This is a genomic window from Halopseudomonas yangmingensis (assembly GCF_900114825.1).
GTDB classification, from domain to species: Bacteria; Pseudomonadota; Gammaproteobacteria; order Pseudomonadales; family Pseudomonadaceae; genus Halopseudomonas; species Halopseudomonas yangmingensis.
In genome coordinates, this window is the sequence record NZ_FOUI01000005.1 from 1 (window position 1) to 57,671 (window position 57,671).

The following is a 57,671-nucleotide window of genomic DNA, read 5'->3' on the forward strand; positions in this document are numbered from 1 at the left end:
CGCCACCGGTTTTGACGCCGTCGCCGCCGAAGGTGGCAGTGCTGCGGTGGAAGCCGTGGGTGCCGCCCACGACGCTGGCGTCTCGGCCTTTGTTGGCGAAGAGCTGGCCAAGTCCGACCGTCCCGAGCTGGCCTCGGCGAAGATCGTCATCTCCGGTGGCCGTGGCATGCAGAACGGCGACAACTTCGAGATGCTGTACAAGGTCGCCGACAAGCTGGGCGCTGCCGTGGGTGCCTCGCGCGCTGCGGTCGACGCCGGCTTCGTGCCGAACGACATGCAGGTCGGTCAGACCGGCAAGATCGTTGCCCCGCAGCTGTACGTGGCGGTCGGCATCAGCGGTGCCATCCAGCACCTGGCCGGCATGAAGGACTCCAAGGTGATCGTGGCGATCAACAAGGACGAGGAAGCACCGATTTTCTCGGTCGCCGACTATGGCCTGGTCGCTGACCTGTTCGACGCGGTTCCGGAGCTGGACGGCAAGCTGTAAGTCACAAGCTAAAAACCTCTAGCGGCAAGCTTATGGCCTGTAGCTGAAAAAACCCCGACTCTCACAAGTCGGGGTTTTTTACATATGACCGCAAATAACTTCCTGCTTGATGCTTGCCGCTAGAGGCTTGCAGCTTGCCCCCTCTCCGCTCGCGGTTTTTCGTCTATGCTGAGTTAACCTTTCCTTACTCAATGCCTTTTGCAATGTGTCTCACCATGAGTAGAATGCTATTCTGACGTGCGAAATCAAAGCGCCATTTGATTTCGCACTGCGAAACTATAATCACAATATAGGCAACTCCATGGCAATACGACTTCGTCATCTGGCTTCAGGTCTGGTGCTGGCACTGGGGGTCGCGGCTACCGCCGTTGCGGATAGCGCGCTGCCTCGCGTGATGGTGTGGACCGCCTACGGTACCGGTTCCGCCGGTTATGCCCAGGCCGCTGCCCTTGGCGGGCTACTGAAGCATCAGGAAGGCAGCAATATCCGTATTCTGCCCGGTCGCAATGACGTGTCACGGATGATCCCGCTGAAAACCGGTCGCGCTGATTACTGCCTGTGCGGTATCGCCAGCTATTTCGGTCAGGAAGGCATTTTCCTGTTCAACAAACCCGACTGGGGACCGCAACCAATCCGCATGGTGCTGGCCTCGCAGGGCACCCAGAGCTTCGGCCTGGCGGCCGCCGCAGACACCGGCCTGACCTCGCCCAGCGAGCTGCGTAACCGGCGCCTGGTGTTCATTCGCGGGGCCGACTCGATCAACATGATCACCACGGCGGTGCTGGCCTACGCTGGCCTGACCTGGCAGGACGTGCGTCGCGTCGATGCCGCCGGCACCAACGAGGCTATCGAGATGCTGATCAACGGGCATGCCGATGTGATGCCGATGTCCACCCGTACGCCGCTGATGGAACGTATTGCCGCCAGTCCGCGAGGTGTCAGCTGGCTGCACATGCCTAATAAAACCGATGAAGACAAGGCAGCCTGGGATCGCGCCCAACAGGTCATTCCCTACTACACAGCGCAAATCGAAACCCGTGGTGCTGGCGTGTCTCCCGAAAACCCCTGGCATGGCGGCGGCTATGCCCTGCCGATTCTGGTGACCAATGCCGATCGCAGTGCTGACGAGATCTATGCCCTGACCCGCTTTGTCGACCAGAACTACGAGCATTTCAAGGACCTGGCCCCGGGCGCCGACGGTTACGCGCTGGACCGGCAGGTGTACGACTGGGTAATGCCCTATCACGAAGGCGCCGTGCGTTACTTCCGCGAAGCGGGCGTCTGGTCCGATGCATACGAAGCCCATAACCAGGATCTGCTGCGCCGTCAGGAAGTGCTGATGAGCGCCTGGCAGGAGCAACTGGCCGGCGATCATGCAGACAACTTCCAGGCCAGCTGGATGAAACGCAGAGCCCAGGCACTGACCGCCGCCGGCTTCGACCCCGGTTTCCGCCGCTGAGGCCATCCCGTCAGGGGGTATGACTGCCCAGACATACCCGGAACCCGTATTACGAGACCCTATCCATGTCAGAAGAACAACAGGAAGCACTACGCAATCCGCTCACCGGCGTACTGCTGCGCATTGTCGCGGTGCTGACGGCAGCACTGGCGATCTATCACATCTTCAACTTCGGTGCGCTGACCGGCTATACCATGCTGACTGGCGAATATATTTACGGCCTGCTGGCGATGATGCTGCCCATGGTATTTATCGCCATTCCTGCCGGTCGCGGCAGGAGAGTCAACCCGGTGCCCTGGTATGACTGGATGATGGCACTGGCCAGCGCCGGCTGCTGCCTGTTCTTTATCAGCAACCAGTCAGTTTCAGTGGATGAGGGCTGGGAGTACGCCGCTCCAGAGCATGTGGTCTGGTTCAGTCTGGCGCTGTGGCTGATCGCCCTGGAGGCCACGCGCCGCTGCGGCGGCTGGCCGATCTTCGTGGTGGTGTTCCTCGCCTCGATCTTCCCGATCTTCGCCGGCCGGCTACCAGACAGTTTCGCCGGCATCTCCACTCCGATCGATCTGGTCGCCATCTATCACACCAACAGTGATGAAAGCCTGCTCGGCATTCCCTCGCAGGCATTCGCCAATCTGGTGATCGGCTTTCTGCTGTTCGGCATCGCCCTGCAGCGCACCGGCGGCGGCAAGTTCTTTATCGACCTGGCCTTTGCCCTGCTCGGCAAGGTGCGCGGTGGTCCGGCCAAGGTGTCGATCTTCTCCAGCGGCCTGATGGGCTCGATGTCCGGCAGCGTGGTGACCAACGTGCTGACCACCGGCCCGCTGTCGATCCCGGCGATGCGCAAGGTCGGCTTCTCCAGGCCCTATGCCGCCGGGGTGGAAACCTGCGCCTCCACCGGCGGGGTACTGATGCCGCCGGTGATGGGCGCCACCGCCTTCGTCATGGCGACCTTTCTCGATATTCCCTACGGCGAAATCGCCCTGGCGGCGGCGATTCCCTCGGCACTGTATTTCTTCGGCCTGTTCGTACAAATTGACTTCTACTCGGCACGCAACAAACTCAAGGGGCTGCCGGCCATTGATCTGCCTCGGGTCAAGGACACCCTGAAGGAAGGCTGGCACTACATCTTCGTATTCGCCTTCCTGATCTGGATGCTGCTGTTTATGAAGCAGGAGGCGATTGCACCCTTCTATGCCACCGCCCTGCTGCTGGTGATCAACCAGTTGCGCAAACACAGCCGCTGGCGCTGGAAGGACTTCAAGGACTTTGCCGAATCCTGCGGCGCGCTGTTTGCCGAGCTGACCGGGTTGATGGCCGGGGTCGGCCTGATCATGGGTGCGCTGGCGGTATCCGGCATGTCCGGCACCATCGCCAACGACCTGCTGTTCATTGCCGGCGGCGACATGTTCGTGCTGCTGCTGATGGGCGCACTGACCAGCTTCATCCTCGGTATCGGCATGCCGGTAACCGCCGCCTACATCTTCCTCGCCATTGCCCTGGCACCGGCGCTGATCAACGGCGGCATGAACCCGATGGCGGTGCACATGTTCATCCTCTACTGGGGCATGCTCAGCTTTATCACGCCGCCGGTGGCGATCGGCGCCTTTGCCGCCGCCTCGGTGGCCGGCTCCAGTCCGATGAAAACCAGCTTCGTGTCGATGCAGATGGGCAGCATCATCTACTTCATTCCGTTCTTCTTCGTGCTGGAGCCGGCACTGGTGTTGCAGGGCAGCGGTGCCGAGATTGCCAAGGCGATCGCCTGTGCGGCAGCCGGCATCCTGCTGGTGGCCGGCGGATTGCAAGGCTACCTGCCGAAGCTCGGCGACCTGAGTGAACGCGGCTGGCTGCACTGGCCACTGCGACTGCTGTTCATCTTCGGCGGCATGCTGCTGGCGATGCCGCACAACCCGCTGATCAACATGAGTGAGCTGCAGCTGTTCGGTTTGTCCTTCGCGCTGATCGCTGCGGGCGTACTACTGACCCTGGCGCACCGCACACTCAGACCCGCCTGAATCTCACTGCGCCCCTGTATGGGGCGCATCACCCCGGGCCGACCAACCGCGCACCGTCCTGGTGCGTGGCTGGCCGTATCACCGCCTGCATCCCCCACAATTCGTTGCAATACAGCTGGCGCAGTTCTTGCGTTGCCAACCTCAGATTATCCGTAAGGCGAGGCAAGCAATGCACAGAATCCAGCAGACTATGGCACTCACCGACAGTGAACGCGGCTGGCTGCCGTGGACCGGCAACACCAGCAAGTGGCGGATGGGCTGGGCCTGCTGGCTGAACCGCGCCCGGCTTGGGCAATTGCAGGAAATCTTCGAAAGCATTGCCGACACCCGGGTACGCCTGCTGCAACAGTGGTGTGACAACCAGTGGAGCACCCTGCACAGTCTGGCCGAACAGTTGCAGGCCGACCTTGCACATATCGACGATACACTGCTGGCGCGCCTGCGCCAGCGCATGCCGGATGCCAGCGAACTGCTGTTGCTGGATACCACCGGACAACCGCTGTACTCCAGCGCCGGCGACCTGCCGCTGGGCCTGCCCGGCGCCGCTGTACAGCGTGGCCTGCGTCAGGCCTTCCTGCACGGCCCCTATGTGGACCCTCGCACCCTGGCACTGGGACCAAGCACCTCGAGCTTCCATGATGCGGTAACCCTGATGTTCTATTTGCCGCTGGAGAGCGGTGGCTGCCTCTGCGCGCGGGTTCCCAACGACGTGCTGGGCGACCTGATTCAGCGTGAGGCTGGACATGTCTACCCGGAATCCGGCGACAACTATATCTTCATGGTCGAGTCGCGCTTTGACCCGGCCATCGAGCCGGGCCGCGCACTGTCGCGCTCGCGCTTCGAGGACAGCACCTTCAGCCACGGCGACAACCTGAAGGACGGTATCGCCACGCGCTGGGGCAAGGTGCGGGTGCAGGCGCACACCGAACTGGAGCTGCGCTTCACCGACCCGGCCACCGGCCAGTTGCACCCCGGTGTGCGCGAAACCATCCGCCACGGCAGCAATCTGTATGTTGGCTATCCCGGTTACTCCGACTACCGGCACATTCCGGTGATCGGCAAGGGCGTGACCTTCAGCCTGCAGGGTTCGGCGGACCGCTGGGGCATGATGTGCGAGGCCGATCTGCAGGAGGTCTACCGCTACCGCTCGCTGAGTTACAACCTGATGCGCCAGTTCCTGCTGGTACTGACGCTGATCGCCGCAGGCCAGTTCGCGCTGGCCTACCTGCAGCCGGGCAATGGCTGGCAGCTGGTCGGCAGCCTGCTGTTGATGGGTGCTGGTGCACTGTGGTTCCAGCGAATGGCCACCCGCAAGCTGGCAAGGCGTCTGGGGCGCATGACCGAGATCATCCGCAGTATCGCCGAGGGCGGCGGCGACCTGCGCCAGCGGCTGGACAACAGCCGGCTGGTACCCGATGAAAGCGGTGAGCTGGGCCGCTGGGTCAACAGCTTTATCGACAACCTCGACAGCATAGTCGGTCGGGTCAAGCACACCAGCAGTCATGTGCTGGACAGCAGTTCGCAGATGCTGCAACGCAACCAGCTGATCAGCCAGAGCGTGGCAGACGTCAGTCGCGATATTCAGCGCATGCTGGAAATGATCGAACAGCAGCTGGCCAGCCTCGATGAAACCACCCGGACCGCCGGTCAGATGCGTGACAGCCTGGGCAACGTGATGGCGGTGGCACGCCGGCAACTGCAGGATGTCATCCTAGGCACGCAGAAGATTCGCGATACCGTGGCGCACTCCGCCAGCACCGTGCAGCTGCTGGACCAGCGCTCGGCGGAAATTGCCGGGATGGTCTCGCTGATCACCGACATCACCAGCCAGACCAACCTGCTGGCACTCAATGCGGCCATCGAGGCGGCCCGCGCCGGCGAGCACGGCCGCGGCTTTGCCGTGGTGGCCGATGAAGTACGCGCGCTGGCAGCGCGTACCGCCAAGGCGGCTGCCGATATCAGCCAGGGCATTGCCAGCATCAGTGACGCCACCCGCCAAGCGGTCGGCCAGATGCAGCGTGGTGTGGCGGAGGTGGACCAGCAGCTGCAGCAGACCGATAATGCCGCCGCCGAGAATGCCGCCCTGCAGCACAGCGTGGAGTCACTGTTTGCGCTGATTGCACGCATGGACAGCAACAGCAAGACCCACGGCCAGCAGGCCGCCCGCGTGGCACAGGCCACCGGTGCGATGGCCGCAGTGATGCAGACCCTGCAGGGCAGCTCGGTGCAGGTCCGCGAGACCGCCGAACAGCTGAGCCAGCTGTCCGACAGTTTCCGCGTCAGCAGCGATCGGCAAACCCGGTATACAGGCAGACCATGTCGCCCGGCTCAACCACCACAGCATCGGCCTGCATGATCTGCTGCAGACGGGCATGATCGACCAGCACCCGCTCCCGGCCACAGTGCCGTTCCAGGTCGATCAGCACGGCACGGCCGCTGACCGCCGTTTCCGCCATTTTCTCGATGCCCAGGCGCTCGGCACTGACGCCTTCCAGTGCATCGGCGTGCCCGGCCGGCCCGCGAATATCTTCGCCGGCGCGCCAGCCGTTGTAATACAGCGGCTCGGACACCCCATCGCCATCTGCATCGAACAGCCCGCCGACATGCGACAGCGCATCCCATTGAGTCGAATACTGGGTGTACAGCAGCACCGCATCGTCGCTGACCACGTCGGTGAACTGCGAATTGATGCGCTGCAGTTCGAAGTTGTAGTTAAGCTTGTCGCCACGCCCGGAGGTAAAGCGCCGTGGCGGATGACGCAGGCGGTTCAGTGCATTGCCGCCGGGGTAGTCGAGCGGCAGGCTGAGGCAGAAGCTGCGCCCCTCGCGCACCTCGGCCACGCCCTGCAGCACCTTGTCCGGGGTCAGCAGGTTGAGCCGGCCGAGTTCGTCATCGGGACCGAAGTCCCCCCAGTTGGAGCCTTGCGGTCTGTGCTTCCAACGCATCTGCTGTCCTCCGTCCTGTTTCCCCAAACATGCCACGGCTACAGGTAAATGGTCAGCACTATCAGTGTGACTGTTGGGAGATCATGACTGCCGGTCGGGCAGACCATGCAATTGGCAACGGAACTGGCTATCCTGTGCGCCCTTTTTTCTTGTCTTGCAAACAGGAACCCTCGCGATGTTGAAAACCCCGGAACTGCTGGCCCCGGCCGGCACCCTCAAGGCCATGCGCTTTGCCTTCGCCTATGGCGCCGATGCGGTCTACGCCGGCCAGCCACGCTATAGCCTGCGCGTGCGTGAAAACGACTTTCACAACCCCGACGTCATGGCCGAAGCGATTGCCGAGGCGCACGCACTGGGCAAGCATTTCTACCTGGCCAGCAACATCGCGGCGCACAACAACAAGGTGGCCACCTACCTGAAGGATCTCGAACCGGTGGTGGCAATGGCACCGGACGCGCTGATCATGTCCGACCCCGGTCTGATCATGCTGGTGCGCCAGCACTGGCCCGACCTGCCGGTGCACCTGTCGGTGCAGGCCAATGCGGTGAACTGGGCCACGGTAAAATTCTGGCAGGATCAGGGCATCGAGCGGGTCATCCTGTCGCGCGAACTGTCGCTGGAAGAGGTCACCGAGATCCGTGAAAAGTGCCCGGATGTCGGCCTTGAGGTATTTGTCCACGGCGCCCTGTGCATTGCCTATTCCGGTCGCTGCCTGCTGTCCGGCTATTTCAACCACCGTGACGCCAACCAGGGTGCCTGCACCAATGCCTGCCGCTGGAAGTACGATGTGCAGCCGGCCACCGAAACCCTCGAGGGCAACCTCGAACCTGTGGCACAACCGGTGCACATCCTGCACCAGAGCGACAAGCCGGATGAGCCGATGGCCATCGAAGAAGACGAACACGGCACCTACATCATGAACTCCAAGGATCTGCGTGCAGTACAGCATGTGGAAAATTTCGTGAAGATGGGTGTCGACTCGCTGAAAATCGAGGGCCGCACCAAAACCCACTTCTACGTCGCGCGAACCGTGCAGACCTACCGCAAGGCGATTGATGATGCGGTGGCTGGCCGCCCCTTCGACATGCGCCTGATGGATGATCTGGAAAGCCTGTCCAATCGTGGCTATACCGAAGGCTTCTATCGCCGCCACCCGCACGGCGCCTTCCAGACCTACGAGCACGGCAATTCGCGGATGACCCGTCACCAGTTTGTTGGCGAGGTCCTGGAAGACGACGGCAAGTGGCTGCGCATAGACGTGAAGAACCGCTTCGAGGTCGGCGACCAGCTGGAACTGATGAGCCCGCAAGGCAACCACAGCTTTGTCCTGTCGGAGCTGATTGACCGCCACGGCCAGCCCGGACAAGTCGCGCCCGGTACCGGTCATGTGGTCCGCATTCCGCGCCCGGAGGGCTTCAACGGCGACCCGCAGTTCAGCCTGCTACTGCGCTGGCTGCCGGAGCTGGCACAGGCGGCGGAGCCGGCCTGATCCGACCCGGGGTGCCGCCTGCACGCGTCGGCGGCACCTTCAATCTTGACCAACCAGACACACTGCATGAAAATGCCGGCGCCGCGAATCGCCGGTGCCAACGTGAGGCCGACATGGACCTTCCCAGTAGATGCCCGCTAGACCAGAACCCCCTGTTTGATGTGGATTCTGCCCGCACGCGCGACACCGGAACGTTCAGCCTCCATTGAGGTCAACTCCGAGGCGCCTGCAGGCTGCCCCAATGGAGTTGACCCATGACCTACAACCTTGTTGCCGACGCCCTGCGTGCCGCCATGGCGCGCCAGGACGGAGAAGCCATCTGCCGCCTGTTGAGCGAGTTGCGTCCGGCCGACCTGGCCGAATTCCTGCGCCAGGAACAGCCACGCGAAGCCCTGCAACTGTTCCAGCAACTGCATACTGCCCAACGCGCCGAAGTATTTGGCTATCTGCCGGCTGAAGCACAGCTGCAACTGGCCGAAGTGATGGACGACCATGCGCTCAGCCAACTGCTGACCCGCATGGACGCCGACGAGCGCGCCGATCTGTTCAAGCTCTTCGATGCCGAGCGGCAGGAGCGTATTCTGCGGGGCCTGGCTCACCATGAGCGGGAAGACCTGCGGCGCCTGTCCAGCTATGCCGAGGGCACCGCAGGCTCGGTAATGACCAGCGACTATGTGGTGGTGCCGGCCGACATGAGTGCCCGCGATGCGCTGGAGCACATCCGCCTGACCGCACCGGATGCCGAGACCATCTACCAGATCTATGTGCTGGATGCACAGCAGCGCATTATCGGCACCCTGTCGCTGCGCGAACTGATTCTTGGCCGGCCGCAGGCACCGATCAGCGAGCTGATGACCCGCGATGTGGTCTCGCTACAGGTACATGCCACCCAGGAAGAAGCAGCCCGGCTGATCTCTCGCTACGACCTGATGACGCTGCCGATCATCGACGAAGCCCAGCGCATGATAGGTATCATCACCTACGACGACGCCCTGGATGTGGTCGAGGAAGAAGCCACCGAGGACATCCACAAGGGTGCCACCATCGGCAAGCTGGAAGGCGGCCTGCGTGGTGCCAGCCTGTTTACCCTGTACCGCAAGCGTATCGGCTGGCTGGTACTGCTGGTGTTTGCCAATATTTTCTCCGGGGCAGGCATCGCCTATTTCGAGGACACCATTTCTGCCTATATCGCACTGGTGTTCTTCCTGCCGCTGCTGATCGACAGCGGTGGTAATGCCGGCTCCCAGGCCGCCACGTTGATGGTACGGGGTCTGGCCACCGGCGATGTGCGTTTTCGCGACTGGGGGCGGCTACTTGGCCGTGAACTGGGGGTGGCTTCCGCCCTGGGCCTGACCATGGCACTGGCCGTGTCAGGTTTGGGCTTTATCCGTGGTGGCGAACAGATCGCCCTGGTGGTGGCCCTGAGCATGGTACTGGTGGTGATGATAGGCAGCCTTATCGGCATGTGCCTGCCGTTCCTGCTGCAACGCCTGAAGCTGGATCCGGCAACCGCCTCGGCGCCGCTGGTCACCTCCATAGCTGACGCCAGCGGCGTACTGATCTACTTCGGTATAGCCACTGCAATCCTCGGTTTGCCCGACGTCTGAGCCAATGCCGGGACTCGCGCCCGGCGCGCCAACATGTTCTACTTGTGCCCTTTTTTGTGACAGGAAACGTTCTCTATGGATTGGCTGCAAGTCATCGTCCTGGCCATAGTGCAAGGCCTCACCGAATTCCTGCCCATCTCCAGCTCGGCACACCTGATTCTGGTGCCGGAGCTGACCGACTGGGAGGATCAGGGCCTGGCCTTCGATGTCGCGCTGCACCTGGGCAGTCTGGGCGCCGTGCTGATCTATTTCCGCCAGGACCTGCTGAACATGACGCGCAGCTGGTTTGGCTCGCTGGCGACCCGTCAGCTGGATGCGGATGCACGGCTGGCCTGGGCCGTCATCCTCGGCACCATACCGGTGGGCCTGGCTGGACTGGCCTTCAAGGGCACCATAGAAACCGTACTGCGCTCACCACTATGGATCGCCGCCGGCCTGATCGGTTTCGGACTGCTGCTCGGTTATGCCGACTGGAGGCACCGCGGCCAGCGCGAAGTCACCCAGATGAACTGGAAGGATGTGGCGCTGATCGGCATCGCCCAGGCCATCGCGCTGTTCCCCGGCACCTCACGCTCGGGCATCACCATGACTGCCGGCCTGCTGCTGGGCCTCAGCCGGGAAGCCTCGGCACGCTTTTCCTTTTTGCTGTCGATTCCGGTGATAGTGCTGGCTTGCGGCCTGGAGGCCAAGGGACTCATCCAGTCGGGCGCCAGTGTCGACTGGGGCTTTATGGCTGCCGGGGTGCTGCTGTCCGGCATCAGTGCCTATCTGTGCATTCATTACTTCCTGGCCTTTATCAAACGCATCGGCATGCAGCCCTTTGTGATCTACCGGATCGTGCTGGGTGTAATGCTGTTGTGGATTTTCATCTGACGGAGTTTTCATGGCCCCTGTTCGTCCCTATACCCTCTGGTTAGTATTGCCGTTGCTGCTGACCCTGCTGGTCGGCTGCTCGTCCCGCGACAGCGAAATACACCGGCTGGAGGGCGCCATTTTCGGCACGTTCTACCAGATCAGCCTGAATGCACGACTCGACGACCAGCGTCTGGATCAGCTCCAGCAAGGCGTGGAGGCCGAGCTGGAGCTGATCAACGCGAGCATGTCGACCTACCGTGAAGAGTCCGAACTGAGCCGGCTGAACCAGCAACCGGTTGGCGAGTGGATGGCTATCTCCGCCGAGCTGATGCAGGTACTCCAGGCCTCGCAGGACATATCTGCCGCCAGTGACGGTGCCTTTGATGTCACCGTCGGATCGCTGGTCAATCTATGGAGCTTTGGCCCCGAGGCACGTCCGCTCAAGGCGCCTGAAGATACCGAGTTGCAGCAGCGCCTGTCGGAAATCGGCTGGCAATCGCTGGAGCTGGATGTTGATGGCCTGCGCGCACGCCGTACCCGCAACAACTATGTCGACCTGTCGGCAATTGCCAAAGGCCATGCCGTAGACCGCGTGTCAGCCTTTCTGAAAAGCCAGGGACTTAACGATCATCTGGTGAATATCGGCGGCGACCTGATCGCCAGTGGCTGGCGTGACAACCAGCAGCAACCCTGGCGGATTGGCGTGGAGCTGCCGGACAGCAGCCAAAGCCAGGTAGCGCGGCATATCCTGTCGATCAGCAACCTGTCGGTAGCCACCTCAGGGGATTACCGCAACTACTTCGAAGCCGACGGGCAGCGTTACTCGCACACCATAGACCCACGCAACGGCCTGCCGGTACAGCACAACCTGGCTTCGACCACGGTACTGCATCCGTCCAACATGCTGGCCGACGGCTGGGCCACTGCACTGCTGGTGGTCGGTCCCGATATTGCCAAACAGCTAGCCGAACAGCATGGCCTGATGGTGTTGCTGTTGGCCCGCACTGCCGAGCAGGGCTGGGAAAGCTGGGCCTCACCGGCGCTGCTGGCAGAGTATGGCGAGGAACAGCTGAAGCCGCTGGAGTAACTGACAGGTAGTACAGTTCACCAAACAAAAAGGCCGCAGTGATAACTGCGGCCTTTTTGCATCACGCCAAACAACCCGTCAGAAACTCAGATCCAGCTTGGTCCACAGGGTGCGGCCCGGTTCGTTGAAGCGCACCGGGTCGGCGGGGAAACCCAGCCCGGCGTTACCGCTCATGTTCAGGTGCTCGCTGTAGGCGCGGTCGAACAGGTTGTCGACACCGGCACTCAGGCGCGCCTGCGGACTGACCTGCCAGGCGGCGTTAAGTGCCAGCGTGGCAAAGCCGCTGCTGTCTCCCAGGTCACGCCCGACCACGTTGCCGCGATTCTCGGCCACCCGGGTCTGGCGAGCCACGCCACGCAACAGCAGGCCTGCGCTCCAGTCCGCCTGTTGGTAGTTCAGACTGAAACGGGCCTCCAGCGGCGGCATCTGCGGCAGGGCCTGACCATCGCTGCGGTTCTTGCCCCAGGCCCAGGCCAGGCTGGACTCGGTGCTCCAGTTGCCATTCAGCCGGTAGTTACCACCCAGCTCGGCACCCATGATGCGCGCATCCACGTTCTCCACCGAGGTGAAGATGTGGCCGCTGGGCATGCGCTGGTAGTTGAACAGCAGGTAGTCATCAATGCGTCCGGCGTAGGCTGACAGCCAGCCCTTGAAGTCGCCCTGACGGTATTCCAGCCCGACATCCAGCTGGGTGGTGCGCTCCGGGTCGGCCGTTTCGAAGGCCTGTACCACGGCCCCCGGAGCCGGTCCGACACTGGGCGAGAACAGCTCCCAGTAATCCGGGAAGCGCTGGCTGTGGCCAATACCGGCATACCAGCTGACCGCCTCCAGGTCCTGCTCATAGCGCAGGAAGCCGCCCGGCAGGTTGCTGGCACGGGTCTTGTCCGCACTCGGATTGTCCCAGCTGATCATATTCGGATTGCTCAAGCGGGCACGCCGGTCAGTGGCACTGGCGCGGTCAACGCGCAGACCACTGATCCAGCGTTCACCCTGCCCCTGATCATGGGTCAGCTCGGCAAACAGTCCGTACTGGCGAAACTCGGCATCGGTCACTGCCGGGAAGACATTGTAGTCGGTATAGCCGGTCATCATGCTGAAACGTGAACTGCGCCGGCGATGCTCGTTGCGCTGGGCATCGGCACCCGCCTGCAGTTGCCAGTCGGACCAGCGCCAGTCACTCTGCAGCCGTGCCCCCAGCGTGCGCCGGTCAACATTGGTGGCCATCGGGTTGCGCATCATCATCATCGGCGAGCTGGTGTCCGGTGTGCGCAGGGTAAAGTTGTCCATCACATGGTCGGCATAGTTGTAGTACAGCTGGGCCTGAATGGCCTGCAGGGCGCCCATGTCCAGGTCACGCTTGAAGCGCAGGCCCAGACTCTCGCGCTTGAACATGCTGCCGTCCATGCCGCGTCCGGCATAGGCTGCCTCGGCATCACCGCCGCCGGCAGTCAGCTCCAGCAGGGTCTGGTCATCCGGTGTCCAGCCCAGCGCCACATCAGCATTCCACTTGCTCCAGCTGGAATGCACCCGGTCACCGTTGCCATCGCGGTAATCGTCCGAGCGGGTACGGTTGGCCCCCAGGCGCAAGTAACCCTGACGGTTGCCGGCGGCGCCATCCACCAGCAGGTCGCGGCGGGTGTTAGAGGCCGCGGTGGCACTGGCATTCAGCCGCGTACCGGGCTCTTCAAAGTTTTCCGGGCTACGCTCGAACAAAATCACCCCGGCCGAGGCACCCGGCCCCCAGAGCACGGTTTGCGGGCCTTTGATTACCTGCAGGCGATCGTAGGTCTCCGGTGCGATATAGGAGGACGGCGAGTCCATGCGTGACGGACAGGCACCGAGCATCTCACCGCCATTACCCAGCAGCTTCAGACGCGAGCCGAACATGCCACGCAGGACAGGATCATTGTTGGTGCCACCACCGCGAATGGCGGAAAAACCGGGGATGGTTTTCAGGTAGTCGCCAGCATCACTGGCCGGTATCGGCTGACGCGGCAGGCGCGGGTCGGTCTCGAAGCGCAGCGGCGAGCTTTGCTCGACCCCGGTAATCACACGGGGTGCCAGTTCCAGCGCCTGGGCGTTTTCGGCGGACTGTGCATGCTGCTGATGGCCGGCAGTCTGGGCTGCGGCATGCGCAGTCAGGCCGGCAAGCGCCACAGCCAACAGGCTGCGGGCAAGATTCGGTTGATTCATGTGGGGTACTTCCGTTGGTCAGATCGTACAAGCGGGTTCAGGGCACTGGCATGGCTCTGCGGCCATTGGTGCATAAGAGGGCGCCGGCAACGACCATCCGGGCAGGCAGAGAGGAGGAGAGCTGCGCGGATGGTCGTGTCGCCCGAGGCGATCAGACCAGAGCAGGGGGTGCGCGGGGATTCAGCGGCCGCCAGGGCGGCGCTGCCGGCAGAGCGAAGAGAAATTCAGACGGTTCGGGAGCCTCGGCAACCGGCGGGACCGGCGACAAGCGCCAACCACTCGAAGCGGCAACCACCGCGGTGCCGCTGGCACACAACGGACAACCCAGCGAAGCCGACAGGTTGTTGCCCATATCGACATTGTCGGCTGTCGCCAGCAACGGGTCGGCGCCACTCACCGCACAGTAGGGCATCACTCCATTCAGCAGCGCGCCACTGCCCTGTCCGTGCTGGAAGCAGCAGGCATAGACCTGGAAGATCAGCAGCCAGCCCAGCAAGGTCGCCAGGGTGGCTCTGTGGTCACGGCTGATAATGTTCATGCTGTCAGTGTAGGCGATCGCCCCTGGTTTTTTCTTGATCTGCGACAACTTGACACTCCGCGCCTACAATAGCATCAAGCCATCAAACTGACCCATGTCAATCATTCCCGTCATGCCCTGTGCTTCAATACGCTTGCATCAGCAGACTAACAACAACAGCGCAACCAGGACTGCGCGAACAATCCGCTTGCGCACAGGAGATTTGATCGAGCATGGGCACACTGCACCGGCTGGTCTGGCAAAAAATTAAAGAGCTGCTCCCTAATGAGCTGCAATCCAGCGAGCTGCGCTGGCTGCTCAGCCCCGGGCCGCACATGTCCCTGCTGACCCAGCGACGTGCCACCCTGATCGTCAATCGTGTGCGCCTGTTCGCTTTTTTGTTTGCAGTACTGACGCCTCTGTGGAGCGTTATCGATCTGGTGGTATTCCCTTTTCCGCTCTGGCTTAGCCTGGCCGGGCTACGACTTATGGTGTGTATTGCGTTTATCTGCGTACTGCTGTTCTACAAGCCCAGTGGTGACATGCCGGATGCCTACCGCTCGATAGCTATCCTGTTTGCCATACCCACCGTCTTCTACATCTGCTCGCACACCTTGCTGGGCAATTACCAGCTTGCCGAAATGTCTGCCGCCGTAGGCGCCGGGTATGCGTTCCTGCCTTTTGTACTAATGGCCGGGCTGGCTATCTTTCCATTGACCCTGGTGGAAAATCTGGTGATGGCCAGCGTGCTGTTACTGGCCCATGCCTTTGCCGGTTACCTGAGCTGGAGCACATTGAACTGGCCGTCGTTTGCCGGTGCCTTCTGGCTGCTGATGCTGATTGCCGGGGTCACAGCACTGGCCTGCACCAGCCAACTGGCCTTCCTGATTGCACTGGTACGCCAGGCGGTGCGAGACCCGCTGACCGGCGTGCTTTCACGTGGCAGCGGCGAGGAAATTCTCGCCCGCCAATGGGCGCATTCCTTGCGCCATGACAGCCCGTTGGCCTTGGCTTTTATCGACCTGGACCACTTCAAACAGATCAACGACGACTATGGTCACGAGACCGGTGATCAGGCGCTACGTCAGGCCGCTGCCCATCTTGGTAGCGCCCTGCGTGCATCCGACATGCTGATCCGCTGGGGAGGGGAAGAGTTCCTGCTGGTCATGCCGGACACCCCTGCCGGCGCCGCACAACAGGCACTGGCAAGGCTGCTGGCAGGCGGCTTGGGTACACGCCCGGACGGGGCGCCACTGACCGCCAGCATTGGTCTGGCGGAACGCCAGCGGGACACGGCAGACAGCGTGGAACGCTTGCTGGCAGAGGCCGACCACCGCATGTATCGCGCCAAACAGGCCGGGCGCAACCAGCTGTGCCTGACAACCTGACAGAGCGCGTCAGTCGGCTCGCAGCTCGCTCAGCCGGGCAGTCCACCACTCCACATAGTCTTGTGCCGGCAATGGTCGGCTGATCAGGTAGCCTTGAATCTGGTCGCAACCTGCGGCCACCAACCAGTCAAGCTGTGCCTGCTGCTCGACACCCTCGGCCAACACACACATGCCCAGCTTGTGTCCGAGATCGAGTATGCCCTGCACCAGTCCACTTTCGGCGCGCTCTACCGGCACCCCTTGCATGAAACTGCGGTCTATTTTCAGCTTGTGCAGTGCAAACCGCCGCAGATAGGCCAGCGATGAGTAGCCGGTGCCAAAATCATCCACACTGACCCGCACCCCCATATCGCACAGGGCTTTGAGGGTGTCCGTGGCACGTGCCACCTGTTGCACCAGCGCACCTTCGGTGATCTCCAGCTCCAGCGCGTGTGCCGGGAAACCGCTATGCGCCAGCGCCTCGCGCACCAGCGCAACCACATCATGGTGCATAAACTGGACAGGGGACAGGTTTACCGCCAGGGTTTCCAGCGGCAAGCCCTGGTCCAGCCAAAGCCGGCCCTGACGACAGGCCTGATGCAAGACCCAGGCGCCGATAGGCACAATCAGGCCACTGTCCTCGGCCAGCGGTATAAAGCGTACAGGAGAGACGTCGCCGTGCTCGGCACTGTGCCAGCGCAGTAACACCTCAGCACCCACCACACGCTGCGCCGGCAGCTCAACCAGCGGCTGGAAAACCAGCGATAGCTCTTCCTGGGCTATCGCCCGACGCAGCGAGCGCTCCAGCTCGAAGCGCTCGCGCGCGGCAGTGGTCAGGCACGGCAAATAGTGGCTGTAGCGATTACGGCCGCGGGACTTGGCCTGATACATGGCCGCATCGGCATTGCGTACCAGCTCCTGGGCATCAGCACCATCGGCAGGGTATAGGGCAATGCCGATACTGGCGCCGATAAACAGCTCCCGGCCATCTTCCAGCAAAAGAGGCTGCTCCATCTGCGCCAGCAGGTCCCGCGCTACCAGCGCCGCCTGGGCCGGCGACTGCAGCTGTTCCAGCACCATCAGGAACTCATCACCACCCAGACGCGCCAACGTGTCCTCGTCACGGCAGCGTCCAGCCAGGCGCGCGGCAACAGCCACCAGCACAGAGTCACCAAACAGGTGCCCATGGCTGTCATTAATGGTCTTGAAACGATCAAGATCGATAAAGAGTACCGCCAGACTGCCGCCACGGCGCCGTACCCTGTCCAGCGCATGCTCCAGCCTGAGATTGGCCAAGGTTCGGTTGGGCAACCCGGTAAGGCTGTCGTAATGGGCCATGCGCCGCAACTGGGCCTGATGCCCCGAAACGAACCGGATCAGCAACTGGGAGCCAAACAATACGCCAAGCATCAACACAAATACCGCTATGGCATACAGTGGTGCTCGCTCAGCAAAGACTTCGCCAAACCGCTTGGCCTGGACTGCAACCACCAGAACGCCCTGCTCATAGGTGCTGCGCACCCAGGCACCAAGCATCTTCGGCTCGCCATCGCCTGCAGATGGCAGCGGCACCCACCGGGGCTCATCGGTGACCCGCGACAGCAGCAGCAAAGCCATGGGGTCTGCATCGCCCGGCAGCAGCAATTGCGGACGCAACGGCCCCTTCAGGTGCGTGGAGATGCCATACCCGTCCCATAGTTCAAGCAGGTTGAGAGCCTGCTCCTGACGACTCTGGTTGACCGAATTCTGCTCCACAGCCATTGCCACCAGAACCAGAAGCAGGGTGCTGATGAAGGCCAGGCCGTTAACAGCCCAGAACTTGAAGTGAAGCGGCAGACGCCGGAGCAAAGGCATGCATCAACGACCATGATGTCAGAGTGCATCCATAGTAGAGACAATCGGGAATATCACATTGACCGTAATCAATAAAACACCTGGAATGGATCGCTCAGACAGATTACGACCAGCGCGTCACAGAAATCCCTGCATCAGTTCTAACTCGGCCGCCGGCACCGGCCGACTGTACAGATAACCTTGCCCCAGCCCGCAACCGAAGCCCTGCAACAATTGCTCCTGCTCGGCAGTTTCCACCCCCTCCGCCAGCACCTCCAACTGCAGGCTGTCACCCAGCGCGATAACCGCGCGGGCAATAGCGCTATCGTTGCTGTCGCCCGGCAGACCACGCACAAAATCCCTGTCGATTTTCAAACGGCTCACCGGCAATCGCTTCAGGCGCATCAACGAGGAATGGCCGGTTCCAAAGTCATCAATCGCCAGGCGCACACCCAGCGCACGTAAACTGTCCAGCACTTCGATACAGCGATCATCCTGCTGCATCAATTCGGTTTCGGTGATCTCCAGCTCGAGGAAGGTTGCCGGCAAACCCGTTTCCTTCAGCACCTGCTGCACAACAGGCACTACCTGGCCACGATCAAGCCAGCTGCCGGACATATTCACAGCCAAACTCGAAAGGGCGCAGCCGCTCGCACGCCACGTCTGGAACTGGCGACAGGCATGGCGCAGCACATATTCGTCAATCGCCGGCATCAAACCCGCCTGCTGAGCTACCGGCAGGAACCTGTCCGGTGCCATCAACCCGTGCTGCGGATGCTGCCAGCGTACCAAGGCCTCGACCCCGCTGAAAAAATCACCGCGCAAATCCCGCTGCAACTGGTAATACACCACCAGCTGTTCGCTGTGCAGGGCAACATGCAGGTCGCTTTCCAGCGCGATCATCTCGCGAGCTCGCTCGGTCAGTGCATGGGTATAAAAAGCATAGGTACCGCGCCCGTTGGCCTTGGCCACAGATACCGCGGTGTCAGCATTGCCAAGCAGTTCGATATCCCCTTCGCCGTCCTCCGGATAGACGCTGATCCCCAGGCTCGCGCCAAGATGGAGACGCTGGCCCGCGATCTCGAACGGCCGCTGGAAGGCATTCAGCAGCCGGCGGGCGACCGGTGTCAGATCCTCTGCCCGCTGTAAATCCTCAACCAGCATAACGAACTCGTCACCACCCAGACGAGCAAGGGTGTCCTGCTCGCGGCAGCGCTGATGCAGTCTGGTCGCCACCTCTTGCAGCAACTCGTCACCGATGGCATGACCGAAGCTTTCGTTGACGCCCTTGAAACGATCCAGGTCGATGAAGATCACTCCAAGATGCCCGTGCAAACGCCGGGCACGCTGAATCGCACTGTCCAGGCGCTCACGAAACAGCAGGCGATTGGGCAAACGGGTCAGCGGATCGTTATGCGCAAGGAAGTCTATCTCCTGCTGTGATCGCTTGAGTTGACCGATATCGGCAAATACCACCACATAGTGGCTGAGCTGGCCATGTGCATCCATCACCCGGCTGACCGTCTGCCATTGCGGATAGGCCTCACCATCCTTGCGTCTGTTCCAGGCCTCGCCCTGCCAGCTGCCATGGGTTTCCAGCTGCCGGCATATACTGGCAAGCAGTGCAGCATCCTGCCAGGTACTGTCAAACTGGCGCGGATGCTGCCCCAGCACCTCATCCTCGGTATAACCAGTGATACGACTGAATGCCGCATTGACGCTGACGATCTGTACCTTCGCATCAATGATCATCACGCCCTCGGTGGTACTGCCAAACACCACCGAGGCCTGACGCAAGCGCTCTTCATCCGCCACCTGATCCGTGACGTCACGGGCAGTGCCTATCATGCGCAGCGCACGGCCTTCGGCATTGCGTTGTGCCTGGCCACAGAGTTCGATCCACAAGTAGTGACCCTGGCGGTGACGCATCCGCACCCGGATGGCCAGTCGCTCACTCTGCCCACGCAAATGCTCGAGCAACTCGCTACGCAGCGGCTGCTGGTCTTCGGGATGCACGTGCGGCCAAAAATGCTGCTCAGCGCGCAGCGGCTCGGGACCGGTCAGGCCAAGAAGCACCCGACACCGCGGTGAATAATAGGCGCTGCCATTTTCCAGGTTCCAGTCCCATACACCGTCATTGGCACCGGTCAGAGCCAGCAACAGTCGCTCCTCGCTGAGACGCAACTGCCGTTCCTGCTCACGCCGGCTGCGCAAATGGCGCAGGCTGAGAAAGTACAACAGGCAGGCAGTCACCAGAACAAACAGCAGCCCCTTCCAGGTTTGCGCGCGCTGCTGGGTCAACTCATCCAGCCCAACCAACACCAGCGCACGGTCGCTGAACAGAATCCAGCCGCCCGCAACTGCGGCGTAGATCAGCGCTATATGCCAGGCACTGCGGTTGGAAGTCATGCTGATGGGCCGATCCAGAATCAGGTATGTATGTCTACTATAGCTGAAGGATCGTCAAACACATTCACTCAGGCTATCCTGTAGAGATAAACCATCAGGGTTACAGGGAATGCGCAACCTGCTGCTGCTCGGCGCCGTACTGCTGTTTTCAGGCACAGTCGGCGCCTCAACCATCTACAAATATACCGATGCCAACGGCGTGGTCACCTATACAGACCGCAAGGTGGCTGGTGCCAAGGTAATGGTGTTCCGTGATCGCATGGTCGAGAATACCGAACGCCATGTACGGGTCACCCGCGACCGCCACGCTGGTGGCGAGACACTGGTGGTTCACAACGATCTGTGGGCCCCGGTGGAGGTCGAACTGTCTATCACCAATCAGGGTAATACCACCGGCGTACCGGAAAAGCCGGTGCGCTGGATTCTGCCCGCACGCCAGCAGGTTCGACTGGTGACTCTCGGCAGCAGTGATGGCCAACCGCCCCGCTACACCCACACCCTGCGCCATGCACTGGGTGACCCTAGAGCCCGACCTGTTGTCAGCCGTTACCCACTGCCCTGGGTCGGCGGCCCCTTCCGCATAACCCAGGGCCCAGGTGGCCAGTACAGCCATACCGGACCACGCGGACGTTACGCTATCGACATTGCCATGCCCGAGGGCACACCGATCGTTGCGGCGCGTGGCGGCGTGGTGGTGAAAACCGAAAACAACCAGAACGGCCGCGGCAACAACCCCGCCGGCAATTTCGTACGCATCCTGCACGATGACGGCACCATGGGCGTCTACCTGCACCTGCAACAGGGCTCGGTTGCGGTACGCGAAGGACAACGGGTAAGCACTGGCAACCTGTTGGCGCGCAGCGGTAATACCGGCAACAGCACCGGCCCCCACCTGCACTTCGTAGTGCAGCAGAATACCGGGATGCAGACGGTATCCATTCCCTTCGAGTTCAGTCAGCCGGTAAACAGCATGCCCAACTTCGCCCTTGGCGGTGAGGGTCCCTGAGTTCACGGACGCCTGAATTCAGCCAACAAAAAACCCGCCGCAGCGGGTTTTTTGTCAGAAACCAGGACCTTATTTGATCTTAGCTTCCTTGTACATCACATGCTTGCGCACAACCGGATCAAATTTCTTGATCTCGATCTTGTCGGGGGTAGTGCGCTTGTTCTTGTCGGTAGTGTAGAAGTGACCAGTACCGGCAGAGGAAACCAGACGAATGAGCTCACGCATGATGGTTCTCCTTAGACCTTTTCGCCACGGGCGCGGATTTCAGTCAGCACGACATCAATGCCGCGCTTGTCGATGATGCGCATGCCCTTGGCACTGGTGCGCAGACGCACGAAACGCTTTTCGGATTCGACCCAGAAGCGATGATACTGCAGGTTAGGCAGAAAACGACGCTTGGTTCTGTTGTTCGCGTGGGAAACGTTGTTCCCGACGGCCGGCCCTTTGCCGGTTACCTGACATACTCGAGACATGTTAAACCCTCTCCAACCACGTGCCCAACCCGAACTGGTTGGAAGCCAAAAGAATTCGTTTGCCAGCCGGGGCAAAAGCCTGAAGACATGCCAAAAAACGGCAATGACAGGTACGGCCCCGAGAAGAGCGGAGCTTTATACCAAAATCACCGCCAAGCCGCAATTATTTTTGCAATTAGAGCAGTCCGCGCTCGGCAAAGGAAACCGGCTCGCCATCACCTATCACCAGATGATCCAGCACCCGGATATCAACCAGCGCCAGGGATTCACGCAGCCGCCGGGTCAGGTGCAAATCGGCCTGGCTCGGCTCGCTGACGCCGGACGGATGGTTGTGCGTCAGGATCAGCGCCGCTGCATTATGCGCCAGCGCCCGCTTGAGCACCTCGCGCGGATACACGCTGGCACTGTCGAGGGTGCCGCGAAACAGCTCCTCGAAGGCAATCACCCGGTGCTGGTTATCGAGAAACAGGCAGGCAAATACTTCATGCGGCAACGCGGCCAGACGGCTACGCAAGTAGCGCCGCACTGCCCCCGGCGAGGTCAGCGCATCACCGCGGCGCAGCTCCTCGAACAGATGGCGACGGCCCATTTCGATCACCGCCTGCAATTGTGCGTACTTGGCCGGTCCGAGACCGGCATGGCTGGCGAATTCAGCCAACTCTGCCTGCATCAGCTGACGCAGGCTGCCAAAGGCTGAAAGCAGGTCACGCGCCAGATCGACCGCACTGCGCCCGGGCAATCCGGTACGCAGAAAGATCGCCAGCAGTTCGGCGTCGGAGAGGCTGGCAGCACCCTGCTGCAGCAATTTTTCACGCGGCCGCTCGGCGGCCGGCCAGTCGGTAATAGGCATCATCAACTCCTTGATAGACAGCCACGTACTTCCTGTTCGTGGCATAGGGTGCGAAGCGCAGTATAGGCGGCTACCGGGAGTGGCGCCAGCGGTCAAGCGCTGTGCTATCGTACCGCTCATTTGTCCACTTTCTGCCTGCTCTACAGCAATGGCAGGCCGGCTCAGGAGTCTTGCATGCAGCGGTTGATCAACAAACGGATACTGCTTGGCGTGAGCGGAGGAATTGCTGCCTATAAGAGTGCCGAACTGGTCAGACGCCTGCGCGATGCCGGTGCCGAAGTTCGCGTGGTCATGACCCAGGCCGCCCGCGAATTCATTACACCGCTGACCATGCAGGCGCTATCCGGCCATCCGGTGCACGGCGACTTGCTCGACCCTGCGGCAGAAGCCGCCATGGGCCATATCGAGCTGGCGCGCTGGGCCGATCTGGTGCTGATAGCCCCGACCACTGCCGAACTGATGGCACGCCTGGCCCTGGGCCGCGGTGACAACCTGCTGACCACACTGGTACTGGCTACCGATGCACCTGTCGCCATTGCCCCGGCCATGAACCAGGCAATGTGGCGCGATCCTGCCACACAACATAACCTGCAACTGTTGCAGCAGCGTGGCTTCCATGTGTTCGGGCCGGCCGCCGGCGAGCAGGCCTGCGGCGATGTCGGGCCCGGACGCATGCTGGAGCCGAGCGAACTGGCGGCGCTCGCCGCCGACTGCTTTGAAAGCCGTCTGCTGGACGGGCTGCACCTGCTGATCACAGCCGGTCCCACACGCGAAGCAATCGATCCGGTGCGCTATATCTCCAACCACAGCTCGGGGAAAATGGGCTTTGCACTGGCCGAGGCAGCAGCTGAAGCCGGCGCCCGGGTTACCCTGGTCAGCGGTCCGGTCAATCTTCGCACCCCGGACCGGGTACAGCGCGTCGATGTAGTCAGCGCACTGGACATGCTGACCGCCTGTGAAGCGGCACTGCCCGCGGACATCCTGATCGCCTCGGCGGCAGTAGCCGACTACCGTCCGGCACATGTCAGCGACAGCAAGCTGAAGAAGACCGACGACAACCAGCAAGGCATGCGTCTGGAACTGGTACGCAATCCTGACATTCTGGCGACCCTGGCGATGCATCCCAACCGGCGACCAGGGCTGTGTGTCGGCTTTGCCGCAGAGACCCACGACCTGCTGCGCTATGCCAGCGACAAACTGCAACGCAAGAATCTCGACCTGATTATCGCCAACGATGTGAGCCAGCGTGATATCGGCTTCAACAGCGATGACAACCGCGTCACCCTGCTGAGCCGCCAGCAAGCACCTCAGCATCTGGAACTGGCCAGCAAGGCCAGCCTGGCCAGGCACATCATCCGCATCATAGGTGAACATATCGGCCGTACGGCCTGAGGACATTCCATGCACGCTCTGCAGGCAAAGATTCTTGATCCACGCCTTGGCCGCGACTGGCCACTACCCACCTATGCCACCAACGGCTCCGCCGGACTGGATCTGCGCGCCATGCTTGAGCAACCGCTTGTGCTGCAGCCCGGCCAGGCCGAACTGCTGCCCACGGGCATGGCCATCCATATTGCCGACCCGGGACTGGCAGCCATGATCCTGCCGCGCTCCGGCCTGGGCCACAAACACGGCATAGTACTGGGCAATCTGGTCGGACTGATTGATTCCGATTATCAGGGCCCGCTGATGGTATCCTGCTGGAATCGTGGCCAGCAGCCCTTTACCATCGAGCCTGGCGAACGTATCGCGCAACTGGTTCTGGTACCGGTGTTGCAAGCGCAACTGCAGATCGTTGACAGCTTCGACCAGAGTCAGCGCGGGGCAGGCGGTTTCGGGCACAGCGGCACGCATTGACAGCGCTCAGGGTGGCACGGAGGCAACAATGAAAATGAACAAGAAAACCAGCAACACACAGCAAACGACCGCAAGCACCGAGAAAAAAACTCGCACCAAAGCCAGCGCAGCCCAACCAGGCCTGCAGCTGCCGGTTGCGCTCGGCCTCGGCTGCCTGCTGCTGGCCTGCGCCGTGATCTGGTTCGGAATGCTGGAACAGAGCCAACAACGTGCCAGTCAGCAACTGGCCGCGAACTACGCACACCAGCAACTCGGCGCACTGGACAAGGCACTGCAGCAAATTGACCGTGACCTGGCACTCATGGCCTCGAGTCCGGAACTGCAAAGCCTGCTGCTGGCCGGGAATACTCGCCCCGACAGCCTGGCCCATCGCTTTCATGACAGCCTGGCGGCCTATCTGCATGCCATCGGAAAAGCCGAGCAGATTAGTGATGAACGGGCTCCGGTGAGTTTTGCCGCACTGGACATGATCCGCCGTGCAGAGCGGAACATGCCGGTACTGCCCGAAGCCCACCAGGTCAGCGGTGCATGGCGCCTCTACATGGTCAAACCCCTGCGCAGCAGCGCTGACGCGCCGATTCGCGGCACATTGCTGGTGGTATTCGACATGCGCCGGATCCTCGGCAGCCTGCCTCCCCTTCCCGCCGGCAGCGGCGAGCTGAGCCTGGTACAACAGTTCCCCGGCACGCCAGCGCACACGTTGCTGCGTAACGGCGACACCAGCACTGCCGAGCCACTGGTACTGTCAACCGGCAACCCGATCTGGCGGCTGGAATTCCGCCCTGGCCCGGCCTTGCGCAACAGCCTGGTCAATCCGCTGGCACTGGGTATTGCTGCCCTGCTGGCAACGCTTGGCACCCTGCTTGCCCTGCTGGTATTGCAACGTAGCTGGACCACCCAGCTACGCAAGGACAGCCATACACTGGCTCAACTAACCCACGGTCACAAGGTCGCCGGCCTGCACCTGATGCAACTGGAGCCGGTAGCACAGCACATAATGCAACTGGCCCGACAGCATCAGGTCAATCCCGGGCCCAGCCCTGCACGCGAGCAAGCAACGCGCCCGGCAGCAGCACCAACCGCTGCGCCGGATGACTTTGACGACCAGCCGCTGCTGGATGATGTGCTGGACATAGACATCATGGATGATGACGACCCATTCGGCATGCAGCAGGATGCCGGACAACCGCCGCATATATCCCCGGACATTTTCCGCGCCTACGATATCCGCGGCGTCGTTGGACGCGACCTGGATGCCAACGTGGTCTACTGGCTCGGCCGCGCCATTGGCAGCCAGTCGCAGGATGCCGGCGAATCACGTGTTGCCGTTGCCCGTGACGGCCGCCTGTCCGGCCCGACGCTGGTCGAACCCCTGATCACCGGCCTGCTCGACAGCGGCTGCGAGGTGGTTGACCTGGACATGGTACCCACCCCGGTTGCCTACTATGCCTGTGCCAACCGCAGTAGCGGCTCGGCCGTGATACTCACCGGCAGCCACAACCCACCCGACTACAACGGCCTCAAAATAGTCATAGCCGGCAAGACGCTGTATGGCGAACAGGTTCAGGCACTGCGCAAGCGTATCGAAGACGGCAATCTGCATCAGGCTGCGGGCAGCCGCTCGCGCCTTGACTTGCTGGAAGCGTACTGCCAGCGCATCTGTGATGATGTGGTGCTGGCCCGCCCCCTGCGCATCGTGATCGACTGTGGCAACGGTGTGACAGGCGTGATCGCGCAACAGCTGTTCGAACAACTGGGTTGTGAAGTCACCGCCTTGTTCAGCGAAGTGGACGGACGCTTCCCCAACCATCATCCCGACCCCGGCAACCCCGAGAACCTGGTTCAACTGATCGACAGTGTGCGCCAGTTGAAAGCCGATATCGGGCTGGCATTTGATGGCGATGGCGACCGGGTCGGCGTCGTCGACAGCAAGGGGCAGATAATCCATCCCGATCGCCTGCTGATGCTGTTTGCAGAAGATGTTCTGGCCCGCAACCCCGGTGCCGATATTCTCTTCGACGTAAAATGCACGCGCCAGTTGCCCGCCCTCATCAGCCGGCTCGGTGGCCGCCCGCTAATGGGAGCATCGGGGCATTCGCTGATCAAGGCCCGCATGCAGGAAAGCGGCGCCCTGCTGGCCGGCGAAATGAGCGGTCATCTGTTCTTCAACGAGCGCTGGTACGGCTTTGATGACGGCCTGTACGCTGCAGCCAGGCTGCTCGAACTGCTTTCCCTGCAAGAAGACGACAGCGCCACCCTGATGGCACGCTACCCCAGCGGCGCAACCACACCGGAACTGGTGCAGCCCGTCGACGACCAACGCAAGTTCGCGCTGATTGATGCCCTGCGACAACAAGCTGACTGGAACGGCGGACGCCTCATAGAAATCGACGGCCTGCGGGTGGAGTTTCCCTTTGGCTGGGGACTTGTACGCGCCTCCAACACGACACCCGCATTGACCCTGCGCTTTGAAGCCGACAGCAACGAGGAACTGCAGCAATTACAGCAGCTGTTCCGAGAGCAACTGGCTCGCGTGGCCCCCGATATATCACCGACCTTCTGACCCCAAGGAGTTGACCCTACATCATGCTCAGCCGTGACGCCGCCACCCAGGTATCCCGGGTACTTACCGAAGCGCTGCCCTACATCCAGCGTTTTACCGGCAAGACCATCGTCATCAAGTACGGCGGCAACGCCATGGAAAATGACGAGCTGAAAAACAGCTTCGCCCGTGATGTGGTGCTGATGAAAACCGTCGGTATCAACCCGGTAGTGGTGCATGGCGGCGGACCGCAGATTGGCGACCTGCTGAAGCGGCTGAATATCGAAAGCCAGTTTATCGAAGGCATGCGCGTTACCGACAGCCAGACCATGGACGTGGTGGAAATGGTTCTCGGTGGCCAGGTCAACAAGGACATTGTCAACCTGATCAACCAGCACGGTGGCAGCGCCATAGGCCTGACCGGCAAGGATGCCGGCCTGATCAAGGCCCGCAAGCTCAAGGTCAGTCGCCAGACCCCTGGCATGGACAAGCCGGAAATCATCGACATAGGCCACGTCGGTGAAGTCTCCAGCGTCAACGCACACTTGATCGAACGACTGGTTTCCGACGACTACATCCCGGTCATCGCTCCGATCGGAGTTGGTGAAGATGGCACCTCCTACAACATCAACGCCGATCTGGTAGCTGGCAAGGTTGCCGAAGCCTTGAAGGCGGAAAAACTCATGCTGTTGACCAACATAGCCGGCCTGATGGACAAGGAAGGCAATGTGCTGACCGGGCTGAGCACAGCACAAGTTGACGCGTTGATTGCCGACGGCACCATTTACGGCGGCATGTTGCCGAAAATACGCTGCGCCCTCGATGCAGTGCAGGGCGGCGTAGGCAGCGCGATTATCGTCGACGGCCGGGTACCCAATGCGGTGTTGCTCGAGCTCTTTACCGACACCGGTGTCGGTACTCTGATCACCAACCAGAACAAGGACTGAACATGCAGCGCAGCGATTTCCGTTTCAGTCACAGCCTGCGGGTGCGCTGGGCCGAGGCCGACCTGCAGGGCATCGTCTTCAATGGTCACTACCTGACCTACGCGGATGTTGGCATCACCGAATACTTCCGCGCCATGGGCCAGGCCTATGACGCCGAAACGGGCGTCAAGGGCGCCGACTTCTTTGCCGTACGCACACTGCTGGAATACAAGTCGCCTGCACACTTTGACGAAATACTGGATGTGCACGTGCGAATTGCCCGTCTGGGCAATTCCAGCATGCAGTTCGAGATCGGTATCTATCGCGAAGATGAACTGCTGGTGACCGGCGAGGTGGTCTATGTGCATGCCGACCAGCAAAGCCGGCGGCCGACACCAGTTCCGGACAGCTTTCGGGCAGCCGTCCGTCAATTCGAGACCAGCCCTCCGCAGGAAGGCTGAAACACCTCAGTCGCCCAGCAGCTCCTGCAAACGTTTGCGCTGCTGGGTCAGCTGGGCACGTACCACGCCGATTTCCGCCTGGCGACGCTGCAGGTCGGAACGCTGCCGGCGCTCATCCTCATCCAGACCAGCCAGCTCAGTCAGCACTTCCGGAGGGACTGCACGGCCAGCGCGCTCGTGATCGGCAGCCCTGCTCAGAAGGTTTTCGCGCTGCAACTGCAGCGACAAGAGGTTGCCCTCAATAGTCGCTATCTGGTTCTCGATCTGCCCCAGCTGACGCTGCTCGGAACGGTCCAGCTCTGCAACGCTGCCATACAGGCGAACAAGTCGCGCATCCTCGGCAGCCTGGCGTTGCTGGCGCTGCCTTTCAGCACGCACAGCGTCCAGCTCTTCCGGTGAGGGCGCCGCCTCCACGACCCGCCGCACCCGGCCCTGGGCATCAAGTTCCTCATAACCACGCGCCACATGCTCGGGCGGAACCCGACTGTCGAGCACGGTAACGCCCTTGTCATCCACATAGCGGTACAGCTGCGCACTGGCAGAAGTCCCCAGCAGCGCCAGCGAGACGCCAAGAATGCAGCTGATTGCGGGTTTCATGCCATGGCTCCCTTGCCTGAATGAATCAACTGTCACTGAATAGCGGAAAAAACCCACTCAGGCAAGTCAACAGACTCAGACCACCCCATAACGGTCACGGTAGGCAGCAACTGCCGGCAGGTACGCCTGCAGTTCCTGGTCCTCTTCCAGAAAGGTCAGCAACTGGTTCAGCGACACGATGCTGATCACCGGAATACCGAAGTCACGCTCGACCTCCTGGATCGCCGACAACTCACCTTGCCCACGCTCCTGGCGGTCCAGTGCAATCAACACGGCGGCAGGCTGCGCACCGGCTGCACGAATGATCTGCATGACCTCGCGCACGGCGGTACCGGCGGTGATCACGTCATCGACGATCAACACCCGGCCCTGCAGCGGCGCCCCGACCAGGTTGCCACCCTCACCATGATCCTTGGCCTCTTTGCGGTTGAAGCAATAGGGCAAATCGCGATCAAACTGCTCGGCCAGTGCCACCGCCGTTACTGCCGCCAGCGGAATCCCTTTATAGGCCGGCCCGAACAGCACATCGGCCTGGTCAGCATACTGGCTGTGAACCAGCGCCTGCGCATAATAACGGCCCAGGCGTGCCAGCGTGGCCCCGCTGTTGAACAATCCGGCATTGAAAAAATACGGACTGACACGTCCGGACTTGAGGGTGAACTCGCCAAAACGCAACACCCCGCGATCGAGGGCAAAACGAATGAACTCCCGCTGATATTCCTGCATTTGACCCTCATTCTGACAAAAACTACAAAGCTCGGTTATCATACACCGAGGTTTTCAGGGGAGTCATGTATGCGCATCATCAGTCTGAACGTCAATGGCGTGGAGAACGCTGCCGCCCGTGGGCTGTTCGACTGGCTGCGCACCCAGGATGCGGATGTCATCTGCCTGCAGGATATCCGCGTCACCGCGCCCGAACTGGAACGCGATCCTTACTGGCTGGACGGCTACTGGCAGTACTGCTTCGAGGCCGAAGTGCCCAGCCAGGGTGGCGTGGCCATCTACAGCCGCACCGCACCCAAGGCCATCATTATGGGTCTGGGTTTTGAGCTGGCCGACCGCTACGGCCGCTTCATGCAAGCAGACTTCGACAAGCTCAGCATCGGCTCCCTGCTGCTGCCCTCAGGGCGCAACGGTGATGCCGACCTGAACCAGAAGTTCAAGTTCATGAACGACTTTGCCGGCTACCTGAACAAACAGCGGCGCAAGCGCCGCGAGTTCATCTACTGCGGCTCGCTATACACTGCGCACCTGAAACTGGATGTGAAGAACTGGCGCGATTGTCAGCACCAGCCCGGCTTCATGGCCCCGGAGCGGGCCTGGATGGATGAAATTTTCGGCACCATGGGCTATGTCGACGCCCTGCGCGAAGTCACCCGCGACTCGGAGATGTACAGCTGGTGGCCGGACAGCGAACAGGCCGAGAGTCTGAATCTCGGCCTGCGCTTTGACTACCAGTTCCTCACTCCCGGCCTGCGCCGTTTCGTCAACAATGCCCGTATCCCACAGGATGCACGCTTTTCACAGCACGCCCCGGTAATCATTGACTATGACTGGACGCTGAGCATCTGACTGCGGCATACACCCTCAAATGCCGGTACCAGGTACCGGCAAGCCAGTCTTTCAGCTATCCAGCGCCAGCTGCTGCAGGGCAAACAACTGATCAATGCCCTGACGCGCCAGTGCCAGCATGGCATTCAGCTCTTCGGCGCTGAACGGCGCAGCCTCGGCGGTGCCCTGCACCTCGATAAAGCCACCCTTGTCGGTCATCACCACATTCAGGTCGGTATCCGCCGCCGAATCCTCCGGATAATCCAGATCCAGCACCGGCTCGCCCTGATAGATTCCCACGGACACCGCCGCGATCATCTGCACCTCGGGCAGTTTCTTGATCGCTCCGCGCTGTTTCATCACCCGCAGCGCATCCACCAGCGCCACACAGGCACCCGTGATCGAGGCGGTACGGGTGCCGCCGTCGGCCTGGATCACGTCGCAATCCACATAAATGGTGTTCTCACCCAGGCTGCGCAGATCCACCGCCGCGCGCAGGGCACGGCCGATCAGCCGCTGGATTTCCAGGGTACGTCCACCCTGCTTGCCCTTGCTCGCCTCGCGTTGCATGCGCTCGCCGGTTGCACGCGGCAGCATGCCGTATTCGGCAGTAATCCAGCCCTGCCCCGAACCACGCAGGAAGCGAGGAACCCCGGACTCCACACTGGCAGTGCAGATCACCTTGGTATCGCCGAACTCAACCAGCACCGAGCCCTCGGCATGGCGGGTGTAATGGCGGGTCAGGCGGATTTCGCGCATCTGCTCGGCGCTGCGGCCACTGGGTCGCTTCATGGGGCTGTTCCTTATCTCGATAATGCATGTTAGGTGCAGGGATTATACGGACAGCCGCCACAGGGCGACACCTGAGTCTCGGCGCGGGTACAATCGATGCTTTGCCGGCAGATATTCAGGGAGCAAACGATGGTTTACAGCATGACCGGTTTTTCACGCCGCGAACTGCCCACCGCACAGGGCAGCCTGGTCTGGGAGATGCGCTCGGTCAACCATCGCTGGCTGGAAGCCAGCTTGCGCCTGCCGGAAGCCTTCCGCGAACTCGAAGGCCCGCTGCGCGAACGCCTGCGCAAACGACTGGCGCGCGGCAAGGTGGAATGCACCCTGCGCTTCAACCCGAGCAACGAGACCAGCAGTCAGTTGCAGCTGAACCTGCCATTGCTGGAGCAACTGATTGGCGTCAGTCACGAGATCGCCGGTCGACTCGACAACCCCGCACCGATCGACCCGCTGCACCTGCTGCAATGGCCCGGCGTACTGTCTGGCAGTGAAGTCGATCAGGCTGAACTGCTGAAACAGGCCGACCAGCTGTTTGACCAGGCGCTGGAAGACCTGCGCCAACAGCGCGCCCGCGAGGGTGCCGAGCTGCGTACGCTGCTTGAAGAGCGCCTGCTGGCCATCGCTGAGCGTGTCGCAGTACTGCGCGAAATGATGCCGCAACTGCTCAGCGCGCACCGGCAAAAACTGCTGGACCGACTGAACGACGCCGGCCTGGAGCTGGATGGCGGGCGCGTGGAGCAGGAACTGGTGTTGCTGGCGCAGAAAATTGATGTCGCCGAGGAACTGGACCGGCTCGATACCCACGTCAACGAAACCCGCCGGGTGCTCGACGACAAGGGCGCCATCGGCCGGCGCCTGGACTTTCTGATGCAGGAGTTCAACCGCGAGGCCAACACCCTCGGCTCCAAGGCCATCGACAGCCGCAGCACCCAGGCCGCCGTGGACCTCAAGGTATTTATCGAGCAGATGCGCGAGCAGGTGCAGAATATTGAGTAAGCTCCGTAGTCGTCCACACTCGTCTACAGACCAAGCAAAATCAACCATTTAAGAAATATCCCCATCCACACAAGTCCACAGATACCCACCACCATCCCTTACAAAGTGGTGGGTAAATCGGTGGGTATGCTAGTATCTCAACACACACGAGTGGTGGGTACTTTGGGAGTGAGAGATGGGCAGCTTGACAACCAAGAGCGTGAGCGCAAAAACCAAGGGGGCGCCTGGGAGCTTTGCAGATGGTGGCGGTCTTTATCTGGTAGTACCGAAAGCCGGTCGGGCCTATTGGATGCTGCGTTTCACATCCAATAAAAAGCGCAAGGAAATGACCCTGGGCAGGGTTGATGACCTGTCCCTGGCCGACGCTAGAACAGAAGCCGCGCTCAAGATGAAGCAGCACCGTGAAGGGCTTGATCCTCTTGTCGCAAAACAACGGGCCCAGCACGACTCCATTCGCAGCGTGGATGACCTGTTTGCAGACTGGCATGAAGGCAATATCAAGCGCCTGAAACACCACCTGATACCCCTTCGCATTTACTCCAAGGACATCGCACCGATTATCGGGCAGATGCAACCAGAGGCCGTAACAGCTCGTGATATACGGCAGATCCTGCGGAACATCACTGAAAGCAACCGCCCAACTATCGCCAATGACGCCTTGCTGTATTGCAAACAGCTTTTTAACCACGGCATAAAGCTGGACATCGTCTCCAGCAATCCAGCCAGTGCCTTTACAGTGAGTGATGCTGGCGGCATTGAGAAAAGCCGGGATAGAGCCTTGACAATAAAAGAGCTCAGCTTTGTCTTTAATAAATTCAGAGAAGAGTCAGACAGCTTTACACGCGACAACTATTTGGCATGCGCGCTTTTGGTATCGCTAGGTGTTAGAAAAAGTGAGCTGACCGAAGCAAAGTGGAGTGAGTTCGATCTCAATAGCAAGGTGTGGTACTTACACAGTGATCGCAGCAAATCAGGCGTAGCCATTGATATCCCATTACCGGATTTATCCGTAGAGTGGTTAAACGAACTAAAAGTCCGCGCCTGCAGCTCTGACTACGTCTTTCCAAACAGAAGAGCAAGTAAAACACCGCACATGGGCAAGGATACGTTGAATCGAGCCATATCAAGCCTGTTTGGTAGAGAACCCGGCAGGGCCGTGCAGCCTGAAAACAGAATGGCCGATATTGAACACTTTACTGTTCATGATTTAAGACGCACCTGTAGGAGCCTCTTGGCATCGATAGGCATCCCAGGCCATATAGCTGAACGCTGCCTGAATCACAAACTGAAAGGAGTAGAGGGCATTTATAACCGCCACGACTACTTTGATGAAAGAAGAGAAGCGCTAGGTCAACTTTCTCAAAAGCTCGCTCCGATTATATAAACTGGCGCAACATAGCATGATCTCACCGAAATTAGTCATCAGATCCGGGGTATATGGTCAGATCCAGGGCTTCTCTCATCCAGTGGTTATGCCGAGTGAGGGCGATGGCCTCCTGTTTTGTGAAGCCGAGATGCGACAAAATCTCAAGATTGGATAGCGCCATCAAAAAATCACCATACCGAAACAGCCACCATCCTTTCGCGGCCTTATCCCGGAGATCTGCTGCTGCGTGAGCATGGTAGTGACGGCTGTCCTTGATGTGCGTGAGAACCTCATCGGATGGCATTTTGTGGAAGGCACCAATCCACCGCTCCCTCATCGCTTTTAGCTGATCAATCAAGTTGTGAGACTTATTGCCAGGAAGCTTCCTCCCAAAACGCATTTTATGCAGCTCTTCTAACGCAGCCACGTTCCAGACAAAGTGCAACACAGGATCCTTGTGCTGGCGGTCGAACGCGTGAAAGTAGTGATCGAGCGGAGCCGGGTATTTTTCGATAAAAGCCATCCATTTTACCACCAGCTCATTGATTCCACCTTTCACATCGTGAGAGTGAACAAGAAAATCGTGCTTGTTTATCTCACTCCTGTTTTCCGGTGATGACAACTTCGCATGGTGAATATCAATATCTGGTTCATAACTCGTTATGGGCGCGACTTCGTATAGCTTAATTTCTTCACAAGTCAAACTGCGCCGCATCAAAAACTCAAACAACCGCCTCAGCCTGATCATCTTGCTCCAATAGTCATCAAGCGTCATACGACTTTCAGACTTAACCCTATAAATCATCCTTCTAACTATTTCGTATTTTTCAGTACCACTACGCGCACCTGCGATTAGCGCCCTGTAGATCCGCTCCAACTTCAAGCCATTGGTCAAGTCAGACTCGAATGATTCCAGCGCCTTGAAATGAAGATGCATTTCACCGCCTTCCCCGATTTCCAAATCAAAGCAGCTATCGTTTAACCATTTTTCGCTGCCTGGAACACGAAATTCACAACAATAGGCTCCTATGTCTTCTCTGAGAGACCCCATCGCCGCCAGTGTTGAATCTATGCGAGACAACAACACCGCCCCTTTCGCATCTAGCTCCCAAGAACTGAAACAATTTAAAAGCGTGGCCTGAGTGCAGCTTCCTTGCAGGCGGGCAAAGATAATCGAGTCATTCAACATCTCATCGCCCATACGAGCACGAAGCAGGACAGTTGCACCATCCTTGTTGAGCTTCATCACTCCCTCCACTGCACTCGCCTCATCCATATGAGGTAGCCAAAAGTGTCCGAGGTAAGTGTTATCCAAATCGCGATCATTCATAATTAGGGAGTCCAGTATGGCAATTGAGATTTCCCCGGCTGATCTATAACGATGACGAGGCTTTGCTTTGCACGGGTGGCCGCAACGTAAAACGCTGCAGCGGCTGTCGCCTCCAAAGGCGTTCCCTTCTTGATAAAATGTTCTATGTTCTTGGTAGGAGCAATCAGTACGCGCTCAAAGGTGGCACCTTTCACCCCTTTGAAATTCTGGAATGGAAGATCCAAATGCTTTGCCGTGCTTATACTGTTCCGCAAGCATTGAGGGGTGTACCGAGCGAGATACTCATGGACGTGCTCGGTGTGCACTAGGTAGACACCGTCATGATCCGTCTCATCATTATTCTCCGAGACTGTGCCTGGAAAGCCCCAGCTCGCATCAAAAATACTGTCTGAGAAGGCCGCGATTTCTTCCCTACACCGATAAGTAATCGTTGCATAGGTGATGCTCAGGCAGCCTTCAGCCTCGCGATCCCGGAACCATTCCAACGATGCGGCATAACCAAACTGTTTGTTTTTAAACCCCCGTGGATTAGTGGATAGAACAGCCTGGCGCACATCCCCTACCAACCGCACCTCAATTCTTGAATGCAGTAGCGCCTGCAAAATCTCCCAATCATAGCCGGCAAGATCCTGCACCTCATCAATCAGAATTTCATCATAGATACACTCTAGTCGGTGTAGTAGCACTGGGGTCGTTTCCATCAATTCAAAAGCGAGCCGACCTAACTCACAGCCATAGATGCGGTTGCCAAAAGCCATAAATCTGTTCTTGCCTTGAGCAAACCTGCTTGGGCGTCCGTCAAAATCGAACCCCCCTACTCGCTCACCGGGAAGCTTGAAACGTAGGAACGGGTAAGCAAAGTGTTTGAGCAGAAAGGTGTACCATCCCATCACTTCCACCCCAGTGGCATGACCTGCTTGAGCAGCCAGGCGCGACCTGACCTCTTGCTGGTTCGTTTGGGTGAAAGTCAATAATGCAACCTTACGCTCTGAGGGTAACGACCGGCAGTGATTTACCAGGCCTTGTGTCTTGCGCCCGCCTGCCACCGCCAAGGTAAGGAAGTTAGGCATTGAGGATAAACTCCGCAGCAGCACGCATATACCCCGGTGCCGTCAGAGCCTTGTCTGACTCTGCGATAAGTAACGCTCCTTCGGTCTTCTCGCGTGCCATCCATGTATTCAAATTTGCTCGATCAGCAATGCCTAGAACCTCCCTCAGATGCTTCTCACCATTCGCATTTATCAATTGCGGCTCAAGGGTATAACCGTCGGCCACTGCCCCAATGAATAGCTCTCGCCTCTCGCCATCAAGCCAGCCTTTGACCGGCTCTCTCAACTCATCGGGCTCTGTTCCGTCATTGTCTCGCATCACCGCGGCTGGCTTGTCTATCGTATGGCACAATTCCAGACAGCGTGCGAGAGCAAGCCCTCGCATACTGATGACATCAATCCCAGCATCCATCGGCTTCTGTTGAAACAGATCAAAAAATACTCGTTCGAAGATTATTTCATCCGAAGGCCCCTCGACCAAAACAACCTTTCTGGCCAGCACCAAGCGCAAGGTGTCGTAACCCGGCAAACGCTGGAAGTAACGCACGGTATCCGGGGAAAGATCAGTGATCTTCGACACCTGGTTACGAGTCAATAAGTGCAGGGCGTCAAGGCCAAGCCTATTCAGCACGTAGGTACTGTGAGTCGAGATAAATAGCTGCTGCTCATCGGAAGAAAGCATTTCGATCCGGTCAAGTAACACCCTCAAGCTGGTATGCGAAAGATGATTTTCGGGCTCCTCGATCATTACGATTTTCACCTTGGCCGCATGCCGCTTCATGGCAAGGGATATCTTGATTGCCGCCTGCTGGCCAAGCCCTGCCATCGCGAAAGGCACACGGTCTACGTGCGGTGTAATGGCACTCTCCCATGACGTTCTGGAAGTCTGATCCATTGCCAAGGCCATGGGTTCCGCCTGCAATGATGCATCCAGCTCTGCGATACGAGCATTGACGGGGGCAAGCGCCCCTTCTGTCATCGACGCTTTGATCTTCCGATAATCCAGCGAGATCGCCGCCTTTTCAGTGACCTCAAGATGATCACTCAAGATTTGCCGCAAGTGATAATCCACGCCGGTTGTAGACTTGACTGTTCGGGAGTCAATTGTTGCTACAGATAGTAATCTCGGTCGTCTCACCAACTCCCGATCTGCAAATGAGCGCCACTCGCACGTGTAGTATTCCACGGGTAATAGTTCGCTCGGCTCCTTCAACCATTCGTCCAGCATGTCCTGGTATTCCTCATTCGGAAAAATTCGCAGGAACACACCAGGGCAGGCATTAGTCGGAACATCTGTGTTCACGGCTCCACACAGCACTTGGAGCTCGGCATCATCACGCAGATACAGCTCAATCAGTATTTCTGGAAAAGAAGGCTTTTCGCCCGCTTTCCGTGCGGTGACGAACTGACCCACCAACTCAGCATTGAACCAGTGCGGGTTCAGTTCCTCCATCACGCTCCGGCCACCGATTCGCCCATTCAGCGCTAGCGAGACAGCTTCCATTAAAGTGGATTTACCGGCGTCGTTGTCACCTACCAGGATATTTGTCTTCGGATTGGGACAAAATGTGAAATTCTTGTAGATTCGATACCCACAAATGTGGATCTTGGTGATCATGGTTTGCAGTCCTTTGACAATTACAGCTAAGCCTGAGCGATCCAGGCCACCGGTTCTGCTAGCATTTGATGCTATAAGCAAACGACAGTACTGAGCTTCAGTATCGCCGCTTCAAATTTTCAACTCAAACTTTCTACAACCCTACATAACCCACATGAGCCTACCGCAGCCAGTCCGCTCAACTGGCCTGTCTCATGAGGAATCCCCTATGACCAAACTTTGTCCCCGCTGCGGATCCCAGCGGGTGGTGTACACCAATTACGGCCAGCGTGTCGGTGGCACTGTCGGTACCGTGGCGGGCGCTGTCAGTGGTGCTGTCACGTCCGGCCCTACCGGTGCTTTGATCGGTAGCCGTATTGGCATGCAGGTCGGTGTCATTGCCGGGCCTGCCGGTGTCGGCGCGGGTGCCGTGCTCGGTGCGATTGCTGGTGCTCTTGCTGGCTGCCTGGCCGGTCTGCGGCTGGGCAAGGTAGTCGACCAGCACTTGCTCTGTCATTACCGCTGTCTCGACTGTCGCTCGCATTTCTGACGCTTCCCCCCTCGTCTACCTTTTCATTCACTGCCCGGGCCTGTGCATGGCCCGGGCGGTTTATGCTGTTTCGGAGAAATAACCATGGCACACGAACTTGAAAACATGGCCTATGTTGGCACTACCCCCTGGCACGGCCTGGGTAATCAACTGTCCCGTCACCAGCCGCTGGAGGTCTGGCAGCAGGAAGCCGGTATGAACTGGCATATCGAGGAGTCCCCAGTGCGCTTCGTGAGCAATTCAGCATCATATCTGGGCGGCATCCACTCCTTTCCGGAGAAGAAGGTATTGTACCGGTCAGACACCAAGGCACCGCTTTCCGTGGTGTCCGATCGCTACAAGGTGGTTCAGCCGTGGGATGTCCTGGAGTTTTACCGCGATCTGACCGAGTACGCTGGCTTCGAGCTGGAGACCGCCGGTGTACTCAAAGGCGGTCGCAAGTTCTGGGCTCTGGCCCGCACCGGACAGGCCTCCGTGCTCAAGGGCAACGACCAGGTCAACGGTTACCTGCTGCTGGCCACATCCTGCGATGGCAGCCTGGCTACCGTCGCTACTCCAACAACAGTACGTGTGGTCTGCAATAACACCCTCGCCATAGCGGTTAATGGTGCGCCCCAGTCCATCCGTGTCCCCCACAGCACGGAATTCAATCCGCAGGCGGTGAAACAGCAACTGGGTATCTCCGTATCCCAGTGGGATGACTTCATGTACCGCATGAAGACTTTATCCAATCGCCGGGTAAACACAGGAGAAGCTCTGGGCTACTTCCTGCGGGTCATCTGCGATGCCGAGAAGGATGTAGAGGATCGACGTGAGTTGACCCAACACAGGGCCCTGCAGAAGGTACAGGACCTGTATTCGGGGCAAGGACGCGGATCAACCCTGGAGTCTGCCCAAGACACCGCATGGGGCCTCCTGTGCGCCATTACCGAGTATGTGGATCACGAGAAGCGCGCACGTAGCGTGGATCACCGGCTGGATTCAGCCTGGTTCGGCCAGGGTGCCAATCTCAAGCAGAAAGCGCTGGATCACGCGCTTGAACTGGTCGCCTGAGTCCACTTCACCCTCTTCCATAGAACTGATATCCCATTCAACGGCATAAGCCCCGGCCAGCACACGCTGACCGGGGCTTTTTTGCGTCTGGAGGTTTTTATGAGCACGACCCAATCAATACAACAATCGACCGCCCACAAGGCAGGACGTGGCGTACTGCGCCTGGTCAGCACCAAGGATCTGAGTCGCGATGAATGGCTGGATGTCCGCAAACGCGGTATCGGCAGTTCTGACTCATCTGCTGCAATCGGCCTCAATCCTTACAAGTCGCAGCTGGAGCTGTGGCTGGAGAAGACCAACCGCGATCAGCATCTGGCCAAGCCGAATCCGGACGACGATACCGCTCCGGTGTTCTGGGGCGTAGTACTGGAGCCGATTGTGGCCTCCCAATACCAGCGCCGCTCCGGCAACAAGGTACGCAAGGTCAATGCTGTACTGCAGCACCCGGAGATCCCCTGGATGCTGGCCAATATCGACCGCGAGGTGGTCGGCAATCCAGATGTGCAGATTCTGGAATGCAAGACAGCGGGCATCAACGGGGCCAGACTGTGGCGCGATGGCGTGCCCCGTTACGTCGAGGTGCAGGTCATGCACCAGTTGGCGGTGACCGGCAAGCAGGCGGCTGACGTAGCGGTGCTGCTCGGTGGTCAACAGCTGGAGGTCTACCGCATCGAACGGGATGAGCTGCTGATCAGGCACCTGATCGAGCTGGAGCGCCAATTCTGGCATTACGTTGAAACCGATACTCCACCGCCAGCGGACGGTTCTGACTCAGCTGAACGGGCCTTGCGCCTGCTGTATCCCGAGGATGATGGCGAGGAGCTGGACTTCACTCAGGATCAGGCGTTGAACGAGGCCTTCTTCACTCTGAAGCAGGTGCGCCATACCCAGGCGGAACTCAACCAGCGTGAAAGCGAACTCAAGCAACAGCTGCAACAGGCCATCGGCAGCGCCAGCAAGGCAGTGTTTGCCGACGGCAGTATCAGTTGGAAGAAGTCCAGAGACTCCGTTGGCGTTGATACCACAGCGATTTTCAACGCACACCCAGAGCTGAAAACCCAATACCAGATCAGCAAACCCGGAAGCCGACGCTTTCTTATCAGCTGACCAGTACAGACCACCCTTGTACCAACACAACCCCTCCAAGCCGACCGCCCGCGCCGTCGGCTTTTTTTGTGCTCATAAATCAGGAGTAGTCCCATGATCAAAGGTCTCGTCATTACCCCACCTGCGCTGGGGCGTATATCCATTGGCCGAGTCGTCGAGAAGAACCGCAAGCGCATGCCGGAAAAGGACGACCAGTTCACCATCACGTCCCAAGTCCAAACCCGTGAAGGCTGGCTCCCCCACCCACTGGATGAACAGCTACGCCAAGAGCAAGGCGGCAAGATACGCAGCATCCCCGTACGCCTGTTGTTCAACGATCCCGCCTTGAACTTCCGGGCCGAATACAGCCTGTTTGATCGCAATAGTGGACGCCCGCTGTGCGTGGGCAATGGCGAGACCTGCAGGCGGTCTACCAACGAAGGAATCCAGTCTCTCCCCTGCCCTTCACCGGATGGCTGCCCACTCGCGCAAGGCGGTAACTGCAAGCCCTACGGTCGGCTGAATGTGGGGCTCAGCGATGATGACCCGCTGGGCAGCTTCGTGTTCAGAACCACCGGTTACAACAGCATCCGCACCCTCACCGCACGGCTCAGCTATCTGCAGGCGCTATCCGGTGACCGGTTAGCCTGCCTGCCCCTGGAACTACGGCTGCGCGGCAAATCCACCCGCCAGAGTCATGGCACACCGATCTTCTACGTCGATCTGATCCTGCGCTCGGGCATCAGCACCGAAGAAGCCCTGCAACAGGCCCAGCAGTTGGATCAGGCACGTCGGGAGGCGGGGTTTGATCAGCAAGCGTTAGATGCTGCGGCCCAGACAGGCCTGAACAACGGGGCCTTTGAGGACAGTGAAGACGAGGCTCACCAGGTACTGGAGGAGTTCTATCCGGAGTCCGGCGTCATCGCCAGCCCTGCCAGCGACAGACCACGCTCACGGCAACACACCCCAACCCTGCATGAGCTGATTCTGGAGCGCAGCCACCACATGCAGCAGCACGATGCTGCCGCCAACGCAGACATATCATCAGGAGCGACCCAATGAACAAGGTCAAAGAATATCTGGCGGCACCCAACCTGTCTGAACTGGACGTCCTGGAATGGGCCCAGTCCATCCTCGAAGCACGCTTCAAACGCAGCAACTACCTGACCAACCCGTCGTTGGTCAGAGGATATCTCAAAGCCCGGCTGGCAACGGAAGAGCGCGAGGTGTTCGCCCTCATCTTGCTCGACAGCCAGCGGTAACTGTCAAGGTATCTGTCGCCCTGTTTGATTTTTATGCAGCTATTTTCTCTACCTCCCTAACTACTCGGCGCTCTGGGTTTAGCGATACTAATGTCACAGGATGCCAGTTGCGGGTGTCACCACTCCAGCGCTCAGGATGCGCAGCTCTGGCTGCAAGGTTGAGCGCATGTCTCTTGGCTAATATGGCTTTGTCTTCTCCTGTGTGGCGCTGCATCGGCGTCACGAAGCTGATACCACTGTGGCGGTGCTCATAGTTGTACCACTGGACGAAGCCGTGCACCCAACGCTGGGCAGCTGATAGGTCAGCGAAGCCACTGACGGGGTAGTTCGGCACATACTTGCAGGTGCGGAACAGAGCCTCGGAGAAGGCGTTATCGTTGCTCACACGCGGTCGACTGAACGAAGGCTGGATCTGCAGATCTCTCAGCTTCTCAAGCAAGGTGACGCCTTTGAAGGGGCTGCCGTTATCAGCGTGCAGCACCAGAGGCTGGCCTACCATGTTTTCGGCCAGCACGGCTCGTTCAATGACACGGCGTGAGTTAGCTGCAGACTCCCCCAGAAAGGCTTCCCAGCCCACGACTTTACGGCTGAAGATGTCGAGGATCATCACCAGATAGTAGTAGGTACCCTTGGCTGGCCCAGGAAGCCAGGTGCAGTCCCAGGACCATACCTGGTTGGGGGTGATTGCTGTATGTGTAGTCGGCGCTGGCTGTGATTTGCGGGCTTTGGCGCGTCCCCGGTGTGCCAGCTGGCCATGTTTACGCAGTACTCGATAAAAGCTCGATACGGAGGCAATGTAACGCTGCTCTTCATCCATCAGCCGAATAACAATCTGATCCGGCGGTAAAGCAGCAAACTCGTCACGGTGGCATTGCCTCAAGATCTCAGCCTCTTCTTCTGGGGTCAGCGCATTAGCAGGGGCTGGGCGTTCGGCTAAAGGGCGTTTATCGCCTGTTAGCTTTCCCGTCTGCATCCAGCGTTGGTGAGTCCGGATAGAAATCCCGACAACTTCACAGGCAGCCGCCAAGGTGGCGCCCTCGTTGCAGGCAACAGCAATCAGCTCTACGGCATGTTGGCGATCCTCAATGCTGATCATGACTCCTCGTCCCCCCAGATCGCCCGTGCTTTTTTTGACAGCGTCAGCAGTGCAGCTGTCTCCGCGAGTGCTGTGTTCTTGCGCTGTAGCTCTCGTTCCAGCTCTTTGATCCGCTTGCGCTGCTGCTTGGCTTCATCCGCTTCTCGACGGCGGTCCTCATAGGACAGGCTGGCGGCTTGTTCGCAGTCATGACGCCAGCGTTGCAGCTGCTCGGGATACAGTCCCCGTTGACGACAATAGGCAGCAACGTCTTCGGTGTTCATCGCTGCGGTCTCAACCACCGCTGCAAACTTGTCTCGGGACGACCAGCCGGACGTACCCTGGTCACTTGCATCGGGCAAGCAGCGTCCCTCAGCACGAGCTTCTTTGCGCCACTTGTAAACAGTGGCTGGCGAGATACCCTCCTGCCGGGCGACCTCTTCTACGCTTTGGTTATAAGGCGGTAACAGCTTGGCCACAGCGGCCTGACGTCGCTCATCGGAATAGCGAGGCATACAGATCTCCAAACGCCCCTGAATGTTTAAGAGAGTGTAACAAGGGACGCGACATCAATCCTGACAGAGGGGGCCAGCATGGAGTACTGGGTTTTGAAAAGCTGTTCTACGGCACCATCGACAGCGCCAGTGTCTACCCCCGGGAGGTGATAAAGACCGTTCTGAATGCCAACGCCGCTGCGGTGATCATCGCTCACAATCACCCCAGTGGTAACCCTGAGCCCAGTCGCGCTGATATTGCGCTGACCACACGATTGCAGGAGGCGCTGACCACAATTGATGTCCGGCTGCTCGATCACCTGGTGATTGGCGGGACTGAGGTAGTGAGCTTTGCAGAGCGGGGTCTGATATAACCCATCTTATAAAACCAACCCAATCAAACAGTTGAAAAGCTGTTTGATTGGGTGCATAAACTGTTTTTTATTTACATACAAGCCATATCGACCGTGTCCGCCAAGTCATCAGAATCAACTTGTAACATACTGCTTCGCCCCCCAGATCAGGGATGCAATGTCAAACAGTAGCTTCTGCCGCTCCTCTAGCTCTTCGATGCCAAACTTATCCATCGCCTTAAATTCCAGCTCAGATATTTTTGCAAAACAGCTAAAATCCAACTTTTTGTGGTAAGAGTCACTGCGCAACGTCTCATTCCAATACAGCGTGTTTGCATACGACTTTAGCTTGTTGGCATACAGCTCATTGCCACTTGAAATATTGTCCTTACCCTTCATCAGCAAGACGCCACCCAGGCGATTTCGCTCAACCTCGAAGCGCTCTTCATCGCCACCAAAAGCATCCAGGCTTTCGGCATTACGAGACAATATGTGCTCAATATGAAAACCCGTCTTGGCACCCCGGAGTGTGACAAGATTCTGAAGGGGGTGTTTCATTGCCAACTTCATCCCATCAGCTAAGAATCGCTCTACCCGACCAAAGAAAAAGCGAGCAAAACGCGTATTCAAACGATCAATAGTCATACCGCGAAACAGGCTATAGTTGAAAGCAGAGGAAACAGCAGTCGCTCGCTTTCGCGATATCTCCTGCAGAAGGTGTTTCTCAAACACTAGCGGAATTCGCGCTACTGGTTGATTGCGAATTTCCGCGCTAACCTCATACAGCTTAACTGCAAATTCATTGCTGTCGTAAGCCCCCTGTAGCTGTTGCAACGAGAACATCCTGTCCAGCTGCTCTGATACCACACGAATCTTTTCGGTTTCCTCTGGATCATTGACAGCACAAGCAGACAAAACAAGAAGATATTGACTGTCCAGCTCATTGAGACTATTGAAGAAAACCGCAGGATAGAGTTCATTTTCTTTTTGACTGGCGCGCTGCAGCCGAACATATAGCATCGTGTAGTATGAAAAGTCGTCCTTTAGAAACGCTTTGACCTTTGCGGAATCATGCTCAAGCAGCAGCTGCTGATTGATTTCGGCTTTAAACATTTCCCTGTGATAATCACCATCAAAGCGCTGCCCAGACTTTCTATTATCTGCAAACTTGCTCTTCAGCCAGTAACGGAAGAAGCTGTCAATTTCATCTTCCCGGAAAGCGTTTATTGCTCGAACTTTCTCGTCCCACAGCTCGTTATAGCCACCGGAATCAAGCTCAAGTTTGTCGATCTGCCCGAGAAGCTTGCCCTTCAGGATTTCGTAAGGTTTCAATCTTACGCCACGGTCGTTTATGACCTCGAACACCATAGGCACATGAGTAGAGTCAACGGATAGATTGATGAGCACAAGGCGGTAAAGAAAATAGTGAACGAAAGTCTCGAACTTATGCTTGCTGTCCAATCTGGCTGATAGCTCTGCTGCTATCACCGAGAAGTTCCTCAGCATATTGGCAGCAGTCAAACCCGACGACTTATCGATATCCTCGGGAGCTGCACCATCCATAAGGTTCTTGAGGACATGGATATGGCGAACATGATTCATCCAGAACTCGTATTCCACCCCCGAATATCCAGCGATTTTGCGCTCCAACCAACCAGATGTCTTCGACTCTAAATTCTTGGCCATCCGAAACAGCTGTACCAGAAACAGTGTCAGGGTAGTCAGGCGCTGCTGCCCGTCCACCACAAACACCTTACCTTGCACCGTGTTGGTGACATAGGTGTTGAGGTAGTACCAGGGATACCGCGCATTGATACTCTCCGCGTTCGGCTCCAACGCTGCATGTTTGGCATAGGCATCCTCGAACTGGTAGAAAATATCGTCGATTAGCCTCCGGACGGGCTCTTCCGTCCACTTGTAGTCGCGCTGATAGAAATCGATGTAATAGACCGTAGATGCAAAGGTGCGGTCTAGGTTCTGCTTGTCCGGTTGAATATCCATATCACGTGCTACCCAAAAAATTGATCTTCATTGAAAGGTTCGCTACTTCACCAAATCCATCAAAGCCCCATACCCATCCACTACCTGGTACTTCACCTGATCCGAGGTGATATTGGCGAAGAACTTCCGGGCGCAGGCGATTTTGGATTTTTCGATGTCGCGCAGCTCAAGCGAAGACATCGAGCCTTTCGTTTCGGCGATGAAGTAAACGTGCTTCACTTTGCCTTCCTGAAACGCTATCGCCCAGTCAGGGTTGTAGTTGCCAACAGGGGTCGGGATGAAGAAGCTCTTGGGCAGCTTGGCGTAGACCGCTACCTCGGTGCTGGCATCCAGCTCCTCAACGAATTTGCGCTCGACGTTGGAGTCTGTGAACACGTAATCGTAAACATGCTGCTTGGCTTCAAACGCCTTGCTGAAATCGTCGCGCGGTTTCTCGGCGGTGAAGATATCGGAGCTGTGGGTGTCGTCGACCGGATCGTAAGCGATGTGTTCAACGATGACCGTGGCCTTCTGCTCGTTGATCAGCGTGCCCGCCTTGGCGATGAAGTCTTCCGGGTTGGTCTTGTACTGACTGAACACGGCCACATTCATGCGCTTGAGGATGGCGGCAATGGTGCTGCGCGTCAGTTGGGTAAGCTCTGCCAGGTTGCCAATCAGATCGTATTTAACGGCAGAATGAACCGAATGCGTGTATTTCTCGGTTGAGCTTTCAGTTACCTTGAAGGCTGTACCGCTTTTCATATCATCGAAGCTGGCGTTGTCCAGCTGAGTGCCACGTTCGATGATGTACTGCATCGGTTTGACTTTCAGCTCTGCATCCAACGCAGCCACGCACTTGCCCAGCAGCTCATCGGTTTCAAAGTGAACGGTGTAAGCCGCCTTGCGGTTGATCTTGTTCCACAGCGCCTGGAACTCTTTCTTCTCAAAATTCGAGTTCAGCGGGTTGAGCTTGGCATTGCGGTCGTTACCAATCTCCGGCATCTGCGCCGCGCTGAATACGCTATCGATCAGTTGGAATACTTGCTCGGCATAGGGCTGCAGATCGGCTGGCAGCTCGGCCAGCTGCTCTTCGCGTTTAGCCTCATGGTAATCCTGGGTGATCTGATCGTTATCGTCGGTGTAGTCGTTCTTCAGCAGGTATTTGTAGATCTGCTTGGCCAGCTGCGGCGTGACTTCAATATCACCACCAGAGGTCTGCAAAACCTTGCCAGTGAAGTATTTCTCGTCAGCCACTCGTGGTCGTGCCGAGAGCGATTCACTGATGTCTTTCTGCAGGGCGCTGACAAATTCCTTGTAGCTCTCGCTGGCCACCACGGTCAGCTCATTAATCTCGTGTACCGTGGCCGGGTTGTCCATACGCTCGCCAAGCTGGTTCACAGACAAGCGCATGCCACGGCCTACTTCCTGGCGGCGGGAAACGGTGTTATCGCTGTTTTTCAGAGCGCAGATGACGAAGACATTGGGGTTGTCCCAGCCTTCGCGCAGGGCTGAGTGAGAGAAGATAAAGCGCACCGGCTCAGCGAAGGACAGCAAACGTTCCTTGTCTTTGAGAATCAGGTCATAGGCATCAGCATCATCGGTCTCGGTTGCCCTTTTGCTCACTTTGGGATCCACCAGGCGCTTGCTCTTCTTATCGATGGAGAAGTAGCCGTTGTGCGTCTGGTGCGCCTGAATACCCTTCAGGTAGCGGTTATAGGGCGTGTCCTCCAGCGTCATTACCTCGTTGAGGTAGGCGTTGTATTCTTCTTCGAAGATTTTCGCGTACTCGCCCTGCACCTCTCCGGCCTCGTCGTACTGGCGATACTTGGCTACCTCATCAATGAAGAACAGCGACAGCACCTTGATGCCGCGGCTGAACAGCATCATTTCTTTCTGAAAGTGCGCTTTGACGGCCTCGCGGATCTGAATCCGCCGCATGGCGGCCTCATCCACATGGCCCACGGCATCGCCAGCAACCAGCTCTACGCCGTTGGTGAAGCTCAAGGTATCAATACGCGCGTCGATGTCGGCAACCACATAACCCTTGTACTGATCCAGGCCACCAGACAGATCGTACAGGTTGTCGTTGCGGCCAAGCTTGCGCGGCACACGTTTGATGCCGTTGTTCTGCTTCACCTCTAACTCAACCCGCGCCATGGGCGGCTTGTTGGTTGAGACCTCAATGTCCTGCAGAAACAGGTAGGCGTTGGTGCCGGTCAGGTTCTTGATCGTGATCCCACGCACGTTGATCTTCTTCACCAGCTTCTGGTTGTACGCATCCAGCGCATCAAGGCGGTGAATCTTGTTGTACTCGGTTTTGTGGGTCGCCGAGTAGCGCACGATCATCAACGGGTTGAACTCGCTGAAGGACGCCAGCGTCTTGGCCCCTTCCATCTTCTGCGGCTCATCGAGAAACAGGATCGGCCGGTTAGCTTTGATCACGTCGATTGGCCGGCGCGACTGGAAGTCATCCAGCTCTTCATAAATTCGGCGATTGTCCTTGCCCGTGGCATTGAACGCCTGGGTATTGATCACCATCACGTTGATGCCCGCATCCGAGGAAAAGCTTTCCAGATTATGCAGCTGTTTGGAGTTGTAGACGAAGAAGCGCGCCTTCTTGCCGTAGCTCTCCAGGAAGTGCTCGGCAGTAATCTGCAGGGACTTGTACACGCCCTCACGGATGGCGATGCTCGGCACCACGACGATGAACTTGCTCCAGCCATAGCGTTTGTTCAGCTCGAACATGCTCTTGATGTAGCAATAGGTCTTACCGGTGCCTGTTTCCATCTCGATATCGAGGTTGATCGGGCAGCCGGTTTTGTTGTCCTTTGCCAATGCAGGAGAAATTGGCAGATTCTGTCGACGCTGCACAGCCTGAATATTCTCCAGCAGCTGGGCAGGGCTAAGTGCCAGTTCGGCATTCTTGAAGCCAGCCTCAGTTGGCTCAACAGCACCCGGCATGCCATAGAGATCGGCCTGCTGCGGCGTGACGGGCTGTACCGGGTTTGCGCCGGGGTCAATGCGATAGCTGACACCCGAGGCTTTTGGCTGGCCAGCAAAACAGTCGGCAACAGCCTCGACGGCATGGGTTTGGTACGGCTGCTGTTTAAATTTCAGTTTCATACGTCAGTACTCGCATCGTCCGCAGGCAGTTTGGGAGCCTGCTTGGCGATTTTCTTTTCTTCCGTTTTCACCCGCCGCTCCAGCTTGCGAATGTCTTCTTCTGCCGGCAGCTCTTCGGGCTTGATACCGCGCTGATCCAGCATGCCGCGCACGCTCTGGTTGTTCTGCACATGTTCTTTAGTGATCGCCGTTTCACCCTGCAGGTCAGCCTGCTGCACGTTGTGATTGGTCATCTCGGTGGCCAGGTTCTTCGCAGCAATAGTCAGCGTCGGTAGAAAATCCGCCAGCGGGCGAGACTTGACGATGCCATAGCGGTCTTTCATAGCCTGGGTGCTCTTGCCACCGAACAGGGCGGCATCGCCCCGTGAGCGAATGCGGGCAAAGCCCTCGTCATCTACGCCGCGCTCATAGATGTTCTGCGACAACTCTTTTTCCGACTCGCGCAGACGATCACGCGCCTCAAACCGGGCCTGCAGGCGCATCCGGTCTTCAACAAGTTCCTGCTTGCGGGTCTGCAGTGCAAAGTAGCTCTGGGCGAAGGCGATGGGCTGCTTACGCGGGTCGCCGTTTTGCGCGATCAGGTAGCAGGCATAACGGGTGAGCATGAAATCATCGATTTCACGCTTGGCTCCACTGCCCAGGGTGACCATTTTCGTGACGCCACGAAAATGGTCTGGCACGTCTTGCCCTGTTGCCTCACATGAGGTCATGGCTCGCTGGATAGCCGTGAGGAAATTTTCCCAGCGGGCATACCCCAAAGGCTCCAGCAGATCACGAGCGAACCAGAACTCGATATTCTCATCTGGTACACGCTGCACCAGCGCATCCAGGCGCTGCTGCAATTGGGTCAGTGCTTGATTATCCATGGCGACGGCTCCCTGTCGGTCAAAGGGTCTTGATTTCAGTAACCGGCGACAGCAGCTTGAACACCTGCTCGACGTTGATCTTCACGCTGTCGCTGGCAAAACCGGCGTCACGGAACACAACGCGCAGCGGCTTGTACCCGGCGAGCGCCTTGACGAAGTCCTCGTCGATACCCGTATCGAAGCAGGCAGCCAGTGCGTTGCCGTCAACGAAGAACACGGTCTTGCCAGCGATGCTTTGTTGGCTGATCGGCAGAGCCAGGTCTACGCCCCAATCCAACAGCACCTGGAACAGCAGATCCTCCGCTGAACGATCTTCCCGAATATTATCAACTTGGTCGGAAAGCAGATCCTGACTCACCACATCCGGGGTGTAGTACACCTCCTTCATATTGGAGGTGTCGATCTTCATGACACGGAATCCCACATCCATAGACGCAGAACCGATGCTAACTACTACCTTCTTCCCTGCCTCTCGTAATCGCTTTTTCGTAATTTCGGCAATAGTGCTGTATTCAGCCCGCCCCGTTGCCTCTGGAATCTGAATTAGCACGAACCGACGCTGTGAGCCATGCGCAAGGTTCACCTTCATAACGGCGTGCCCGGTACTTCCGGAGCCGGCAAAAAAGTCCAAGATGATGTCGTCTGGCTTGGTGACGAGTTCGATCAACTCGCTTAAAACGTCAGTATTCTTCGGAAACGGGAACCATCCTTTACCGATAAGTTCCTCGACCTCAAGGGTCGCTGACCGGCCATCCCTGTAGAAAACAGACGAGTAAGGTTCGCTATCAATTTCGAACAGATAGCTCTTACGAGTTGGGATCGTGGTTTCGTCAGGACCGAAGTGAATGCGCGGAGGGGTCTGCGCCAACGCCCACTTGGTCTTAGCTTCATCCCAGCGCCATCCGGTCGATGGTTTCTTGCACGACTTGCCGGTGACAGGATGAATGATGTCATGACGCGGTCTTGATTCCCTTCCATCGTCCGGCCCTGCAAAGTCCGCAGCGAAGTAGAGACCACGCTCATCGGACCAGTTGTAGTGCTTGTGGGCTTTGCGTGGGTCGTCGCTAGACAGCTTCTTGTACCACGCTTGCATCTCAGCTCGAATGGCTTCGTGGTTGCTCTCAAGACTAGCTCGCAACTCGGAATATTTTTCAAGGACCTGATCAGCGCCCTCTTTCGGCCGACGCCAAGGGCCGTTCACAAGCACGGCGTCCTTGTTGCGCACATAGCACAAGATGTATTCGTGTACCTTAGCGATAAGTTTCGAGTCGCCCTTTTTTGACCGTTGCCAGACTATTTGACCTACGAAGTTCTCCTCTCCGAATACTTCATCGCAAACCTTTCGAAGGTTATCCGCTTCGTTATCGTCAATAGAAATAAAGATAGCCCCATCATCTCGCAGCAGATTACGTGCGAGTTTCAGTCTAGGATAGATCATGCTCAACCAGTCCGAATGGAACCGTCCGTTGGCTTCCGTGTTAGCAACCAGACGCCCTTCCTCGGCATGGGTCTGGCTCGACTGCTGCAAGTAATCATCTGCATCTGTACGGTAGTCATCCTTGTAGATGAAGTCCTTACCTGTGTTGTAGGGCGGGTCGATATAGATCATCTTGACCTTCCCGAGATATGCCTCCTGCAGCAGCTTAAGAGCATCGAGGTTATCTCCCTCGATGAAAAGATTCTTAGTGGTATCGAAATTAGTACTTTCTTCGCGGAAAGGTCGCAGCGTCTTGGCAATAGGCTGATTGGCTGTCAGCAGCGCCTCACGCTTACCAGGCCAATTTAGCTGAAAGCGCTCCTGCGGCCCCTCTACCACAAAGGTAGACAATTCCTGACGCAGCAGATCAAAGTCGATAGCCTTTTTCAGCTCGCCCTTGGCATCGCGCGCTTCGGTGATGCAATTGGGGAACAGCTCGGCCAGCTTGGCGATATTGGCTTCGGTCAGGTTTGGGGAGTGCATTTTCAGCTTGTCCATGGGGCTTCCTGTATCTCTTAAGTATTTGGCGCGACTGAGGCTTAAACGCTCAGCTCGGCGATTGCATTCTGGATTTCCCGCAGCTGGGCGTTGAGCACCACCTTGCGGTTGAATTGTTTTTCTTTGTGCAGGCGCACAGTCATCCTGGCGTGCTCCGTGTGCAAGCTACGCAAACGGTTTAGCCGCTGCAGTTGCTCAGGCAGGCCCTCGCCCACCCTTGCCGGGTTGGGCAGCAGGCTGCGCAGCAGCTGTTCGTAAAGGCCCTGCAGATCGAGCGCCACCGGCAGAGGCTGCCGGGCGCTGTCGGCGGGCAACCAGTCGCCCGCAAAGTAGCCATCAATCACCCATTTGCTGGCGTCTGCTTCGCTCGGACGCTTGAACGTCGCCACCATGCGGGTGCGCTGCTTATGGTGCAATTGAAAGATGATCGGCAACGGGATCGCGCGATCTATGGCGCGCAGCACGTCTTCATCCAGCTCGGGAGTTTTTTGCTCGATGTCGAAAATCTGGATTTCTGCCACGCCGCCGCGTGCCGGCAGGTTGATGGTTTCCGGTGCCAGCTTGAAGGCCCAGGTTATCTGCTCGACCTGTGTGACAAACTTGTCGCGCAACGCCGAATTTATCGGGCCGTGCTCGTAAATTTTGCTTTTGGGCACCACGCGAGCAACCCGCGCCTGCACCGGGAAGCTGAACAGCGCAGGCTGAATGTCACCCGCACTCATGCCGCACCCTGAATCACGATAAAGGCAATCAGCTCGAAGTCGTCGAGCCCAGAGATGGTGTCAACCAGAGCCGTGGTGCTACCGCCGCTGAACAGACTGTCGATGTCCTTCTCCTCCTTGACTTCGATCATCGAGCGAATGGCCTGATCAAGCAGGTCGGAGTAGACGCGCATGTTGCGGCCGTCTTCGGTGGCTTGATTGAACCGCTGGTAGGCCTCAGGTATCGGTTGGCTGTGACCCTTGCAGGCGCTACGGGCCAGATCCAACAAGCGCTTGGCTTCTGTTTGGTCGCTGATGATCTGCCCTTCCAGGCTGATGTAGATCAGGTAGTAGGGATGCAGACGATTTTGCTGGTTGAGGCTGGAGCCCTTGTTGCGATTGCGCAGGGTGAAGATCACCCCAGGCAACAGGCCAAGTTCTTGCCGCGCCGGCACGACGGCATGCATGCCATTGGGGACATGCTCCAGGCTGCCGTTGGTTTTGATGTAGTTGAGCAAATCCATGCGGAAGTCGTTGAGGCCAAGATCGGTGATGGAAACACCGGTCTTCATGTCTTCCATTTCGATCACGTCATCTTGCAGGCGGCGCAGCTGCTCCTTGCGGTAGGCCACGTCATTGGCCTGGGCATTGAGCACGTTGTCATCGCCGGTGGCCGTGACGTCGGCAATCATCATGCGATTTTCAACCCGTTCCTTGAGGTTGATGTACTCGTCCAGGCTGATGTCCGGCCAGTAGTTGACCAACTGGATGCTGGCGTTCTGCGAGCCAATCCGATCCACGCGACCAAAACGCTGGATGATGCGCACCGGGTTCCAGTGGATGTCGTAGTTGATCAGATAGTCGCAATCCTGCAGGTTCTGGCCTTCGGAGATGCAGTCGGTGCCGATCAGGATATCGATCTCGCGCGGCTCGTCCGGGTAGATGGCCGACTTCTCTTTGGAGCGTGGCGAGAACAACGTGAGCAGCCCCTGAAAGTCATAGGTCTGCCGGCTGCCCTGCATATTGCCCAAGGTGGACTTGGGGGCGTCACTCCCCGTTACCTTGCCGGAATGTACCTGATGAGTGCGCAGCAAGTGCTCGGCCAGGTTGTCGTAAAGGTAATTGGCGGTATCGGAGAAGGCAGTGAAGATCAGCACCTTGCGGTTGCCGGGGTTGATCGGCGATGTCAGCTTGCTGGTGATCTGGGTTTTAAGGTGTTGCAGTTTGGCGTCATCAGCCGGCGTAACCTTGGCCATTTCGGCCAGCAACTCTTCGATGAAGACCAAATCGCCCTGCAGATCTTGCTCCCAGGACGGCACGTCCATGTCGTCCAGGCTGATCTGAATCTTCTTGCCGATGCTGATGTCACCCGGCTGGGGCAGGTTGTCATCGTCGAAGTCCGCATCCTCAAATGCGGCAGTGACATCAGCAAAGCCGCTGGCTACGCCCGTTTTCTTGAAGGTGGCGATTTTGTCCAACGCACTGCGATGAGTCGCCTGCAGATTTTTGAGGGTCAGACGGAAGGATTCGACTGAGCTTTCCAGGCGCTTGAGCAGGTTGGTGGTCATCAGCGCTTGCAGGCTTCTTTCACGGTCGACCTGCTTGAGCTTGCCTCTGCCGCCCTCCACTTCAGTGTCGTACATCTCCTCGTACTTCTTCATCCGGCTGGGCAGGATATAGCTGACTGGGGCATACACAGCGAGCTTGAGCAGCGAAAGCTGGTTAAAAATTTCATTGAAGCCGATGACATCATCACGATGGGTCAGCGGGCAGTGAAAGGACAGGGGCTTACGGCGCTCAGGAAAGCTGCCGATATCAGCGGTGTCGTAGAAGGTCTCGATATGCCGGCGTGAGCGGGCAATGGTCACGCTATCGAGCAGTTCGAAGAAGTCGAAGTCCAGCGTGTTGAGAATTGCTGCCGCGGTACGTTTTTCTGGCGGTAAATTTGACCAGGCATTGAACGCCGCCTGAGCGCGGCGAAATATGCCGTCGATGTCTTTTTCAGTGCGCAGCTTGTCGTTGAGGTTGTCGCTGTCGCCTTCGTAGGCCAGAGCCAGCTGGTTACGCAAATCGCTGAAGCGGTTGTTGACCGGGGTAGCCGAGAGCATCAACACCTTTGTCTTCACACCCTGACGAATCACCTGATTCATCAGCCGCTGGTAACGCGTTTCCTTGTCTTTGTAGGCGTCGTTGTTACGGAAGTTGTGCGACTCGTCGATCACCACCAGGTCGTAGTTGCCCCAGTTGACTCGATCCAACGGAGTGCCCAACGACTCGCCACGGGTGCGGCCCAGGTCGGTGTGGCAAAGCACGTCGTAGTTGAAGCGATCCTTGGCGAAAATATTGGTCTTGAGGTTGCGGTTGTAGTTCAGCCAGTTGTCGGCGAGCTTCTTCGGGCAGAGCACCAGGACAGATTTGTTGCGCAGCTCGTAATACTTGATTACCGCCAGCGCGGTGAAGGTTTTGCCCAGGCCCACGCTGTCGGCCAGGATGCAGCCGTTGTAGGTCTCCAGTTTGTTGATCAGGCCGGTGGCCGCGTCACGCTGGAAGTTGAACAGCTTCTGCCAGATGAGGCTGTCCTGGTAGCCGGTGCGGTCGTTGGGCAGTACGTCCTCGTTCACGTCTTCCAGGAACTCACGGAAGATGTTGTAGAGCATCAGGAAGTAGATCCGCTCCGGGGCGTTCTCCCGATAGACCGAGGCAATGTGCTCGCAGAGCCTGGTGGTCACATCTTCAAGCTTCTCCGGGTCGCTCCAGATCTGCTCGAACAGATGGAGGAACATGCCGGTATGGGCCGGCTCATCGAAACGGGTCACGATGTTCGAGAGCGCGTTACCTTTCTGGTAGCCAAGGTCGACAGCGGTAAACCCCTGAACGGGCATAAAGACGGCGTCACCCGCCGTCGCGCGCGTACCTATAAAGGGCTGCATCGGAGCCTGGCCACGGTTGGAGCGGAAGGTGGCCTTGCGGCGTATCCAGTCAGCGCATTCTCTGGCGATGGCCTTTTGTGTGAGCTGGTTCTTCAGCTGGATCTCAAATTCACTGCCGGTCAGGCTCCGCTCGCGCTCAGTCTTGGGGATATGGAACTCGCGCTGCTCTTTCTTGATCTTGTCACTGGCCTCGTTGGGGACGAAGGTTGGTGAAGTGAAGATGAACTCCAGGGAGTCGATGCTCTCCAGTTCCTTCTTCAACGCCACGTAGGCGTAGATCGAAAAGCAGGAAGCGGCGATCTTCAGCTTCGAGCCCGGCTTGAGCGTGCCTTTGAGGTTCTCACCAAGCAGGGTGTTGATGTTATCGATCAGTTCCATATGACTGCGTCCCTATATGACCTGACCCCATTATTACGTAGCAAGCTCGTAATATCACGGGTTACTCACCCATGAGTCAGGGTTCGACGAGATACCGAAACCAGCCGTAGGGGCGGCACGGACGTTATTAAATCAGCGCGTCCCGTCCTGATGCAGTACCGGTATAGTCAGGCACGCTGTTCCAGGTACTCGCTGAGCGCACGGCGAGTCAGATCGTTTAACGAAATGCTCTGCTGCGTAGCTGCAACACTGGCCGCAAGGTGCAGATCATGACCCACCCGGACATTGAACGAACCTTTGCAGGGAATCTCAGGTGCCTGCTCCTGCGCTGCACAGGTAGCCAGGTAATCATCGACTGCTTCCCGAAATGCCTCCTCCAGCTCGGCAACCGTCTCCCCTTCATAGCTGACCAGCGCGCGGATGAATTGAAGCTTCCCATACAGGCAATTGTCCTCTGGGCTTGCCTCTATGGAGCCGTAGTAGCCTCGGTGTTTCAGTAGGGTGCTCATCAAATCAATCCTCCCGCCTTCAGGTGCTCTATCACTTGGCGCTTGACGTAAGCTTTCAGTTCATTGCCGGGGTGCGGTCGGTGCAGGTTAATCATCGCGTGCGGATTTCCATTATCAAACTTCACGCGGCTGCCCTGCCCTTCCAGCTGCCGGTATCCCAAACCACTCAGCAATGAAGTCAGCTCCTGCCACGTGAAGCTCGACTGTTTGCTCAACAGCTTGGCCAGTAATTTCTCTTGTCGCGACATGACGCCCCTCAATGCGACTAAGTATAGTCGCAAATCACTCTAATATCTAACAGACTGATCCAAAAGCCGAGTACGGCTTACGTGTAACCAGGTGATCCCAACAAGCCGCTACCCTCTGCTGGTGCCGAATCCCCAGTGCCCTCTCCCGTAAGACTTGGTCACTGCCTTGCACAGGTAGCTGGTACGGTAAAACAATTCAGGCAATCGATCTGGCTTACCGGCCTTCACCTTCCGGTCAACTCGGTACACAGCGTTAGCCGGAATATGGACCAGACCTTTCACCAGCTCCACGCGCATACCCAGTGCACTGGCCCATGCCTCTTGCATGCGACTGATCATGTTGTCAGCAGTCGAGTCCAGCTTCCCCAGCGTGTAGAAGGCATCCAGGTTGAGCAGGATGAGCAAGTGGTAGTGAGGCCGCTCTCTCTGTCCCACCTCGCGCGCCCAGACGTAACGCACTTTGCTGTCATGTGCATACTTGTTGCACTCACGAGCCCTGAGCCGGTTGTGTTTGATTTTCGCTTTGAAGGAATCAAGAAACCTACTGATGACTACGTTGCTGTCAGTATGGACAGGTAGGTCGACACCTGCTGGCAAGCGTAGGTCGGCTCTGAAAGCCAATAGTCGCGGATACTCATCCAGAGCCAGCTCGATGGTGCGTTTCAAGCGTGATAGATACTGCTCGATGAAAGGGCCCTTATCGACCATCACTGATAGGCCTTCAAAGCTGTTGTCGTAATGCAAGCGGAGATTGGGGTTATCGGGATGTCGGATCATGGTTACTACTCCTTGGATAGGTTCATAACCTGTGTCCAATGAGTATTTTTTAACCGTTACCTCGTAGTGGTCTGTCTATCTGGCTATTCAAGCTTGATGAGATAGCTTGGCCTCTAGCCTTATGGGGTCATGTGTTCTTATAGCTTATTGACTCCTTGCTGGTTGTATCCCTGTATTGTGATACTGCTTCATGTAGCTGGTTCCTAACCCTACGGGTGATAACCCTAAAGCATAATACCCGCACCGAAAACGAGTTCCCCCGGAGCACACGAAAAGCAACTCGGATTCTCCAGCCACGCCTGCATATTTACTCTGCGCTTAACTCTGGAAAAAAAACACTGCCGTTAATCCGGCATAAATGCCATGACCAGCCACAACTGATCATGGCATTGATAGCTGGTTCTGGATGGTTAGCCCGTGGAGGCCTGTCGGGATGGAACACACTAAGCGAGATCGCGCTCCTCGATTCTTGCCAGAATCCAATCGTGGATCTCACTTTCTACCCAGCCGACACACTGGCCTCCCAGCGAGACGGGTTTCGGAAACGCGCGCTCCCCGATGTACTTATAGATGGTTGACCGTGCCAGGCCCGTTGAATTCATGACTTCTTTCAGGCGAATGATCCTCATGAGCTGTCTCCTCTGTTGGCTCAGAG

General features: G+C 58.2%; 47 protein-coding genes and 2 pseudogenes. 24 read left to right on the forward strand and 25 right to left on the reverse strand.

The features are described 5' to 3' along the window. The 4 genes from BMZ23_RS06400 to BMZ23_RS06415 form a co-directional block, all read left to right on the forward strand. A partial coding sequence (locus BMZ23_RS06400; protein ID WP_218143576.1) for an FAD-binding protein occupies nt 1–487 on the forward strand: 487 nt, incomplete at its 5' end. 301 nt (nt 488–788) lie between these two features. Continuing rightward, on the forward strand, nt 789–1,946 hold the full coding sequence (locus BMZ23_RS06405; protein ID WP_093474297.1) for a TAXI family TRAP transporter solute-binding subunit: 1,158 nt from the start codon (nt 789–791) through the stop codon (nt 1,944–1,946). A gap of 65 nt (nt 1,947–2,011) precedes the next feature. Further along, nucleotides 2,012–3,958, forward strand: a complete 1,947-nt coding sequence (locus BMZ23_RS06410) for a TRAP transporter permease (protein ID WP_093474299.1) — start codon at nt 2,012–2,014, stop codon at nt 3,956–3,958. A 169-nt stretch (nt 3,959–4,127) separates the two neighbouring features. Further along, on the forward strand, nt 4,128–6,314 hold the full coding sequence (locus BMZ23_RS06415; protein WP_093474302.1) for a methyl-accepting chemotaxis protein: 2,187 nt from the start codon (nt 4,128–4,130) through the stop codon (nt 6,312–6,314). Here the strand turns inward: BMZ23_RS06415 and BMZ23_RS06420 are convergent. Next, a complete protein-coding gene (locus tag BMZ23_RS06420; protein WP_093474305.1) occupies nt 6,238–6,903 on the reverse strand; it encodes a cyclase family protein in 666 nt (221 codons plus the stop codon). The two genes, BMZ23_RS06415 and BMZ23_RS06420, sit on opposite strands and share 77 nt — an antisense overlap. Nucleotides 6,904–7,078: 175 nt before the next feature. Between BMZ23_RS06420 and trhP the strand changes: the two genes are divergently transcribed. The 4 genes from trhP (at nt 7,079) to BMZ23_RS06440 (ending at nt 11,941) form a co-directional block, all read left to right on the forward strand. Beyond that, a complete protein-coding gene (gene trhP, locus BMZ23_RS06425) occupies nt 7,079–8,392 on the forward strand; it encodes a prephenate-dependent tRNA uridine(34) hydroxylase TrhP (RefSeq protein ID WP_093474308.1) in 1,314 nt (437 codons plus the stop codon). 254 nt (nt 8,393–8,646) lie between these two features. Then, nucleotides 8,647–9,999: a magnesium transporter gene (gene mgtE, locus BMZ23_RS06430; protein WP_093474311.1), complete on the forward strand. Its 1,353-nt coding sequence runs from the start codon at nt 8,647–8,649 to the stop codon at nt 9,997–9,999. Nucleotides 10,000–10,074: 75 nt separating this feature from the next. Beyond that, nucleotides 10,075–10,872 (forward strand): undecaprenyl-diphosphate phosphatase, encoded by a 798-nt coding sequence (locus BMZ23_RS06435; RefSeq protein WP_093474314.1) that lies wholly within the window; start codon nt 10,075–10,077, stop codon nt 10,870–10,872. Nucleotides 10,873–10,882: 10 nt separating this feature from the next. Beyond that, nucleotides 10,883–11,941: an FAD:protein FMN transferase gene (locus BMZ23_RS06440; RefSeq protein ID WP_093474317.1), complete on the forward strand. Its 1,059-nt coding sequence runs from the start codon at nt 10,883–10,885 to the stop codon at nt 11,939–11,941. 78 nt (nt 11,942–12,019) lie between these two features. Here BMZ23_RS06440 and BMZ23_RS06445 read toward each other — a convergent pair whose 3' ends face one another. Next, complete coding sequence (locus tag BMZ23_RS06445) at nt 12,020–14,134, reverse strand: TonB-dependent copper receptor (RefSeq protein ID WP_093474320.1); 2,115 nt, start codon at nt 14,132–14,134, stop codon at nt 12,020–12,022. Nucleotides 14,135–14,285: 151 nt separating this feature from the next. Then, entirely contained in the window at nt 14,286–14,720 is a 435-nt protein-coding gene (locus tag BMZ23_RS06450; protein ID WP_093474323.1) for a DUF2946 family protein, read from the reverse strand. A gap of 164 nt (nt 14,721–14,884) precedes the next feature. Here BMZ23_RS06450 and BMZ23_RS06455 point away from each other — a divergent pair, with 164 nt between their 5' ends. Further along, a complete protein-coding gene (locus BMZ23_RS06455) occupies nt 14,885–16,039 on the forward strand; it encodes a GGDEF domain-containing protein (protein WP_093474326.1) in 1,155 nt (384 codons plus the stop codon). A 9-nt stretch (nt 16,040–16,048) separates the two neighbouring features. Here BMZ23_RS06455 and BMZ23_RS06460 read toward each other — a convergent pair whose 3' ends face one another. Together BMZ23_RS06460 and BMZ23_RS06465 are read right to left on the reverse strand one after the other, a co-directional pair. Further along, nucleotides 16,049–17,872 carry a putative bifunctional diguanylate cyclase/phosphodiesterase gene (locus BMZ23_RS06460; protein WP_093474329.1) on the reverse strand — a complete coding sequence of 608 codons (1,824 nt, stop codon included), beginning with the start codon at nt 17,870–17,872 and terminating at the stop codon, nt 16,049–16,051. Nucleotides 17,873–17,989: 117 nt separating this feature from the next. Next, complete coding sequence (locus BMZ23_RS06465) at nt 17,990–20,260, reverse strand: putative bifunctional diguanylate cyclase/phosphodiesterase (protein WP_093474332.1); 2,271 nt, start codon at nt 20,258–20,260, stop codon at nt 17,990–17,992. 109 nt (nt 20,261–20,369) lie between these two features. Between BMZ23_RS06465 and BMZ23_RS06470 the strand changes: the two genes are divergently transcribed. Then, nucleotides 20,370–21,266, forward strand: coding sequence for a peptidoglycan DD-metalloendopeptidase family protein (locus BMZ23_RS06470; protein ID WP_093474335.1), 897 nt, complete (start codon nt 20,370–20,372; stop codon nt 21,264–21,266). Nucleotides 21,267–21,335: 69 nt separating this feature from the next. Here BMZ23_RS06470 and rpmG read toward each other — a convergent pair whose 3' ends face one another. The 3 genes from rpmG to radC form a co-directional block, all read right to left on the reverse strand. Further along, the gene (rpmG, locus tag BMZ23_RS06475; protein WP_003464575.1) at nt 21,336–21,491 is read right to left on the reverse strand and encodes a 50S ribosomal protein L33; all 156 of its coding nucleotides are present in this window, start codon (nt 21,489–21,491) and stop codon (nt 21,336–21,338) included. 11 nt (nt 21,492–21,502) lie between these two features. After that, nucleotides 21,503–21,739: a 50S ribosomal protein L28 gene (rpmB, locus tag BMZ23_RS06480; protein WP_093474338.1), complete on the reverse strand. Its 237-nt coding sequence runs from the start codon at nt 21,737–21,739 to the stop codon at nt 21,503–21,505. A gap of 175 nt (nt 21,740–21,914) precedes the next feature. After that, nucleotides 21,915–22,589 (reverse strand): RadC family protein, encoded by a 675-nt coding sequence (radC, locus tag BMZ23_RS06485; RefSeq protein WP_093474341.1) that lies wholly within the window; start codon nt 22,587–22,589, stop codon nt 21,915–21,917. A 174-nt stretch (nt 22,590–22,763) separates the two neighbouring features. On the opposite strand from radC, the gene coaBC reads away from it, so the two are divergent. The 5 genes from coaBC to BMZ23_RS06510 are packed head-to-tail and all read left to right on the forward strand — an operon-like array spanning nt 22,764 to nt 28,375. Further along, nucleotides 22,764–23,981: a bifunctional phosphopantothenoylcysteine decarboxylase/phosphopantothenate--cysteine ligase CoaBC gene (coaBC, locus tag BMZ23_RS06490; RefSeq protein WP_093474344.1), complete on the forward strand. Its 1,218-nt coding sequence runs from the start codon at nt 22,764–22,766 to the stop codon at nt 23,979–23,981. Nucleotides 23,982–23,990: 9 nt separating this feature from the next. Beyond that, on the forward strand, nt 23,991–24,446 hold the full coding sequence (gene dut / locus BMZ23_RS06495; protein WP_093474347.1) for a dUTP diphosphatase: 456 nt from the start codon (nt 23,991–23,993) through the stop codon (nt 24,444–24,446). A 28-nt stretch (nt 24,447–24,474) separates the two neighbouring features. Beyond that, entirely contained in the window at nt 24,475–27,009 is a 2,535-nt protein-coding gene (locus tag BMZ23_RS15290; RefSeq protein WP_093474350.1) for a phosphomannomutase/phosphoglucomutase, read from the forward strand. A 20-nt stretch (nt 27,010–27,029) separates the two neighbouring features. Next, a complete protein-coding gene (argB, locus tag BMZ23_RS06505) occupies nt 27,030–27,935 on the forward strand; it encodes an acetylglutamate kinase (RefSeq protein ID WP_093474353.1) in 906 nt (301 codons plus the stop codon). 2 nt (nt 27,936–27,937) lie between these two features. Next, a complete protein-coding gene (locus BMZ23_RS06510; RefSeq protein ID WP_093474356.1) occupies nt 27,938–28,375 on the forward strand; it encodes an acyl-CoA thioesterase in 438 nt (145 codons plus the stop codon). A 6-nt stretch (nt 28,376–28,381) separates the two neighbouring features. On the opposite strand, the gene BMZ23_RS06515 is transcribed toward BMZ23_RS06510, so the two are convergent. Both BMZ23_RS06515 and pyrE read right to left on the reverse strand, forming a co-directional pair. Then, complete coding sequence (locus tag BMZ23_RS06515; RefSeq protein ID WP_093474359.1) at nt 28,382–28,972, reverse strand: DUF4124 domain-containing protein; 591 nt, start codon at nt 28,970–28,972, stop codon at nt 28,382–28,384. Nucleotides 28,973–29,047: 75 nt separating this feature from the next. Beyond that, nucleotides 29,048–29,698 carry an orotate phosphoribosyltransferase gene (pyrE, locus tag BMZ23_RS06520; RefSeq protein WP_093474362.1) on the reverse strand — a complete coding sequence of 217 codons (651 nt, stop codon included), beginning with the start codon at nt 29,696–29,698 and terminating at the stop codon, nt 29,048–29,050. 69 nt (nt 29,699–29,767) lie between these two features. On the opposite strand from pyrE, the gene BMZ23_RS06525 reads away from it, so the two are divergent. Beyond that, the gene (locus tag BMZ23_RS06525; RefSeq protein WP_093474365.1) at nt 29,768–30,547 is read left to right on the forward strand and encodes an exodeoxyribonuclease III; all 780 of its coding nucleotides are present in this window, start codon (nt 29,768–29,770) and stop codon (nt 30,545–30,547) included. A 51-nt stretch (nt 30,548–30,598) separates the two neighbouring features. Here the strand turns inward: BMZ23_RS06525 and rph are convergent, their stop codons facing one another. Then, the gene (rph, locus tag BMZ23_RS06530) at nt 30,599–31,318 is read right to left on the reverse strand and encodes a ribonuclease PH (RefSeq protein ID WP_093474368.1); all 720 of its coding nucleotides are present in this window, start codon (nt 31,316–31,318) and stop codon (nt 30,599–30,601) included. Between the two features lie 129 nt (nt 31,319–31,447). On the opposite strand from rph, the gene BMZ23_RS06535 reads away from it, so the two are divergent. Together BMZ23_RS06535 and BMZ23_RS06540 are read left to right on the forward strand one after the other, a co-directional pair. After that, nucleotides 31,448–32,314 (forward strand): YicC/YloC family endoribonuclease, encoded by an 867-nt coding sequence (locus tag BMZ23_RS06535; RefSeq protein ID WP_093474371.1) that lies wholly within the window; start codon nt 31,448–31,450, stop codon nt 32,312–32,314. Nucleotides 32,315–32,489: 175 nt separating this feature from the next. Continuing rightward, entirely contained in the window at nt 32,490–33,698 is a 1,209-nt protein-coding gene (locus BMZ23_RS06540) for a tyrosine-type recombinase/integrase (protein ID WP_093474374.1), read from the forward strand. A 31-nt stretch (nt 33,699–33,729) separates the two neighbouring features. On the opposite strand, the gene BMZ23_RS06545 is transcribed toward BMZ23_RS06540, so the two are convergent. Genes BMZ23_RS06545 through BMZ23_RS06555 form a run of 3 tightly spaced genes read right to left on the reverse strand, consistent with a single transcriptional unit; the run spans nt 33,730 to nt 37,677 of the window. Beyond that, nucleotides 33,730–35,010, reverse strand: coding sequence for an ApeA N-terminal domain 1-containing protein (locus BMZ23_RS06545; protein ID WP_093474379.1), 1,281 nt, complete (start codon nt 35,008–35,010; stop codon nt 33,730–33,732). Between the two features lie 2 nt (nt 35,011–35,012). Beyond that, nucleotides 35,013–36,080: a UvrD-helicase domain-containing protein gene (locus BMZ23_RS06550; protein ID WP_093474383.1), complete on the reverse strand. Its 1,068-nt coding sequence runs from the start codon at nt 36,078–36,080 to the stop codon at nt 35,013–35,015. Then, nucleotides 36,073–37,677: an ATP-dependent nuclease gene (locus BMZ23_RS06555; RefSeq protein ID WP_093474386.1), complete on the reverse strand. Its 1,605-nt coding sequence runs from the start codon at nt 37,675–37,677 to the stop codon at nt 36,073–36,075. Before BMZ23_RS06555 ends, BMZ23_RS06550 begins: the two co-directional genes overlap by 8 nt. Nucleotides 37,678–37,885: 208 nt before the next feature. Between BMZ23_RS06555 and BMZ23_RS14965 the strand changes: the two genes are divergently transcribed. The 5 genes from BMZ23_RS14965 to BMZ23_RS06575 all read left to right on the forward strand — a co-directional run bounded on the left by BMZ23_RS14965 (nt 37,886) and on the right by BMZ23_RS06575 (nt 41,607). After that, on the forward strand, nt 37,886–38,206 hold the full coding sequence (locus BMZ23_RS14965; RefSeq protein WP_177197238.1) for a hypothetical protein: 321 nt from the start codon (nt 37,886–37,888) through the stop codon (nt 38,204–38,206). An 84-nt stretch (nt 38,207–38,290) separates the two neighbouring features. Next, the gene (locus BMZ23_RS06560; protein ID WP_093474391.1) at nt 38,291–39,259 is read left to right on the forward strand and encodes a DUF932 domain-containing protein; all 969 of its coding nucleotides are present in this window, start codon (nt 38,291–38,293) and stop codon (nt 39,257–39,259) included. Nucleotides 39,260–39,358: 99 nt separating this feature from the next. Further along, nucleotides 39,359–40,366: a YqaJ viral recombinase family nuclease gene (locus tag BMZ23_RS06565; protein ID WP_093474394.1), complete on the forward strand. Its 1,008-nt coding sequence runs from the start codon at nt 39,359–39,361 to the stop codon at nt 40,364–40,366. Nucleotides 40,367–40,459: 93 nt separating this feature from the next. Further along, on the forward strand, nt 40,460–41,407 hold the full coding sequence (locus tag BMZ23_RS06570; protein ID WP_245748142.1) for a recombination directionality factor: 948 nt from the start codon (nt 40,460–40,462) through the stop codon (nt 41,405–41,407). Then, a complete protein-coding gene (locus BMZ23_RS06575; protein WP_093474397.1) occupies nt 41,404–41,607 on the forward strand; it encodes a Mov34/MPN/PAD-1 family protein in 204 nt (67 codons plus the stop codon). Before BMZ23_RS06570 ends, BMZ23_RS06575 begins: the two co-directional genes overlap by 4 nt. Nucleotides 41,608–41,638: 31 nt before the next feature. On the opposite strand, the pseudogene BMZ23_RS06580 reads toward BMZ23_RS06575, so the two are convergent. Further along, nucleotides 41,639–43,197 (reverse strand): annotated as a pseudogene (locus BMZ23_RS06580) (IS3 family transposase). A 74-nt stretch (nt 43,198–43,271) separates the two neighbouring features. Between BMZ23_RS06580 and BMZ23_RS15160 the strand changes: the two are divergent. Then, nucleotides 43,272–43,550 (forward strand): annotated as a pseudogene (locus BMZ23_RS15160) (JAB domain-containing protein); the annotation flags it as partial. A gap of 114 nt (nt 43,551–43,664) precedes the next feature. On the opposite strand, the gene BMZ23_RS06590 reads toward BMZ23_RS15160, so the two are convergent. The 10 genes from BMZ23_RS06590 to BMZ23_RS06635 form a co-directional block, all read right to left on the reverse strand. Further along, the gene (locus tag BMZ23_RS06590; protein WP_093474400.1) at nt 43,665–45,530 is read right to left on the reverse strand and encodes a DUF262 domain-containing protein; all 1,866 of its coding nucleotides are present in this window, start codon (nt 45,528–45,530) and stop codon (nt 43,665–43,667) included. A gap of 42 nt (nt 45,531–45,572) precedes the next feature. Continuing rightward, nucleotides 45,573–48,632, reverse strand: coding sequence for a type III restriction-modification system endonuclease (locus BMZ23_RS06595; protein ID WP_093474403.1), 3,060 nt, complete (start codon nt 48,630–48,632; stop codon nt 45,573–45,575). Beyond that, a complete protein-coding gene (gene dinD / locus BMZ23_RS06600) occupies nt 48,629–49,498 on the reverse strand; it encodes a DNA damage-inducible protein D (RefSeq protein WP_093474406.1) in 870 nt (289 codons plus the stop codon). Before dinD ends, BMZ23_RS06595 begins: the two co-directional genes overlap by 4 nt. Nucleotides 49,499–49,517: 19 nt before the next feature. After that, nucleotides 49,518–51,473, reverse strand: coding sequence for a site-specific DNA-methyltransferase (locus tag BMZ23_RS06605; RefSeq protein WP_093474409.1), 1,956 nt, complete (start codon nt 51,471–51,473; stop codon nt 49,518–49,520). Between the two features lie 41 nt (nt 51,474–51,514). Next, nucleotides 51,515–52,195: a DUF4391 domain-containing protein gene (locus BMZ23_RS06610; protein ID WP_093474412.1), complete on the reverse strand. Its 681-nt coding sequence runs from the start codon at nt 52,193–52,195 to the stop codon at nt 51,515–51,517. Next, the gene (locus BMZ23_RS06615; protein ID WP_093474415.1) at nt 52,192–55,482 is read right to left on the reverse strand and encodes a helicase-related protein; all 3,291 of its coding nucleotides are present in this window, start codon (nt 55,480–55,482) and stop codon (nt 52,192–52,194) included. The genes BMZ23_RS06610 and BMZ23_RS06615 overlap by 4 nt, the downstream gene beginning before the upstream one ends. A gap of 167 nt (nt 55,483–55,649) precedes the next feature. Then, nucleotides 55,650–55,991 (reverse strand): type II toxin-antitoxin system HicB family antitoxin, encoded by a 342-nt coding sequence (locus BMZ23_RS06620; protein WP_093474418.1) that lies wholly within the window; start codon nt 55,989–55,991, stop codon nt 55,650–55,652. Beyond that, the gene (locus tag BMZ23_RS06625; RefSeq protein WP_093474421.1) at nt 55,991–56,239 is read right to left on the reverse strand and encodes a type II toxin-antitoxin system HicA family toxin; all 249 of its coding nucleotides are present in this window, start codon (nt 56,237–56,239) and stop codon (nt 55,991–55,993) included. Before BMZ23_RS06625 ends, BMZ23_RS06620 begins: the two co-directional genes overlap by 1 nt. A gap of 108 nt (nt 56,240–56,347) precedes the next feature. Next, a complete protein-coding gene (locus BMZ23_RS06630) occupies nt 56,348–57,016 on the reverse strand; it encodes an inovirus Gp2 family protein (RefSeq protein WP_093474424.1) in 669 nt (222 codons plus the stop codon). Between the two features lie 443 nt (nt 57,017–57,459). Beyond that, nucleotides 57,460–57,645 (reverse strand): AlpA family transcriptional regulator, encoded by a 186-nt coding sequence (locus BMZ23_RS06635; RefSeq protein ID WP_022960921.1) that lies wholly within the window; start codon nt 57,643–57,645, stop codon nt 57,460–57,462. Between the last annotated feature and the right edge of the window lie 26 nt (nt 57,646–57,671).

Excerpts from the sequence above, each read along its gene's own strand:
- BMZ23_RS06405 (WP_093474297.1), top strand. The coding sequence starts at position 789 with ATGGCAATACGACTTCGTCATCTGGCTTCAGGTCTGGTGCTGGCACTG.
- BMZ23_RS06410 (WP_093474299.1), top strand. The coding sequence starts at position 2,012 with ATGTCAGAAGAACAACAGGAAGCACTACGCAATCCGCTCACCGGCGTA.
- BMZ23_RS06415 (WP_093474302.1), top strand. The coding sequence starts at position 4,128 with ATGCACAGAATCCAGCAGACTATGGCACTCACCGACAGTGAACGCGGC.
- BMZ23_RS06420 (WP_093474305.1), bottom strand. The coding sequence starts at position 6,903 with ATGCGTTGGAAGCACAGACCGCAAGGCTCCAACTGGGGGGACTTCGGT.
- trhP (WP_093474308.1), top strand. The coding sequence starts at position 7,079 with ATGTTGAAAACCCCGGAACTGCTGGCCCCGGCCGGCACCCTCAAGGCC.
- mgtE (WP_093474311.1), top strand. The coding sequence starts at position 8,647 with ATGACCTACAACCTTGTTGCCGACGCCCTGCGTGCCGCCATGGCGCGC.
- BMZ23_RS06435 (WP_093474314.1), top strand. The coding sequence starts at position 10,075 with ATGGATTGGCTGCAAGTCATCGTCCTGGCCATAGTGCAAGGCCTCACC.
- BMZ23_RS06440 (WP_093474317.1), top strand. The coding sequence starts at position 10,883 with ATGGCCCCTGTTCGTCCCTATACCCTCTGGTTAGTATTGCCGTTGCTG.
- BMZ23_RS06445 (WP_093474320.1), bottom strand. The coding sequence starts at position 14,134 with ATGAATCAACCGAATCTTGCCCGCAGCCTGTTGGCTGTGGCGCTTGCC.
- BMZ23_RS06455 (WP_093474326.1), top strand. The coding sequence starts at position 14,885 with ATGGGCACACTGCACCGGCTGGTCTGGCAAAAAATTAAAGAGCTGCTC.
- BMZ23_RS06460 (WP_093474329.1), bottom strand. The coding sequence starts at position 17,872 with ATGCCTTTGCTCCGGCGTCTGCCGCTTCACTTCAAGTTCTGGGCTGTT.
- BMZ23_RS06465 (WP_093474332.1), bottom strand. The coding sequence starts at position 20,260 with ATGACTTCCAACCGCAGTGCCTGGCATATAGCGCTGATCTACGCCGCA.
- BMZ23_RS06470 (WP_093474335.1), top strand. The coding sequence starts at position 20,370 with ATGCGCAACCTGCTGCTGCTCGGCGCCGTACTGCTGTTTTCAGGCACA.
- rpmG (WP_003464575.1), bottom strand. The coding sequence starts at position 21,491 with ATGCGTGAGCTCATTCGTCTGGTTTCCTCTGCCGGTACTGGTCACTTC.
- rpmB (WP_093474338.1), bottom strand. The coding sequence starts at position 21,739 with ATGTCTCGAGTATGTCAGGTAACCGGCAAAGGGCCGGCCGTCGGGAAC.
- radC (WP_093474341.1), bottom strand. The coding sequence starts at position 22,589 with ATGCCTATTACCGACTGGCCGGCCGCCGAGCGGCCGCGTGAAAAATTG.
- coaBC (WP_093474344.1), top strand. The coding sequence starts at position 22,764 with ATGCAGCGGTTGATCAACAAACGGATACTGCTTGGCGTGAGCGGAGGA.
- dut (WP_093474347.1), top strand. The coding sequence starts at position 23,991 with ATGCACGCTCTGCAGGCAAAGATTCTTGATCCACGCCTTGGCCGCGAC.
- BMZ23_RS15290 (WP_093474350.1), top strand. The coding sequence starts at position 24,475 with ATGAAAATGAACAAGAAAACCAGCAACACACAGCAAACGACCGCAAGC.
- BMZ23_RS06510 (WP_093474356.1), top strand. The coding sequence starts at position 27,938 with ATGCAGCGCAGCGATTTCCGTTTCAGTCACAGCCTGCGGGTGCGCTGG.
- BMZ23_RS06515 (WP_093474359.1), bottom strand. The coding sequence starts at position 28,972 with ATGAAACCCGCAATCAGCTGCATTCTTGGCGTCTCGCTGGCGCTGCTG.
- pyrE (WP_093474362.1), bottom strand. The coding sequence starts at position 29,698 with ATGCAGGAATATCAGCGGGAGTTCATTCGTTTTGCCCTCGATCGCGGG.
- BMZ23_RS06525 (WP_093474365.1), top strand. The coding sequence starts at position 29,768 with ATGCGCATCATCAGTCTGAACGTCAATGGCGTGGAGAACGCTGCCGCC.
- rph (WP_093474368.1), bottom strand. The coding sequence starts at position 31,318 with ATGAAGCGACCCAGTGGCCGCAGCGCCGAGCAGATGCGCGAAATCCGC.
- BMZ23_RS06535 (WP_093474371.1), top strand. The coding sequence starts at position 31,448 with ATGGTTTACAGCATGACCGGTTTTTCACGCCGCGAACTGCCCACCGCA.
- BMZ23_RS06540 (WP_093474374.1), top strand. The coding sequence starts at position 32,490 with ATGGGCAGCTTGACAACCAAGAGCGTGAGCGCAAAAACCAAGGGGGCG.
- BMZ23_RS06545 (WP_093474379.1), bottom strand. The coding sequence starts at position 35,010 with ATGAATGATCGCGATTTGGATAACACTTACCTCGGACACTTTTGGCTA.
- BMZ23_RS06550 (WP_093474383.1), bottom strand. The coding sequence starts at position 36,080 with ATGCCTAACTTCCTTACCTTGGCGGTGGCAGGCGGGCGCAAGACACAA.
- BMZ23_RS06555 (WP_093474386.1), bottom strand. The coding sequence starts at position 37,677 with ATGATCACCAAGATCCACATTTGTGGGTATCGAATCTACAAGAATTTC.
- BMZ23_RS14965 (WP_177197238.1), top strand. The coding sequence starts at position 37,886 with ATGACCAAACTTTGTCCCCGCTGCGGATCCCAGCGGGTGGTGTACACC.
- BMZ23_RS06560 (WP_093474391.1), top strand. The coding sequence starts at position 38,291 with ATGGCACACGAACTTGAAAACATGGCCTATGTTGGCACTACCCCCTGG.
- BMZ23_RS06565 (WP_093474394.1), top strand. The coding sequence starts at position 39,359 with ATGAGCACGACCCAATCAATACAACAATCGACCGCCCACAAGGCAGGA.
- BMZ23_RS06570 (WP_245748142.1), top strand. The coding sequence starts at position 40,460 with ATGATCAAAGGTCTCGTCATTACCCCACCTGCGCTGGGGCGTATATCC.
- BMZ23_RS06575 (WP_093474397.1), top strand. The coding sequence starts at position 41,404 with ATGAACAAGGTCAAAGAATATCTGGCGGCACCCAACCTGTCTGAACTG.
- BMZ23_RS06590 (WP_093474400.1), bottom strand. The coding sequence starts at position 45,530 with ATGGATATTCAACCGGACAAGCAGAACCTAGACCGCACCTTTGCATCT.
- BMZ23_RS06595 (WP_093474403.1), bottom strand. The coding sequence starts at position 48,632 with ATGAAACTGAAATTTAAACAGCAGCCGTACCAAACCCATGCCGTCGAG.
- dinD (WP_093474406.1), bottom strand. The coding sequence starts at position 49,498 with ATGGATAATCAAGCACTGACCCAATTGCAGCAGCGCCTGGATGCGCTG.
- BMZ23_RS06605 (WP_093474409.1), bottom strand. The coding sequence starts at position 51,473 with ATGGACAAGCTGAAAATGCACTCCCCAAACCTGACCGAAGCCAATATC.
- BMZ23_RS06610 (WP_093474412.1), bottom strand. The coding sequence starts at position 52,195 with ATGAGTGCGGGTGACATTCAGCCTGCGCTGTTCAGCTTCCCGGTGCAG.
- BMZ23_RS06615 (WP_093474415.1), bottom strand. The coding sequence starts at position 55,482 with ATGGAACTGATCGATAACATCAACACCCTGCTTGGTGAGAACCTCAAA.
- BMZ23_RS06620 (WP_093474418.1), bottom strand. The coding sequence starts at position 55,991 with ATGAGCACCCTACTGAAACACCGAGGCTACTACGGCTCCATAGAGGCA.
- BMZ23_RS06625 (WP_093474421.1), bottom strand. The coding sequence starts at position 56,239 with ATGTCGCGACAAGAGAAATTACTGGCCAAGCTGTTGAGCAAACAGTCG.
- BMZ23_RS06630 (WP_093474424.1), bottom strand. The coding sequence starts at position 57,016 with ATGATCCGACATCCCGATAACCCCAATCTCCGCTTGCATTACGACAAC.
- BMZ23_RS06635 (WP_022960921.1), bottom strand. The coding sequence starts at position 57,645 with ATGAGGATCATTCGCCTGAAAGAAGTCATGAATTCAACGGGCCTGGCA.